This is a genomic window from Turicimonas sp. TL08 (assembly GCF_054660695.1).
Map to the genome: position 1 here is coordinate 1 of NZ_BAAGDP010000020.1, position 51,000 is coordinate 51,000.

Genomic DNA, 51,000 nt, shown 5'->3' on the forward strand with positions numbered 1-51,000 from the left:
ACACATATCAGCAAAATCAATGAGATAGAGTTTTCACGTAATTCCAGACCGTTAAAGATTCATTCCGTTTTGTTGGCAGAAGAAAATCCGCTGACAAAACTCACATAGCTAACACTTTTTTTGGCCAGCAGCTCTCTTCTCTCCATGACAAAAATTACCTCAAAATCACCACGTTTTACGAGGGCACTTTTTTGTGGACAGTTTCCTTCGGTTTTTCAAAGCAGCTTTTTTGCAAGATCATGGCGCTTTTTAAATGCGTTAACCGCTTTCCGCTTTTTTAAAATCACGGCGTAAGCCTTCTCTCCCAAAGAATTTCGCCGTCCTCATAGCACTTAAAAACAGCTTAATCTCTCAATCAAGTACGTTAAAGTTTTGGTCATCTATTGCGGCGCAAGCCGTAGGGGTCCCCACAAGGGATGTACAAACGACAAAGGCCCGTAATCCAGTACGAGCCCTAGTCGCATTTATATGAGGTGATTAAATGCCACAATCATTTATTTCCTCGTGGGAGATTATGCCACAACACTTGTGGTAGTTTGGAACGGCGATTTAAAGATTGACTATGTTTTGACTATCGTAGTCTTGTTGTGCTTAATCCGCACGAAGTAGTTTTAAGAGCCAGTTTCCGCGAGGGGCTGGCTTTGTGCGTTTTATTTCCGAATATCAGAAACCAAATCGCTCTCTAAGCGGACTTTATCAACTCTATAGAGCTTCCGTGCCTAGCGGAGCTAGGGCTTTAAGTTCCTCGAGCCTACAAATGAACACGCTCGTTTTAGAAAGCCATACCTCATATCATAAAGGCCCCGTAAGCGTGCAACTGAGTATAAATTTAAGAAAAAGACGGTTACAACCATCTTTTTATTAGATCTTGGAAGTACGTCCTTAAACTTTTCCAAAATAAGTTTTAGAAAAGTTTGATATGGGCCTACACACACATCAGCAAAATCAATAAGGTTGCTTTCTCACGTGAATCCAGACCGTCAAAGGTTCATTCCGTTTTGATGGCAGAAGAAAATCAGCTGACGAAAATCACATCGCTAACACTTTTTCTGGCCAGCAACTCTTTTTCGCCATGACAAAAATTACCTCAAAATCACCACCCTTTACGATGGCATTTTTTTTTGGACAGTTTTCTTCTGCTCTTCAGATCATCATTTTTGCAAGAGCCGAGCACTTTTTAAATAAGCTAATCACGTGCTGTAGTTTTTCTTTAATCACGACAAACACCTTCTCTCCCAATGCATATATCTTTTGGAATAGTTCTTGAAAAAACTTAATCTCTCAAGCAAGTAAGTTAAATTTTTGTCATGGAAGGCTGTCCCGATAAAAAATTTTGCCGCCTAAACATACCCCCGACTGTCCCTAAAAATAATTTTCACCGTGTCCCAAAAAATAATTAATCACCACCATAATCACCACCTCCGGGACTCTTCAATCCCGGAGGCAAAAACAAATCATTTGAGGAATCAGGCTACATACAAACTTCCGCCTCTCCTGATGCTTTCTTTTTGTTGCGCCTTTGACTCCATTGAGCCTTTTCTTCCGCCATTCTGACCACCTTCGGCTCAAACTTTGCCAGAACATCTACCAAATCAGTCTGACCTGCTATCACTTTATTAATGTCCTTGTACACCTCAGGAGACTCGTCCAAAGTACCGCCAATCAGCGTTACCTCTCTTGCACGAAGAAAATTCTTCATATCCTCTCTTTTGAGATTTCTATATGCCGCGGCACGGCTCATAACTCGGCCTGCGCCATGCGAACAGGAATTAAAAGATTCCGGATTGCCTTTGCCTCTGACGATGAATCCCGGCGTTCCCATCGAACCTGGAACCACTCCCAGTTTTCCTTCTCCTGCCGGGGTAGCTCCTTTCCTGTGAACAATCACCTCTTCTCCGTTGAACTCCTCCTTCCAGGCAAAGTTGTGATGGTTTTCAACGTATCCGAGAACGCCGCATCCAAGGGCGGCAATAACATGCTTGTGAATCAATTCGTGATTAGCGGCTGCGTATCTCCCGCAAAGCTCCATTGCCTCCCAGTAGTCTTTTCCTTCCTGTGAATCCAACTCCAACCAAGAGAGTCGTTTCAAGTTTTCCGGCAATTCCGGATGCAAAAATGCTGCAAGTTCGGAATAAAAATTAGCGACATGCTGACCAAGTCCTCGGCTGCCCGAATGAGAAAGTAACGCAGTATAGATTCCGGCTTTTATCTTAAGAGTTGGTTCGTCAATATCGGCTTCAACCGTAAGTTTGCCGAATTCAACAAAGTGGTTTCCGTGACCGCTGGTGCCTAGTTGAGATCTGGCTTTCTGAAAATTCTCCTTCAAAACACCTGGTTTCTTCCACAGCGGATCTTCCATAACCTCATGGACTCTCATTCCTGGATCAAAGGCGATTCCGACTCCAAAACGAGTCTCACGCAAAAGGACCTCGCCGAATCTTCTTCTATCTCGTTCGAACTCTTCATAAGGAACATCCAAAATCGATATTCTCATGCGGCACGCAATATCTACGCCTACTGCATAAGGAATGACAGCGCCTTTTGTTGCCAGTACTCCCCCGATCGGCAATCCATAACCTTGATGAGCATCGGGCATCAAGGCCCCTCCCACAGAAATCGGCAAACTAACGGCGTCATCCATTTGTTCCAAAGCCTTTGCTTCCACTTTTTCCGAGCCCCAAAGTTTCCAAGGAGCCTTCTCTTTTCTCTCGCAAAAGTTAATTCTGTTGGCTCTGGATTGTTCTAGTTTCTCAGCAGCAACTGCGAAAACCTCCTTGAGATCGCCGCTAAGAACCTTTGTCGGCTTTAACGCTGAGGCTAATTGCTTTAACGCCTTTTTGAGTTCAACGTCAGACTTACCGACGCGATAAGCCTCATGGAGCGCCTCATAAAATGCATTTCTCAAGTCTTCTGTTTTAAAAATGGGCGTCTCATCCAAATCTTTTCTTTTAAGCATTTTTTATCCTTGTACTTTTGGCACTTCGACAAGTAATTCTTTGCGGTCCTTTTCCAAACCAACTTTCTTCCCGGTAAACAATTCCAACGTCTGACAGCAGCTTTCCAAGTGTTCCGTAAGATGCGACGATAAAAACTTTCCGCCTGCGGCAAAACCTAGGGGAAGAATCAGTTGATCGGCTAAATGTGCTTCTACCGGTACTTCCGCGGCAAAAAATTTCCGCAACTGCTTTCCGAGGTTGTTAGCTAAAGCCTCCGAGCTGTATCCGTAGGCTGCAATATCACTGAATATGAAAGGATATTCGGCAGATCCAGTTCTCACGATAACGGCTGCACCAGGTTCTTCTATTGTTGACTGCTCAATAATCTCCATTTCGTACGGAACCGCACATTTCATCTTCTCGAATTCTTTGGTTATCAGCTTGCGGATCTTGAGGGTTGTTTTTTCCGGGAAATGACTCGTGATCAGCTGGACGGTGCATTTTCGCTGTTTTTCTCTTCTCACCCAATCAACCGGTCTAAACTGTTTCGGAGAATTGCATGCCACACTGATTTGTCCTCCGCCTGCTTTATAAAAACCAAACTTCTCGATATTCGCCTCGATTGAATATCCCATCCGGTTCATTCGTGTGACTAAACTTTCAGCAAAGAACTCCCCTGTAGGTGCTTGCGGACAATAAGTTCCGCCATCGACGATCACTTGAGAAGGCAGTTTCTGGACGGCTAATGGTAAAAGGACGCTTTGTAGAACCAATGTTGTGCTGCCGCCGCTTCCAACCGCAAAATGATAAGAACCGCTTTTGATCTTTTTAGGAGTGAAGCTCAAGGCATCCGATCCCAATTCAGCTCCTTCAACCTTGGCGCCGCAAATTTCTGCACAAGCCTTTACGCCGCATAAGTGCTGCTTTCTAAGTCCCGGCTGCGGCCGTCCTTTGCGAATGTCTGTCATTTCAAAAGGAATGCCCAAGATACAGGAAAGAGCTAGAGAAGAGCGCAAAATTTGTCCTCCTCCGTGTCCCATGCTTCCGTCTATTTTTAGCGTTTTCATTTTCCCCTCTTAAGTGTCTCATCCTTTCTTATAGCAAAAGTCATGCCAACTTTTCATTCTTATTTAAATTCATGTAGTTATAAAATTATGACTTATCTTTTCGTTGAACTTGAAGATAAAAATTTATACTTTAAAATATTTTTCTATAAATTTTTATAGCGATAAAAATGAAAAAAACGGTTGTTTTCGGTTTTCTCGGGACAAATCTTGATCAGCCCGGAAGAGCAAAATGGTCGAAATGGCGTCCGACAGTATCTTTAGGCCAGCAAGAAGACCTTATGGTGGCCAGGTACGAGCTTTTTTATGACGTTCCTTACCAAAAACTCGCCTCTTCAGTTCGTGAAGACTTTCTTCAAGTTTCTCCGGAAACAGAATTCAATACTCATCAAATCAGGCTCCGAGATCCTTGGGATTTCCAAACCGTTTATAGTGGTATCTTCGACTTTCTGAAGACTTACAAATTCGATACCGATAATGAAGAATACTTAGTCCACATTACTACCGGTACTCATGTCATCCAAATCTGCCTCTTTCTTCTAACCGAATCACGTCACATTCCGGGGAAAATTTTGCAAACCCAAATGCAAAAGTACGGAGATCCAACCGGTACTTACACAATCATTGATTTGGACCTCTCCAAATACGACATGATTGCAGAGCGTTTCCATCAAGAACAGAAAGAAGGAGTGCACTTTTTAAAGTCCGGTATTGAAACAAAGAATCCTGTCTTCAACACGATGATCAGAGAGCTGGCCACCGTTAGCGTCAAATCCAAGTCGCCGATTCTTTTGACCGGCGATACCGGTGTCGGAAAGACCAAGATGGCTCGCCTCATATACGACTGGAAAAAACAGCAAAGAATGGTCAGCGGTAGCTTCGTCGAACTTAACTGCGCTACTTTGAGAGGAGACGCTTGTATGTCGGCTCTCTTCGGCCACGTTAAAGGTGCTTTTACCGGTGCAGTCAACCACCGAGAAGGTCTTCTCAAAGCAGCTGACGGCGGACTTTTGTTCTTGGATGAGATTGGCGAACTCGGCCTTGATGAACAGGCCATGCTGCTGCGTGCTCTTGAAGAAAAACGCTTTTATCCTCTCGGTTCTGATATCGAAAGCCAAAGCGACTTCCAGTTAATCTGCGGTACGAATAAAAATCTCTCGGCAATGGTGAAAGAAGGAAAGTTCAGAGAAGATCTTCTCGCCAGAATCCAATTGTGGTCTTTCAAAATACCTTCTCTCAAAGAGCGGCCGGAAGATATTGAACCGAACCTTGATTACGAACTTCAGCAAGTTTCTATCAATACCGGCACGCAATTCAGTTTCAACAAAGAAGCCAGAGAGAAGTTTCTACAGTTATCTATGTCTGATCAAGCTTTATGGAAATCCAACTTTCGAGATTTATCCGGAGCCGTAATAAGAATGGCAACACTCTCAGATGGCGGAAGAATCACGGAAGAAACTGTCGACTCGGAATGGAAAAGGCTTGTCCATCGGTGGCATCCTGACGAGAAAGTTCAGTCTCTTGCCAAATCTTCCTCTGAAATCATTGGCGAGACATGGGACAAATTAGATCTTTTCGATCGCTTCCAATTAGAGAAAGTTATTGAAATCTGCAAAACATCTAAAAGTCTTGCTGATGCCAGCAGGAAACTCTTTTCAAACTCCATCCTCGAAAAGAAGTCCAGCAATGATTCAGATCGTCTGCGCAAATATCTCGCCAAGTTTGGTCTCTGCTGGAAAGACTTCCATTCGTAATCGTCTTCCGGAAGAACAATAACTTCTTCCTTTGCTGACCGCAAACCTTTGCTGATCTCTTGGCACAAAGGTTGTTGCATACCGAACAAAATAGAAAGCATACGAACAAGCTCTTTTAAACACTGAATTACCGGAATGGCTATATTTCGACTCATACAAGAAAATAAGAAAAGGTTCCTCGATCTTCTTCTCCTTGCGGACGAACAAGAGGATATGATTGACCGTTATTTGGAAAGCGGTGAACTGTGGACTCTGGATGACAATGGTGTAAAGGCTGTCTGCGTCGTTGCCGACGTTGGAGACGGCACCTTGGAAATTAAAAACCTTGCCGTAGCACCGAATTTTCAACGCAAAGGATATGGCAAAGCCATGATCGAATTCATTGCCGAAAGATATAAGAATTTCTCACGTCTGCGAGTAGGAACCGGAAACAGTCCTTTGACTCTTCCCTTCTATCATTCCTGCGGATTCCAAGAAACCGGCGTAATTCCGAATTTCTTCACCGACAACTATGACCATCCTATCGTAGAAGGAGACATTGTGTTGAAGGACATGATTCTCTTGGAGCGATCTTTGCTTAATCACTAGCGTACTGGGCGGACAGAGAACTGCAAAGGATTCTAAAGACCTACTCGGGATCCCGCACAACATGGTCTCTCCAGGAAAAGATTAAGGCCTCGGACAACACCTGTCCGAATCGCTTTTTTCTAATTTGAAGGACTCCAAAGTATCGTCGGTTTTGATAACCTGACTTGTCTCAATTTAAAAGGAGAAGAAATGTCTGTAACCAGAAGAAAGGCCTTAACAGTGCTTGGCGCAAGTGCTGCCTCTTTGTTGACTTCTAATGTTTTTGCGGCTGTTACTCTTCCGCAAGCGCCTGCTGTTCAGCCTCTTCAAGTGGTTCCTTGCCAATATCCGGTCATCGAACTTTCCGGTACACCTTTCGAACGAGGAAAAGCGTACGGAATGGCTGTCAAAGAAGCTGTCCGAAGAAATATCGTTTTCTACAAAATGATTTTCAAAACTTTCTCCAATATTTCATGGGAGAAAGCAATGGCAACGTCTAAGAAATTCCTTCCGTATATCGAAAAATTCTGCCCAGGTGCTATTGAAGAAATGAAAGGCGTCGCAAGCGGTGCAGATTTACCGTTTGAAGAAATCCTTACTCTTAACTGCCGCAGTGAAATCATGTTTGCCGCTTCAGACGGCTGTACGGCGGTGGCCTTTCTGAAAGAACAAACCACCGGCGGAAGCGTCTTGCTCGGCCAAACTTGGGACTGGTTCATGCCAGCGCGAGAAAATACTTGCATCCTTAAAATTCGTCAGGAGAAAGCTCCCGATATTCTGATGGTGGCAGAAGCTGGGTTGATTGGCGGCAAAGGTCTTAACTCCTGCGGCATCGGATTGTGCCTTAATGCCGTGAGCATCGGCAGCGGAAAAGAAGGTGTACCTCTTCACCTAATCATGCGCAACATTCTCAACGCTACTTTGCCGACGGAAGCATTAGATTGCATTGCACACGTTCCGAGAGCCGGTTCTGCGACTTTAACGATTGGTTCGGCTGAGGACTTAGTCATGGCTGTAGAGTACTCTCCGAATGAGTTTGACGTTCTCATGGCAGAAGAGGAACCATTGGCTCACACAAATCACTTCCTCTCGCCTTTGATTGCTCCTCATGACAAAGGCAAAGCCGGACCGCTTTCAACCTACACTCGCCTGAATACTGTTCGCCGGAAAATCAAAAAACTTGGCAAAGCCGATGGTCTTAATGCGGTATACAGTCTATTGACTTCACATGAATTCTTCCCGGAATCACTCTGTTATCACGAAGACGTCAGAGATTCCGGCCTTCGTGCATGTACGATTTATTCTATGGTCATGGATTTGAATTCAAAAACTTTGCTGATCTCCAACGGACATCCGTGCGAAGGAAAAGTGTCCGAGTTTTCTATCTGATATTTGATCTTTTTGAAGACCTCCTTTAGAAGTCAGGCATACCAACTTAACTTCAAAGGAGGTTTATGGTGTCACACCATATTTTTCAAAAATCGGCCCCCACCGCTTTGGATAAGCCTTCTTTTGAGTGTTGGCAAACCAGGAGGCAAATTCGTATAAAGGCTTATTCTCAGCGTCCTCTTTTCTAATGGCAATTGTCATATCCCATCGTGGCCGATGCCATCCCGGAAGCAAAGGAATGAGCCTGCCGTCCTTAATATCGTCGCTGCAATAGGCGACCGATAAGTCCACCGCAATTCCATGTCCCAGAAGCGCAGCACTTCTGCAGGAAAAAGCGTCTCCAAGATACACAAGCTTAAAATCAGAAGTTAATGAAACGCACTTACCTGCATGTTCTAAAGTTCTGGTCGTTGGATATATTCGACTGTCGCGCAAAATCAAGACGTGATTCTTTAAGTCCTCTACGCAGGAAGGACTTCCGTTCCGCTCAACATACTCCGGGCTCGCCAACAGCATGTTGAAACTAAAACCGGCATCAAACAGCACGAGATTTCCGTCGGCGTTTTCAGGTCTGTATGGGAGCATAACAATATCTGTTTCTCCATCCAGCAAATGTTGATGATCGCAATCATTGAGAAAACGAACATTGAATTTGGGATGAAGCTCCCGATACTTCGCCATGACAGGAAAAAGATCTTCTCGAGTCATGTTTACCGGTAAAGACAAACGGACATCTATAGGTTTCGAAGCTACCTCTTGGAGCTTTAATGACAGTTTGTCCTCACTTTTCAGAAGCTGATGAACACAAGGAAGAATTTGCTCAGCTTCTTGCGTCATTCGGAATGGCCGCGAGGAACGATCAAACAAAGAAAAGCCTAAATTTTTTTCGAGTTCTTTAAGGATCCGTGAAGCAGTTTTCAAATCAAGATCAAGTTCTATAGCCGTTCGCGAAATATTCAGAGTTTGCGACGTCTTTTGAAATACTTTCCATGCTAAAAGGCTCTCTTTTGGGATCATCTGCTATTTCTTAATTTTTGAGAACTACTTCAGAAATTCTAACTAGTTCTTATCAGGATTTTCACTTATCGTGATTATGTGAAAATCATTCCAAGGAGAACAGAGTTATGAAATTCAAATTTTCAGTCCTTGCTGCCTTAGTAGCGGCCGCATTCTGCGCTCAAGAAGCTTCAATGGCAAAAGACGGTACATACACTGCAACTACCTTAGGCCGCAATGGTGATGTGACGGTCCAAGTCAAAATAGCTAACAATAAGATTGAGGACGTAAAGGTTCTCAGTTGGAGTGAAACTCATCCTGTTGCAGACCTCCCCAAAGCAAAAGTTCCTGCCGACATCGTTAAAAATCAATCTACCAACGTAAATAATGTTTCTGGGGCCACCTTAACGACCTTCGCAATCAAGGCCGCAGTCCAAGACTGTTTGAAGCAGGCTGGGCTTAATCCAAAAGATTTCTCCAAGATGGTGCCACAGCCACAAAAAGTAACAGGTAATATTGAAGAGAAAACTGATGTGATTGTAGTTGGGGCTGGCGGAGCAGGATTATCAGCCGCTGTCGCAGCTGCACAAAGAGGATTAAACGTTATTGTTCTAGAGAAAGCTCACTTTGCGGGCGGCAACACCTCCGTGTCTGGCGGCTGTTTTAACGCAGCAGATCCAGAAGGTCAAAAAGATATCAAGATGACTGACGGTCAAAGAGAGTCGATTGAAAAACTTCTTGCTGAAAAACCGCAAAACAAGCTCCAGGAAGATCTCATTGCACAAGTCAAACAACAGTGGGCCGATTATAAGAAGTCAGGTTCCGAAAGCCTTTTTGATACTCCGGAACTTCATGCTCTTCAAAGCTGGAAAGCTGGCGATTACAAAGCAAACCTAGAACTTGTTTATCGTTTAACTAAAGAAGCTCCGGAAATCCAAGGAACCCTTGCAAAAATGGGAATCATTTGGCAGAAGAAACCAACACAATTCGTTGGGGCTCTCTGGCCGAGATCTCACCGAGCAAGCAATTACAAATCTGGCGTGGGCTATATCGACACATACTTGGACCTCATCAAAGCCGAAAAATTACCTGTTGCCTTTATGATGAGCACCCCAGCGGAAAGTCTTATTACCAAGGACGGCAAAGTAATCGGTGTGAAAGCCAAAGGTCCAGATGGTAAGACTTACACGATTCTTGCATCCAAAGGAGTCATCTTAGCCTCCGGCGGTTTTGGTGCCAACGTGAAGATGCGTAACGAATATGATGAGCTCTGGGATAAAAAGCTGGACGAAAAAGTTAAAACCACAAATATGCCGGCTATCACCGGTGACGGCATCAATATGGCCTTGAAAGTAGGAGCTGGCGTAAAAGACATGGGTTATATCCAGCTTCTCCCGACAACTGATCCCGCAACTGGTTCGACCAATCACAAGATCGTTGAATCAACCAATATTTACGTCAACAAACTTGGCAATCGTTTCGTGAACGAACAAGGAAGACGCGATGTTCTGGCAAAGGCTGCTCTTGCCCAACCGGATCATATCTTCTACATCATCGGCACTGAACAGACATTGCTAAAAGATAAAGAAGGCAGAGGCCCCTATGGAATCCTAATTTCTGATCTTTTAAAACAAAAGAAAGCATTTAAAGCCGATACCTTAGAAGAGCTTGCTAAGAAAGTCGGAATGGATCCGGCAAATCTCAAGCGCACTGTTGAAAAATGGAATGAGTTCTGTAAGACACAGAAAGGAGATGAGTTCGGCCGCATGAGCTGCGAAGATGGAAATAAACTTCCGGGCGGTCCCTACTATGCCTCTCTCATGACGCCTTCGGTTCATCATACGATGGGTGGTTTGACAATCGATAAGGACACTCGAGTCTTGAATAAGGCCGGGAAACCAATTCCTGGTTTGTTTGCTGCAGGTGAAATCACAGGCGGCATTCATGGTACTAATAGAGTTGGATGCAATGCCGTTCCTGATGCACTCATTTACGGAACCATTGCCGGCAGAGAAGTAGGCAAGTAATCCTTGTAACAGACTGCGCTTCCTTGGCGCAGTCTGTTTGTTTGTAGAGGCCGCAGTGGCTGGAGATATTGCACCTCTTAAAAATTTTCAAGAATTCTTTGCTCCAAAAACTCTTTTGTGCTCAAGTCTCAGAGTACGTGGGAGCTTCTTTCTGACCTTCCTAGCCCATTAATTTGGAGTAGGTATCCACTGCTCCAAAATCTCCCAAAATCAGCTTCGATAGATCGGCGTATCAAAAAATTCCCGCATCCGGGCTTCTGCAGATTGATCCTGTTCATCCTCATGCGCATTGTCTTTCGTTAAAACAATCCTTACGGAATCGGAAAGGATTTCTTCGGAACCGGGAATTAACCGCATGACCATTGCCTTTGAAGGACAAACTTCAACACATCTTCCGCAATCAACACAGCGAAGGGGATCAGCGAGCAGTTTGAATCTCTGGTCTTCGGTTTTACTAGTTAAACAGCCAGATGAGCATAAGAGAACGCACAAATTGCAGCCGTTGCATTTCTCTTTAAATACGCCGGGCAAAGGAAAAAATTTCGCCTGAATTTCGAACTTAGGATCTTTGATTTTGAGTATTTCGATAACAGCTAAGAGAAGTTCTCGTTCAAGCATCGGAAAAACTTTATCAGTTTTAGGCGCACCTCCTGAAAGAGAGGCCACGTCGCAAATTCCTTGAAGCCGTTCAGAGACCCGGCTAAAAAACCTTCTGCGCCCTAGATCTACATTGTTCTCCGGCTGCGCCTCGAAAAGCGTCGGTCGGAAATCAACGCCCAAATCTGATGAAAGCTTTTCGCAAGCGTTGATAAGATTTTGAGCGGCGTTGTTTAGTGAGGCTGCACAACACTTTTTGCAATCCGAACAATGAAGCTTAATTTCAGCATTAAAAATTAAATGGGCCAAAAGCAGTAGCGCCGGACTTACGCCGCCAAAGCAACCTGTCGGAAACGCATGGCTTTCCTGAGCCACCTTAGGACAAACAAAAACTAAGGGTCGAGAGCGTGAAGGTCTTTCGTGAAGATTGCAGAAATGCGTTTTCAATGCGCTGAGCAAGTTATAGAGCGGGAACCGGCCAAAAGAGAAAGCTTCGGTCGGACACTCTCTAATGCACTTACCGCACCCGGTACATGAAGAGCTTTCCTCGATGGAAACGGACTGATTCTTAAGACTAAGTACCTTTGGCTGGCAGACATCAATGCACTTTTCGCAAGAAGATTTTGGGAAAAGCGTTCTGACACAGCGATTCCTTTCGAAAGTTATCTGCGCAGAATTTGCACTAGCTCCTCCTGACCGGGCTCTGCGCTCAATCTCAGTGCTGCACTTAACTAATAGCCGGTTGAGCAGGTTCTCGATTACTAATTTGTCCGTCATCTTTATTTTTCCTGTTTTGCCTCGAACGCTTCTTTTCTGGACAGCCGTCGCTCAAAAATTGGCTAATAGCCTTTGCGGCACCGTGCCCGCTTTCTATAGCTGTCGTCACAAAGCTTGGTCCGCTCACCGCATCTCCGGCAGCAAACACCTTGGGAAGATTGGTATGTAAAGACCCTTTGGAAATAACAATCCCGGCTTCTTTCAAAACTTCTTCTCTCGGACCGCTGAAACCATAAGCACAAATCACCAGATCGGCTTTTAACACTTCGCAGATCCCCTCCCGATTTATGACTTTAACTGTTTTATCCGGTTGAACCGATTGAATTTCCGTTTCCTCTAAAAATTTAGCTCCCTCCCGAAGGGCACCCTCGTAGTCCTCCCTTGGCGGATTGGCTTTCAACAAAGATTTGCGGAACACGCAGGTGACCGTTCGAGCGCCTTGACGCAATGCGGTCCGAGCACAATCTAAGGCGGTTCCTCCAACTCCTAAAACGACTACGTTCTTGTCTTGAGTCAGCGATGTCAGGTTTGACTCTCCATGAAGATATTCAAGAGCTTGGAAAACAAAATCTAAATTTGCTCCCTGTACGTTTAGATGAATTGGATTTTCCGCACCAATTGCAAGGAGAACTGCATCGTGCGTATCAACGATAGCCAGGAGCTCTTGTGCCGACTTGATTTCATATCCGAGCTGAAAATCGATGCCGGATTTCTCATAGAGCTTTCTGCGGGTAAGGATTCTTTCTTTGGAGAGTTTGAAAGCCGGAATTCCGAACATCGTCAGACCGCCGATCTCTTTTTCCCGTTCATAAACAGTAACTTTGTACCCCTGAGCACGAAGAACATCAGCTGCAGCAAGACCAGCGGGTCCGGCTCCGATTACTGCGACGGAAGGACTTTTCTTCATCGTCCGAGCTCTTGCGATCTTGTATCCTCGATCAAGCGACCGCGAAGAGGCAAAGTACATCAATGCGTGAATATTGATTGGATCAGAGAAATCACCCAAGGGACATGCCGCCATACAAAATTTATCTTTGGGACAGAGCTGAGAACAAAGTTCAGGCATTTTCCCTGACTGCATCAAAATTTTCCCGGCCGCTTTTGTATCGCCTGCGGCAATGGATCGGAGCACCTCGGGAATAGGATTGTGCTGCGGACAAGCTTTCACGCACGCTCCGCATTGAATGCATCGGCTGCTTTCAAGAATGGCGTTTTTCAAAGAGAAGGTCTCTTGAGGAGCATCAAAAGAGTCCTTGGAAACGACAGATTGTTCCGTTGCAGCTCCTCTTGGGAACGTCTCTTTTAGATAGACAACATTAGCAGTCTTTCCCTCCGAACATTTCAACTTCTTTAAGAGTGGAAAAGAAATCGCAGAAACAGGGCACCGCTGTGCACAAGCTCCGCATTTCAGACATCTGGAACTTTCCGCACTCGGAACCGTCTTCTTCAGATCAATTCCCTCCGGACAAGCATTCCTGCAGACCTGGCAGTTTAGGCCGAAAGCTCGGAGACACTTCTGACCATCAACCTTCGGAACGAATGTCTTATTTAATCGGCTCACTAAAGAAATAAAGGCGCCGATTGGACAAATAAATTGACACCATCTTCTCAAAAAGAAGATTTCCAGAAAAAGCACTCCGAGAATCACAAGCGGAGTAATTGTCGGGTCATTGAACTTCAGCATATGAACAATGCCGATAATGAATGCGAAGGTTAGCCCGACCGGACAAATTAAACAGAAAACAGGGAAAGAAAAAATTGCAGAAGAAACTAGCGCGGCCGCCAGCACAAAAAACGGTCCTTTCTTCTCAAGTGCAGCTGAATTAATGAAAGTAGCTTTGGAAGACAACGTCGTTTGAGCCGAAGCACTCGATTTTTTGGGTTCCGAAGAAGTCTCTTCTCGAGAAGGACTTGCGCCTTCATCTTCGAAATCATTCACACAAGACGTCTCTTGCTTTGGTTCTGCTCCGAAGATTTTTCTTAAAGGCGGAACGGGACAAAGCCAGCCGCAGAAAAATCGCCCGAACACTACCACAAGCGCTACGAATACACCAAGACAAATTAGAACGGATAAAGCCGGAGAACCGGACGCAAAAATAGTTTCTAATGCGCCAACCGGACAAATCTGAGCGATAGAACCAATGCCAAAGGAAGAAAGTGTCCCCCACCCAGTCTGCCAAATCACACCGCACACAACGGCTAAAAGGAAAAGGCCAAGAGACAATGCGCGAAGAATAGAAAATTTTTTCATGATTGCTCCTGTGCTTTCAGAGCTTCTAAAGACAGAATTTCGATGCCGCGTTGATTGCGTCCTGTATAAGCCTGGAGCACATTGGCCGGGCAAATATTTTCACACACGCCGCAGCCGTTGCACTTGTCATTGTCAATGACCGGAACCTTGCCTTCGGCTAAAGAAATAGCATCATAAGGACAGGCTTCTTTACATTTTGTACAAGCCCGGGTTCGGAGTGCAATACAGATGTCGGTTAAACGAGCCTTTCCGACCGGTGTAGTCTCTCCCGAATACGCCGTAAGAGCTCCGGTTGGGCAGACCTCAATGCATTTGTCGCAGAAGTCGCAGGAACCGTATCGGTAATTCATGACCGGAGTACGCAGGTTCAGGACGCCGTCCGCGAGTCCTCCAATCGAAATAACATTAGTGGGACAAATACTTCGGCAACGATCACAGCGGATGCACTTAGACAAAAAGTTTTTATCCTGTCCTCCGGGCGGTCGAATTACGGGTGCTGATTCGACTTTGGAAGCGCCCCAGCCGAGCGCAAAAAGAGCACCCGAAACTCCCACAGACAACAAAAGGCCCCTTCGGCCGATGGAAGAAGATTGAGAACTCATAGCAGCAGCCTCCTTGCCGATTAATCCAACAGATTGCCTATGCCTTACTTTTGAGATTCAGAACAAAAGTCCAAGCGGGCATAAGTCGAGGTCATCATTATTTTTTGAGGAAAGAGCAATAGTTTTATTGTTTCAGTTACCAGCTGACTATCTGCCTATAGCTTCGTAACGAAATTCTTGGTATCGGGGAAATTTAAATTTTCAATTGGAGGCCTCGTCAAACTGCACCCCGCTAAGCATCCTTTGATGGCCTTGACAGGTTCCTTCAAGCATCATCGCCGCTCCGCGGTAGAAGCAAGAGTCAACATTCTCGTAGATTTTGTTGAGAAATTTAGGCAGCCAATTAAAAATGTGCGTCTCAAGAAATGTCGCTTGATCCCGCAGAAAATTCATATATTCCGGTGATGCAGGCTTCTCATTTTTTGCTCTCCGGCAAAGATAAGCCAAGTAATCCAGCTCTAGCGCTATATGATCGTCATACAGGTCGCTCTGATTTTCAAGACCGTGGTCTCGATAGATTCTGCGGACTTGTTCATACGCTTCCTGCATGACGAGCCCCTGAGCACTGGTGTAGACCGACTCATAAGGATAAGCAGCTTTCGAGCCTGCAGTTCCGATAAAGGCTGCCGCGTACTCGGCCGCCAAAAGATCAAGTTGATTATGAGGCCCCTCTTGACGGATCGCTTCATCGATCCATCTCGCCCCTTTGCTGATAAGAGGATGGTCACAATAGTCAGATAGCTTAAGACCGAGAAGCGCCTCCTTTGCGTCTTGCGTGATTTCGGATTTGAATAAACGAGAAAGCAAGGTGTAGTTAATTTCGAAATCGAACAACTCCTCGTAGCTCGGGTACATAGGTAGTACTATCTTAGAATCATTTAGCTGCATGTCTGGTTCCCAAGAACAGGTCGGGGCCGAAGCTCCGACCCTATGAATTAAGGTTTGAAGAAATGCCACGCGGCCTGGCCGATGTCCAATAGCAAATTCTGCCATACAAATACGGCGATAAAAATCCCTGCCAACCCGACAGCTGCCAAGAGCATCTTTGCTTTTCTAGTAAAGGCGCCCGCCAGCGGAAGTACAACGCCGCAGAGGCCGCATCCGATCCAAAAATTCAGACTCAGACTGCCGGAAAGAATTTCGCGAGCCCCTTCCGACGTTTCCGGGTCCGAAAGAAGATATCCCGTATATGCCGCATAGCCAAGACCGGTCACACAAGCTGCAGCCGCAGAAGATATTTTTGCTTTAGCGATCTCAGCATCTTCAAATTCGCTTTCCACAAGAAAGCAAAGTGAAGCGGCGCTCCAGTACAAACTGATGAAAGGAAGCATCAGCATGTAAGAGTTGAGCACGGGACGCCAGCTCATCACCATATTCGCTCCAAGCGCGAAAACCGCAATGAGAGAAAAAAGCGCTGAAATCAAGCTGAAGGCCCGAGTCTTTGTCTGATCCGCTTCTCGATAAAGGCAGATAAGATAAATCAAGCCTGCGGCCAGAGCGCCCGTGACGCCAATCATCTCCCAGAATAGCCATGACTTTGGATTTCCGAAGACACCCAAAATCATACTTGGCCTTCCAAGATTCGAGATCGCCGCAAAACCGCCCAGACTTAAGCACACAAACCCGAGTGCTGCGCAGATCTTCAGAGTCCTCTCAGTAAAGTCGGAGAACTCTGAAGCGGCCAGGGCAGCGAAAAGACCGGCACCTACACAAAGTAAGGCTGCAAAGATTGATAAAGTCCAGTCGCCGACCATTTCTTCTCCTTATAGCATCTTCGGAGGTTTGTTCATCCATTCACCGGTCTTCTTATGAAGAATATAACGGACGGAAGGATGGTTTCCGGAGTCCGGCATGCTGTGGACGTTCTCTTCGCCGGCAGCGGCAAGTACCTTGGAAACTTCGCTCTCCGGATCGTCTATATCGCCGAAGAAACGAGCGCTTGCACAGCAGGCTTTAACACAGGCTGGCTGCTCGCCAACTTCCTGCAAATGACGGCAGAGAGTACATTTTTCCACAACCTTATTTTCCGGATTAAAGGAACGGGCACCGTAGGGGCAAGCGGCGATGCACATCTTGCAGCCGATGCATTTTTCCTTATCCACGAGTACTTGGCCGTCTTCGGTTTTGAAGGAAGCTCCGGTAGGACAGACTTTCACGCAAGGTGCGTCGCGGCAATTCTGACAAACGGTTGGCAGGAAGTACTGCTTGAGTTCGGGAAATTTTCCGACGGGTCCGATGGAAAGTACTTTGTTGTAGTACACACCGAGAGGAACATTGTTTTCATTCTTACATGCGACTTCACATGCAAAGCAGCCGATGCAGCGGTCGAGGTCAATTACGAGAGTTTTTTGTGCCATTTTTTATCCTTCGATCTTTGGGGTGTTCTCTGATGGAGCGGGCATCCAGACTTTGAACTGCTCCGGTTTCGTCCATACGCCTTCCGGTCCTTTATCTGCTTTAGAGATTCGAACTTGGTAGCCGCGAAGTGTGTACGTACCTACCATGTCGTTAAACGGAGCCGTGTTCTTAGAGAGAACGTTCACATTGGCTTCTTTCCAGCCGTGAGTGTCAGAGGCAAGTTTTTCCGGGAACCAGAAGCGTTCCATGTAAAGAACACCCGGATTGATGCCCTCGGTTAATCTTGCTTTACCCTGTGTCTTACCGCGCTTAGATTCAATCCATGTCCAATCGCCTTGCTTAATGCCGTACTTGGCGGCCGTCTCCGGATTAATCCAAACTTCGGGAACAGGATAGATTTCACGCAGATAAGGAATATTCCTGAGAGTGCTGTGGTGGAACATAGGCAGACGTCCATTGGTCATCACAAGCGGATACTCTTTGGCAATTTCTCTGTTCGGACTTTCGTAAGGTTCCATGTAGTAAGGCAGCGGATCGTAGTCTTTTTCTACCGGATCAAGTTTTTGCAGAGCGTACGGAGCACCGGTGCGCCCCATCGTGATGAAACGGTCGGTATACAGTTCCAATTTCTTTGAAGCTGTACCGAAGCCTACCGGAAGACCTGTCTTCGGATTGATCTTCTTGTAGACATAGTAGCTGTTCCATTTGTCATACGGCATTGCTTCGATAAAGCCTTTTTTCTTTAACTCAGCAAACGTAATATTGAGCGGTTTGAGTTTCAGATCCAAAATTTCATCCATTGAATCCCACTGTGGAAGATCTGCACCCATAAATTCCGGGTCAAAGGACTTACGGCATACTTCGTGACCTAATTCACCGCAGCGCTTGAGAATTTTTGACCAAATAACTGTTTCGTGGCGTGTTTCCCAAGTATGCACGACAGCTTGGCGAGCCCAAACCGTATTGAGAGACTCAGCAAGGAAATCGGTTTCTAACCATTCTGTTGTAGGCAAAAGCATATCCGCGTACATAGAGAAGGATGTCGGATAGTTAAACATATGGACGATGAAATCCACGTGTTTAGTGGCTTCAGCCCAAGAACCTGCATCGCCGACGACTCCGAGCTTATTGCCGGAGCGCTCGAGCCAGACTTTGATCGGGTATGGCTTACCGGTCATAATCGCTTCCTGGATTCGGCTTGGCTGAGCTGCGTCCCAAGACAGAAGTCCTTTGAACTCTACGCCGCCGAGGCGTTTAGCAAGCTGACCCGGAGGCAGCAGGCGTTCACAGCGGGATACCAGGCTGTTCTTAGGCGGCACAGCCAATGGATTTCTGTTCATCAGCGTTCCGGGTTTTTCCACATATCCCATTAAGGCGTTAAGGATGACGGCACCCATAGCCGCCTGAACGGAGTTCGGGTTCTGGTCGGTTGCTACACCCAAGGAGATTCCTCCCGGGCCCTCAGCGTAGATCTTGATCGCTTCTTCAATCTTTTCAGGTTTCAGCCAGCAGGTTTCTCCGGCTTTTTCAAGTGTCCATGGTTCTGCTCTTTCCTTGAGCAGGCGGAAACCGGTCTTGTAAGTTTTCCCGTTGTAAGTGAATTCGCCGTCTAGAACCGGATCAAGATTGTCGTTCCATGGATAGGGAAGCGGCTGAGGCTGGTTGGTTTTTGCATCCCAAACCACAAAATCTTCTTTTTTACCGTCTTTGAAAAGCTCATTGGCCTTGACTGTCATCTTAGTCTTTGTGTCGACCAGATAAGGCAAGTTTGTCCATTTAAGCACAAAATCTTTGTCGAAAAGATTGTGAGCAATGATGTAGCGTATCCAAGCAAGCTGAAGAGCCACGTCGGTACCGGGACGTACAGGAAGCCAAACATCGGCTTTGGCTGCGCTCGGCGCAAATCTCGGGTCGACAGAAACAGTTTTAACCCCTTTTGCCCGAAGGTTAGCAAGGGCATGACCGCCGCCTGCCGGACAGCTGTAGGAGACGTCAGTTCCCCACAGGACGATGTTTTTCATCGGAGTGTTTTTGTTGTAGATTTCCAGAGCGCATTCGTCAGCGATGGATGTAGAAGGTCCGCCGTACATCATGCCGAAGGCCAATGTTCTGGGAAGGAAGCACTGTGCGCATCCCGGTTCATACCAGTTAGGCGTACCGAAAATGTTGCAGAATCTGGCAATCATTCTAAAGTGCGGGTTTCCGCCGCCTCCGGTGGAGGCCATTACCGATTCAGCACCGTACTTTTCTCTGGCTTCCATCATTTTGTGAGCAATGATATCAATTGCCTCATCCCAGCTGATGCGTTTCCATTTATTCTCTCCGCGCTCTCCGACTCGAATCATCGGATACTTGTTGCGGTCCGGATGATAAAGAGCATTGATGCCGGAGAGACCTTTGGCGCAGAGTGTTCCGTCTGTCATCGGATAGTTCGGATCTCCCTCAATTTTAATGACACGGCCGTTGCGGACATGAGCACGGACACCGCAATTATGAATGCAGGCACGGCAGGTAGTAGTAATAATCTGAGTGTCGTCTTTTTGAGAGTCCGTTGGTTTTTGCGCAGTTGAAGTTCCGGCAGAAAAAGCCGGAGAAAACGGCGAAGCTGCTGTTGCGCCGGCAACGGCGGCTGCCTTGACGAAACTTCTGCGGCTAATTTGGGATAGTTTCATAAAGTTACTCCAAGGATTAAGAGTTTGGGGGATAGAAAAATTGGTACAAATTCCTCCCCTTCGGATGCTCTTCAGGCATCCGATGAGAACGAGATAAATAAAACTGTGGGCCCGGGATTGGCCTTTAAACTGCAGCCCTAATCTTTAGGACTAAGTGGTATTTGAGTGACGTTTTTCATGATGGGGAGCTATTAGTTATTGGGGATGACTCCATTCTATTTTTCTTCTTCAGTTGTTAATAGAGCATTTTTGTCTGTCACTCTTCAAAAATAACAATGTCCCAATAATTCAATAAGTTATAGATAAATTTTAGGAACACCACGCAACGAATGTATTGATCAGAACGATTTTTGCCTATAGGATCACCTCTAAACCTACCCCCTCAAAATGCAGTATGAAGCAAAAAGATAACTTGCTTGCCTGGCGTGCGCTCACAGTCACTGTAGAGACAGGCAACATTACTCAGACGGCGCTGCTTCTTGATCTAGACAGCGCAAAGGTTTCCAGGCTTATTGCCGGATTAGAAAAAGACGTTGGTTTTGAGCTTCTGGTTAAAAACAAACGGCCGTTCATTCCCACGGATAGATGTCGACAGATTCTTCCGATGGTCATACCTTTGTTAGACGGATTCAGCAAACTTGATGAGTTTTGCGAAGGTACTTCTTATAAGATTTTGATTCGGTTTTCTGCTCCGGTCGAGATGACTCAGCAGTTCTATTCGCAGGAATTGATGCAGTATTCTCGGCTCAATCCTCGCGTTCAGTTTTCCATGCTTCCGGAAATGACAGTTCGGGATCTGTTAAATGGAGATACCGATATTGCTGTCGTAAACCACTCACCGGCAGATCAATCGGAAATCGTTGCACGTCACGTGGTTTCAAACTCGACGCCCATATTTGCCTCCCCGCAATACTTGGAAGCTCATGGAGTTCCTCGAACACCCGAAGATTTGTCCCAGCATGTCGGCCTATTACAGGTTATGCCCAATAATGCGCCGACTATGCTTCTGTATCGTGACGGTGTCCCAAGCAACATTATTCATTGGCGTGAAATTTATCTAAGTCACGATCAATTACTTATTAGGAACATGGTGTTGAACCACCAGGGCATTACGCCGGATTTATATCTGGGCCACGTCGTTCAAGAGCTCAAGGAAGGAAAAATAGTTCCTATTCTTCCCGGCTGGGAGCGCCAGGACTGGAATATGCACATACTTGCGCGGCGTGATCGATATTTGTCGGATCCCGCGATAAGAGACTTTGTAAACTGGTTTTCTCAGGTAGAAAACAGAGGATGCATCGAGCGAATTATGGCAGCTAGAAGTGCAATCGAGGAGGCACGAGCAAAAGGTCTCGTTCCAAATTTCGAATAAAGCCGATTAGCTCTCGCTGCCGTCTGCGAGAGCTTTCAATTTATTATCTCGTCTTACTGGGCGTTTTCTGTGGCGATACCGCCGAATTCAATGCCTACCACATAGGCAACGGCAAAATTATCCAGCGGCATGTCAGGAACAACAAAGCGGAATTGGTTCTTGCTTCCGGCTTGAATAACTTTGGTTTCTCGCGTCAGCAAATAAGCGTTCTTGTAGGCGTCAGGATTGCCTTCGGCATCTTTGCCGAATACGTGAATCGTAAAGTGAGCATTCGTATAGGTAATGCTCTGTGGATTGACAACCGTCAGAACAAATTCCGAACCGTTTCCGTTCTTCACGGGCTGATCAATGCCTAGAAGAAAGACTGCGCCGGAAGTAGATACCGGAGAAAGCTTAGGATCAGCCGGCATCAAAGGAATGGAGGATGTGGGAACGATACTTTCAAGATAGTTCACTCGTTTTTGGAGCATCAGCACCGCATCCTTCAGATCTTCAACCTGCTGCTTCAGCGTTGGTACTTGACTTTTGGCTGTTTGGGCCAAGACCCCCGTGGAACAAAACAAAATGGCAGAGGCTGCGGCAGCTGCGATTAATAGTTTTTTCATGCTTAAATCTCCAAAATGATGGTAATTAAGCTTATCAACTCGGCCGGCAGCCTCCATGAGTTCATCCTTATTTGAGCAGTAAGCGTGTAAAACTTTTTGACCGGTGAACTAAGAAAACCGGTGCTTCTTTTCGTTACTTCACGAAAAAACCCACCGGTTCGTTGCAAAACTACTTGATTACTTCAAGTATTCAGCAAAGTCTTTATCAAGCTTGGCTAAAGCATCGTTAATTTTTTGCTTCTGCTCTTGAGTCCATTTCTCTTGGTTCTTAATGGAAGCTTCCATAATATCGAGCTGCTTTCTCATCTCGGCCGGCTGCGGACCTCCGGCGGTCTTCCGGTTCTTAATAATTTCAATTGGATTCAGAGTAGCCTTAAACTGCTCTTCAGACATCGGCAGATTAGGATTGCCGGTTGGATATTCGGACTTAATCACTTCGCTGTAGATTCTCTTTGCTTCTGCATATGGAAAATCTAACGGCTTGATGTCATGAGCTCGTGCATATCCGACCACCTGGCTTGCAAAATGGTGCCCCACGCGGAACGGCAGCTTGTACTCTCTCATCAGAACGTCAGCAACTTCCTGAGAAGCAGTCCAGTCAAGATTGAGCTCCTCCAAGGCACGCTTTGGATTGATTCTTAACGCCGTTAAGCACTTGTCAAAACTTTTCAGCATAGCCAGCGTTTGTTCCATCGTCGGCCAGTAAGAAGCTCCTTTTGGATCACTAAATCCTGGAGTGATATTGTGTGCACGAATCAACATTGTCTGAGCATCGCCAAATACTGTGCTTGCAGCTTTCCTAGTATTGATCAACAGTCCCGGATTACGTTTCTGCGGCATAGCGGAAGAAACGTAAGTATTGTCGCCGCCTTCTTGGAGAATAATCCATGGACGCGGTTGAGCGTATTGCGTCATTACGTCTTGGATGAAGGTTCCGACATGCAAAGCAATTCCTGTAACTACGTTGGAGATTTCGATCAATTCATCAATTGGTTTTGTCTGAGCAGCATCATATGCATTCAACACCGGTGCCTTAAAACCAAGATAATCCGACATACGCTGACGATTCAGCGGCCAGCTGGTTCCATTAAGAACTGTCGTTCCCATCGGAGAATAGTTAATCCGCTCATAGCATTCTTTCAGCTTCTGCTGATCACGTTCAAAGGAAGCAAGGTAACCGAAAAGATAGTGCGCATAACTATTGGGCTGAGCTGCAACACCGTTGGTGTAATTCGGAACGACGGTATCGATATTTTTCTCTGCGATGTTCTGCAGGAGCTGCATTGTCTTAGCCAGAGCCTCGGAAATGGAGAGAATGTAGTCTCTGAGAATCATTGTGTTATATGAGGCATGCATATCCTGGCTGGAGCGGCCGATGTGGAGCATCGTGGCATCCATTCCGACTTTCTTAATCAACTCCGGTTCATAAGCGATCACTTTGTTCGGACGTTTGGCGCCAGGTTTTGAAGCATCAGCAGCAACTTCTGAAATTCCTTTTGCTATCCTTTTTGCCAAATCCTTATCTAACAAATTCTCATCAGCGTTGATGACTACGGAAGCCTTATTCATCTCCGTTAGCCAATAAAATTGGTCACGCTGCGGAGCAGCTTCGGACACTGAGACCAGTGACAGTGCAGCGGCCAAAGCGGTTGCTGAGAAAGTCTTTAATTTGTTCATAGTTCCTCCTTGGTGATGTCTAATTTAAAGTCAATCAGGCCTTCTTTTGTCCTTATTCTGCCTGGCAATAAACCGAGACCTGAACTTTCTATTCTGAGTGTATCTCAGAACTCTCTTGCCTTAGAAAAAAAATTATTAGCCCACAGATTCTGCAAGGACAGAGAATTTCAAGAAAAATAGACCCCTAACACGATCAAAAAAAGGACGGCGTTCCGCAACTACCGTCCTTTTTCAAAACTACAAAAAGCTCTCAGCCTATTCCTTCAGACTCTGCTCCAGCAAGGCTCTTTCCGTCATCAAAAACACAGTCATCGTAGAAGCGATGTTTTGCAGATCTTCGTTTTCTGTTGATTCCCGAATCTGTTTTGCAACAGCTTTACCAACCGGAAGAAGATGGCCCTCAACCAGTTCTAAAAGATCTTTTCCGTCTTTGCCCTGCATGACTAAAACAGTGGCAAAGGCCATTTCCATCGAAAGCGAATCAGCTTCCATTTCTTTTTCAGGCCTAGGCTGGAAATTATGCTTTCCGTAAAGCTCTTTAATATCTCTCCAAGCACCTTGGCAAAGAATTCCTTCTTCGCTTCTGTAAACGGATTCAGACAAAGGAATGGTTCTGGAGCCGACGCCGTAAAACAGCTTTGCATACTCGGCTTCCAGTTTATTTCCTTCCTGAGGAGGCTCTGCAAGCGTGTCTGCCGTCACATTAGACCCGCTTAAAAAAGCATTTTCTCCGCGGACAAAAGCTTCTACCATCGGAAAAACATCCAGCAACGGCTGAACTCTTTTATCTCCGAAAAAGTGACTGAAGAATTCGTAACAACCTAACCGGCTGCCTTTGTATTCCTCCAGAAATTCTTTTGCACTCTGCGTCATACACTTCCTTTCGTTAAAAATCCCCGCCTAATTGCTCAAGCGGGGACAAAAATGTTTATGTAATTTTTGAACAACTTATCGGCTATCTAACTTTATCAGCTAGACCGGCAATGTCGCAATGGCTGGCAATATAACGAACCTTCGGTTGTGTACCGGCTTTTTCGTTCATTGCCACAGACTTGGCCACGAGGGCCTTCTGATCATCAGTTAAGTTGTCATAGTCGACAAACATCAATGCATTTACTGCACAGGCTTCCACGCATTTCGGAGGTAAGCCTTTAGAAGTCCTCTGCGGGCAGAGTGTGCATCTTTCTGCTTTGCCCGGAGTCCTCTTTTGGTGCTCCAGCAACGGAACAATGACCAACTCATCCTTGTCGTAATAAGAAGTCTTTCCGCTGGTATTAAACTGCGGAGCGCCATATGGGCAAGCAGCCAAGCAGGCCTTGCATCCGACGCATTTGTTCTGATCGACAAGAACCTCACCGTTTGGTCCTTTATAGATAGCCTTGACCGGGCAAACGGGCAAGCAAGCTGGATTGTCGCAGTGCTGGCAGCTTACACGGTAATAGTTAATGATGTTTTCTTTGACGTTTTCGTTGCGGTGAATTTGATTCCATTGAATGTTCGGCGCAACTTTATTTTCCTGTTTGCAGGCAATAAAGCAAGCCTGACATCCAATGCAGTTGTCAACATTGACGAGTATTCCGTATCTGCTCATGATCAGGCCTCCTTAGTGATTTCAACACAGGTTTCAAAGTACGGGGCGTAGCCCGACAGCTTGTCGAATGTACGAGGAATAAGGACTTGAGAGTTCTGGTTTCCTCTCCATCCGTACTGCATGCCTACCAATCCCGGAGGAACGATGATGGAGACTCTGGCTTTGCCGTGGCATTCGCCGTTCTGATTCTTAAGAACAATCTTGTCTCCTTCCTTGATACCTCTGGCTGCCGCGTCTTTCGGATTGATATCGATGGTAGACATCGGTTCAATTTCCAAAGAGTAAGGAGAATCCGAGCGTACTTTGGAGTGTGTGATGTAGGGAGCACGTGTACCGTTGATTAACTTCAGAGGATACTGAGCAGTCGGCTGCATCGGCTGTTGATATTCCGGATAAGTTCCTAAGTTGAACTTCTTGGTGATTTCAGAAACCAACTCAATCTTGCCGGACGGTGTTTCAAAGCCTGGCTGACCGTCATGTCTCAAGAGACCTTTTTCGTACTTCAACGGTTCTTGTTTCTGTGCTTTGACAACGGTCATGTTAGGCAGATTCTTCTGAGCTTCTGCATACGTTGTTCCCCACTTCTGAAGAATGGAGTCGCAGGCTTTAACGGGATCGCCGTCAAAGAAGTCTTTCGGATCGGCAACAAGCGCACCGATCTGGAATGCAATCCACCAGTCTTCTTTAGCTTCGCCCAATGGTTTGACCGGTTTTCTGACTGCTACTTTATTTCCGAACGTTGCAAACGGAGCGTAACGTTCATAGTTCATCGCTGCCGGAAGAATCAAATCAAGATTCTTATGAGAAATATCACGATAGAAGTAGTCGGTTGCAAATGCAAAATCCATATTCTTGATAGCTTCGGCATACACATCCGGCTGCGGCCAAATCATGACGTTGAAACCGAATCCGCAGAAAGCCTTAAGCTTGCCTTCTTTAACCCATTCAGGAAGCTTATTCGGATTAAATTGGACTTGTGTGTAGTTCCAAACCGGCACAAAGTCCTTATCTAAACGATCCTTCTTATGGGATTGGAACCACTTGTAGTCCACAAACTCTTTGGTAAGACCATTGTCATGGCAGATATAGCCTTCCGGACCAACTCCGAATAATGCACCGCCGGGAATATCTACGTAGCCGAGAATAACGGGAACGCACAACCAAGCACGAGAATTATTTACACCGTTTGTAGAGTGAGACAATGACTGAGAAGTCAAAGTAAAGCTGCCTGGACCTTGAGCGTAAGCATGAGCAGCTTCTACAACAAGATTTGCCGGTACACCGGTCAACTCTTCAGTTTTTTCCGGAGTAAATTGTTTGCAGTAGTTGCGGTACTCTTCTACTCCATGAACCCACTTGTCGCAGAATTCTTTGTTGTATAAACCTTCCTCAAACAGCACACGGCAAACACCGGCTGCTAAGGCAGCGTCCGTTCCCTGACGAGGCTGCAGATGAACATCGGCAAGTTCAGCTGTCTTTGTACGGCGGACATCGACAACGACTATCTTTACACCGCGTTTTTTAGCAGCTCTTACGCCATTTAACCAACCATGCGGTTTTGACCATGCGCCGTTTGTAGCGATTACCAAATAGCTCTTAGTTTTCGGGCCGCAGCCGCCGCCGGAATATTCCACACCGAAGGTTAATTCTTCAGCAAGCATGGAACCTTTACGGCAAGCAACGGAGGATTCAGTAGCATAGTGCCAAGAACCGAAATGACGAGCCAAGCGCATAACAGCGGGACGAGGTTCCTTAGGGTCACCGCAGAAGAAAAGAACGGATTCCGGACCATATTTTTCACGGACTGTCTTCAAGTTGGCGGCAATCATAGCCAAAGCCTCTTCCCATGAGCATCTGACAAACCCAGGATCGTCACTGCCTTTCGGGTTTGTTCTCTTCATTGGATAAAGAAGGCGATTCGGGTTATAGAGTCTCTGCAGAGTTGCCAGAGCCTTGTTGCAGAGAAGTTTCTGCTGATGTTCTTTCCAATTACCGACAGACACAATGGTGTTGCCTTGTTTTTGGAATTTAATACCGCACATCGGCATTTGGTTGCAGTTATCGCAGATAGTAAAGCCGGTTTCTTCAGCTTCCTGTGCCTTAGCGGCTCCTGTGATAAACATCGAGGCTGCGCTCGGTACTGCTGCAGCAATTGGGATAGTTTTGAATAAGCCGCGACGGCTCAAAGTTACATTGAGGTTTGTCATTAATTATCTCCTCCGAGAGAAGGAAGTTATAGTGGGGTGCTATCACTCTAATATTTTCCCAAAGCCTCAATTAGACTAGTGTACTTTCCTTGGTTATCCCTAGATTTCTCATCCCAATTACCTAGGAAATTATCCTTAGGGTTATCTCTTGGTTCAAAAATATCCTATTGATTTATATGCCAATAATTTGGTTGGAAACTCTGGAATCTTTATTATTTCCTTTATCGCTGCTCTTAACGAGTTCCAAATGCGGGCTCTTAAGCTGAATGCGCCTTATCGACCTATCTATCCGGAACTTTTAAGGCGAGTCTCCTAAAAGGCCTAATTGGACCGACTGCGCTTTCCCAACTATCACTAACAAGTTATCAGCGCTCAATGTGCATTAGTTCTGCTCATCTTCAAACAGAATTTGTTCGGCTAATGTCCGAGGATAGTTGTAGGAATCAGCTTCGTCCATACAGCCTCTAATCCACAGATAAAACGGCTCCAGCAACTCAGGATTCACCAAAACAAATTCTCCGTCACGCTTCCAGTTCTTCTCACGAATCCATTTATGAAGGACTTTGTCCAGCCATACGGAAGAACAATTTGTCACTAGAACCTGATACTTCCTAGTCAACGGCACCGGCATACGAATCATTTTTCTGCCTTCATTGTCATAGACCATAGTTCCGTAATTCAAGGCCCATGTCGAAGTCAATGCTTTGAGCTTGTCTTCGGTACTCAATAGAGACAAACAGCAAAAACCGACACGATCAGAGAGGCTTGCAAGTTCAAACTGGACTTGGAGCAGCTCGTTAATGATTCGATCCTGTTTGGCGACTCCTGTCAAAATACTTTGCGGAACACAGACAACCTCTGCCTTTGTCACTGCAAAGTAATGTCCGGCAGCAGGACGGCCGGAAAAGAAATTTAGGTTGCCGGCAGCAATATGTCCGGGAGTTGATAAAGCAATGGCCTGAGTCTCGCCGCTAGTGGAACCAATTGCCCGACCGGTCACACCTTTTGTCACTAAAACTACGTGGTCTACCTTCTCTTTTGAGGAAAAAATTTTCTCGCCTTCTCTCAATGTTCTGGCGATTCCCAACTTCATAAAGAGCTTTTCGAGAAGGGGATGCAAACGATGATGAATCCATGGCATAACCGGCACTTTGGAGTAAATCGCATCCGCAGAATTTGTGTTGTTCTTCCCTTGAACGATTGATGCATACCAGCTTTGACTAAACTTTGCCATGAGACCTTAGGTAGTTATTGTTTTAGAAATTTTGTTATAACTTTGGATAATACGCAATACAAGATTATTCCAAAACAAAAGAGGCTTGACAAAACAATCAAACCTCTCAGCTTTTACAACGTCTTATTAGAGGTTGCTTCCGGGTGCGGTCGTCTCAACACCACCTTCTTTTGGTGCTCCTAACTTCGCTTTAAAAAACTCTACTACGGCATTAATGATATTTGGTTGATACCAGCTGATATCACCGTGCTTAGCATTCTTCATCAAAATGTATTGAGCATCAACGTTCTTTTGCTTCAAAGCTTCATACATCTGTTTGCTCTGTATGGGGCTAACCAAAGGATCCTCTGCGCCATGCATCAGAAGAAATGGAGGTTCGGTTCCGTCAACATGGCCGATAGGACTCGCGTCCAAGGCTTTCTCTGGAGTTTCCAAAACAGATGCTCCGGCAAAATCTCTGAATGCCGGGCCATTAACTAAAAGAGCTTCCGTGACTGCAGCGGAGTCGTGTACTTTGCGAATGTTTTCCGGATGTCCTTCACCGATATTTCTTAGGTCAGAAATGCCGTAAATGGACACAACCGCTTGAACATCTGAATTTTGATTCAAATAGTCACCTGCATCCCACTTCTTTTCGCCATTGGTAGCACCTACCATCTGAGAGACATAACCGCCGGCCGAATCTCCGAGAACACCGATTCTTTCGGGATCAATGCCGAATTCTTTAGCATGTTCTCTTAAAAATCTAACGGCTGCTTTACCGTCTTGCAGGAGTGCCGGGAATTTATTCGGAACGGTACGATATTCACAAGCAGCTACGACAAATCCAGCCTTTGCCAAAGCCATCCGCATTTCTGTGTACTTTTCATAATCGGCGGAAGTAAAGCCGCCACCGGGAAAATAAATGATCGCAGGTTTGAGCTTGTTGTCACGAGGAATCAGCACTGTCATACGCAGTGCACGATTATGTCTTAATCCTTTAATCTGAGAGTAAATAATTCCGCCGATAGTATCTATCTGACCGTTTTCTATTATAGGGGAGATGACAGTAGCACCTTTTGAATATCCTAGTAATTGGCTGTCATCCGCCATGGCACCGGAAGAAGATACTGCAGAAAGAGAAAGAAGAGCCGCTGCCATGGAAATCTTAAAAATAGTTTTCATATTGCCTCCCAAAGTGATTAAGAAATTATCATCGATATCCGTAGAGGCAACAACCAAACCATTTAGGTAGTTGAGATAGAGATTTCTCTATCAAAAATCATGGGTAGGATTGAAATTATGCTGAAACTCACGAAGTTTTCGCCCTTCACGTTTAGTTGGGCGCCCTTTGTGATCAGCTCCGGGAACCGGTATTAAAGCCGCGGCTTCTTTAATCTGTTCTCGTTTAAATTTACTTTCTTCCGTCTCCTCGTAAAGAGTCGCAGCAACAGGAGCCGGGCCTCTTTTTCCGGAAAGAGCTTTAACAATCACTATAAAGCGCTCAGAGCCTCGAAATATTTCCAGCTCATCTCCTACTCTGACCTCTTTACTCGCCTTAGCACGAGCCTTATTGACCTTTACACGGCCCAATTCAATATTGTCTTGAGAAAGAGTTCTGGTTTTGAAAAATCGTGCAGCCCAAAGCCATTTATCTAAACGGATGGAATCGAGTTCTGTTTCAGCCTTGTTTCCCATTAGTACCTCCCAAAACAAAAGTCCGCGATTTGCGGACCTTTGAAAATATCATCGAAACTAAAAATTATTCAGCTTTAGCTTCTTCTTTTGCTTCAGCAGCTGGCTTGTTATCCGTAGTCTTCTGAACCAATTCTACATAAGCCATCGGAGCATTGTCGCCTACACGGTAACCCATCTTAAGGATACGAGTGTAACCGCCGTTTCTTTCTTTGAACATCGGTCCGATTTCGTTGAAGAGTTTGACAACCATTTCGCGATCACGGAGTCTGTTGAAAGCCAAACGTCTGTTGGCAACTGTCGGTTCCTTAGCAAGAGTGATCATCGGTTCTACAACGCGACGAAGTTCTTTTGCTTTCGGCAATGTTGTCTTGATAGCTTCATGACGAAGAAGGGAGTTCATCATGTTGCGGAGCATTGCCAAACGGTGTGCAGATGTACGGTTTAATTTACGGAGACCAAGTTTATGACGCATTTTATAAATTCCTTAAAAAGTCTTTGTTAGGGTGCCTTTTAGGCATCTCCCGTCTCTTCTATCCCTACCGGGCGGGCGGGTTTGAAAGCCGTGATTGTACACAGCTTTCTGATTTAAAACAATAAATACGACAAGTACTACAAAAAATTAGTAATCAAGTCCTACTGGTGGCCAGTTGTCTAACTTCATACCTAAAGTCAAACCGTGAGTTCCGAGAACTTCCTTGATCTCGTTAAGAGATTTTCTGCCTAAGTTAGGTGTCTTAAGAAGTTCATTTTCGGTTCTCTGAATAAGGTCGCCGATGTAGTAAATATTTTCAGCCTTCAAGCAGTTGGCAGAACGAACTGTCAATTCAAGATCATCAACCGGACGGCGGAGGATCGGATCAACTGGAGGCTGTGGTTTAACAACCGGAATTTCCTGCTGCTGCGGAATTACAGGCTGAGCCTGAACCGGAACAACTGGTTCAATGCCGATAGTGGCAATGCCGCCGAAGACGGAAAGCTGATCCTGAAGAATATGGGCAGCCTGACGGACTGCTTCTTCCGGAAGGATGGCGCCGTTTGTATCAACGGAAAGAACAAGTTTGTCCAAGTCTGTACGTTGTTCAACACGAGCGTTTTCAACTTTGTAAGCAACACGAAGAACAGGAGAGAAAGAAGCGTCCATGATGATCTTGCCGATAGTGGCTTTGCTGTAATCATCCTTGAGAGCTCTCATATCGCCTGGCTGGTAGCCTCTGCCCTTTTCTACCTTGATCTGCATGTCAAGCTTGCCGCCGGAAAGGTTGGCAATTACATGGTCAGGATTCAAAATCTGGCAGTCGTGCGGTAAATCGAAGTCAGCTGCTGTGACAGGGCCTGTGCCTTCTTTACGCAATGTAACGGTAACTTCATCTCTGTTTTCGAGTTTGAAGATAACGCCCTTAACGTTAAGAAGAATGTCCACAACGTCTTCCTTAACACCGTCGATCTGGCTGTATTCGTGTACAACACCGGCGATCTGTGCTTCAGTTGGAGCATAACCAATCATGGAGCTCAAAAGAACTCTGCGGAGAGCATTTCCAAGAGTGTGAGCGTAACCGGTTTCAAACGGTTCCATGGTTACTGTTGCGGAATATGGATTGCCTTCAGCTGTTTCAACTTCAATGCTGCGTGGCTTTAAAAGATTGTTAACCGACATTGAATATCCTTTTTACAATACCCTCGGCTCGTTACACCGATAAGGCTGCTAGGAAAAACGGGGCTTTAAAAACGAGTTTACGATCCGAGCCCCAAAGACCGGATCGTAGACATTGTATCAAGCGGCGCACTACACCGCTGTGACATAAATTAGCGAGAGTAAAACTCAACAATCAGAGATTCGTTGACGTCGTGAGCGATTTCGTCACGAGCTGGTACGTTCTTGAATGTACCTTCCAATTTCTTGGAATCAACTGCAACCCAATCAGGGAAACCGTTAGATTCAGCCATCTTAACGCTTTCGTTGATACGGGTTTGGTTTTTGGCTTTTTCGCGAATAGCGATAACATCGCCGGCACGAACTTGGTAGGAAGGAATGTTTACTTTCTTACCGTTGACTGTAACAGCGCAGTGGCTAACCAACTGGCGAGCTTCTGCACGTGTGCAGCCGAAGCCCATTCTGTAGACGACGTTGTCTAAACGGCACTCTAACAAACCGAGTAACTGTTCGCCAACGTTGCCGCGCATAGAATTGGCTTTTTCAAAATAAAGTCTGAACTGACGTTCGAGAACGCCGTACATACGTTTAACTTTTTGCTTTTCACGAAGCTGCTGACCATAGTCAGACAATCTGGCACCGGAAGTGCGGCCATGCTGACCAGGAGCTTCTTCGGATTTGCATTTTGAACTGAAAGAACGTCTTGCGCTCTTCAAGTTCAAGTCGCAGCCTTCACGGCGTGCGAGCTTTTCTTTAGGTCCGGTATAACGAGCCATTTGTTTCTCTTATCCTGTGTGTTCCACATTCAGTCCATCAGATTAGAACTGATAAACGCGGGAATTTGTTTAATTAAACACGACGACGCTTAGATGGGCGAACACCGTTGTGAGGAACTGGTGTAACGTCCTGAATCGAAGTGACGCGAATGCCGAGTGCATTCAATGCACGGACGCTGGATTCACGGCCAGGTCCCGGTCCGGTAATACGGACTTCAACATTCTTTAAACCGTATTCAAGAGCATGACGTCCGGCTTGTTCTGCAGCAACCTGTGCAGCGAACGGAGTGGACTTTCTAGAACCCTTGAAACCCTGAGCGCCGGAGCTGGATGCAGCAATTGCATTACCCTGACGGTCAGTAATTGTGATGATAGTGTTGTTAAAGGAAGCGTGAACGTGAGCAATACCCTCGTTAACAACTTTCTTAACTTTTCTACGTGCGCGCTGAGCAGCGATCTGCTGAGCGTTTGGAATCTTACCTGCCATAGTCGTCTATACCTTACTTTTTGAGCGCTACACCAGCTTTCTTCGGACCTTTACGGGTACGAGCATTGGTGCGTGTTCTCTGTCCGCGAACAGGTAAACCACGACGATGACGCATTCCTCTGTAAGTTCCTAAGTCGATAAGGCGCTTAATTGATAACTGAACTTCACGACGAAGGTCACCTTCAACTGTGAACTGGCCGATTGCATCACGAATCTTTTCCAGTTCAGCGTCTGTAAGGTCTTTTACCTTCTTAGATGTTTCTACACCAACCGATTCCAAAATTTGGCGTGCACGTGGACGACCGATACCGTAGATAGCGGTCAAACCGATTTCAGCATGCTGATTCGGTGGAATGTTAATACCGGCGATACGAGCCATTTATTTAACCTCTTTAGCCTTGGCGCTGTTTATGACGTGGATCGGAGCAAATTACGCGAACCACACCTTTGCGCTTAATAATCTTGCACTTACGGCACATTTTTTTGACCGAAGCGTTTACTTTCATATTAATCTCCAAATGTGTGTTGACTTCTCGCAAAATCAACAAGTTAAAACTTGTCTAAATGTAGTGCATAAAGACAAGTTAAGCGTAAGGTGCGTGATTTTATCAAAAATCACGCACTCTTGCGCAAATTTATGGTTACTTTCCTTTAACGGGGAAGGGAACCTGGACCGAAACCCTTGAAGTTTGTCTTCTTGAGTAACGATTCATATTGATGGCTCATGAGATAAGCCTGAACCTGACTCATAAAGTCCATGGTTACTACCACGACGATCAATAAGGATGTACCGCCGAAGTAGAAAGGAACGTTAAAGCGTAAGTTCAAGAACTCAGGAACCAAGCATACAAACACCAGATAGAACGCGCCTGCTAATGTCAAGCGAAGGAGAACTTTATCAATGTAGCGTGATGTCTGTTCACCCGGGCGGATACCTGGAACGAATGCGCCGCTCTTCTTAAGATTCTCTGCAGTTTCTTTCGGATTGAAAACCAATGCCGTATAGAAGTAAGCAAAGAAAATAATCAAAGCTGCGTAAAGCAATGTATATAACGGTTGGCCGGGAGATAAAGAAGCAGCCAAGTCGCGAATCCAACGTGTGGAATCTCCGCTTGTAAACCATCCGGCTAATGTAGCTGGGAAGAGAATCAAGGAAGATGCGAAGATAGGAGGAATTACGTTAGCCATATTTATCTTCAAAGGAAGATAAGAACTCTGACCGCCGTAAACCTTGTTGCCAATCTGACGCTTAGCGTAATTGACTGTGATTCTGCGTTGTCCTCTCTCAACAAACACAACGAAAGCGGTAACCAAAATCACAATGGCGATAATGAAGATCATGGACAGCGGGCTGATTGCTCCTGTGGAAACCAACTGGAACAAGCTGCTGACGGCTGCCGGAAGACCTGCAACGATACCGGCAAAGATAATGATGGAAATACCGTTTCCAATACCTCTCTCTGTAATTTGTTCGCCAAGCCACATTAAGAACATGGTGCCAGTAACGAGAGAAATTACACAGACGCAGCGGAAGAACATACCCGGGTCGATAACCAATCCGGGCTGTGTTTCCAATGCGACTGCGATACCTAATGCCTGGAATGCACCAAGCAATAAAGTACCGTATCGAGTGTATTGAGTGATTTTCCTGCGTCCGGATTCACCTTCTTTTCTTAAGGCTTCAAGGGAAGGAAGCACATAAGAGAGCATTTGCATAATGATGGATGCCGAGATGTACGGCATGATACCAAGTGCAAAAATGGAGAACCTGGACAAGGCGCCACCGGAGAACATGTTGAACAGTCCTAAGATGCCGCCTTGCTGCTGATTAAACAGCTCGCGCAGAGTAACTGGATCGATTCCCGGAACCGGAATATGCGTGCCGATACGAAATACGACGAGAGCAAGAAGAAGGAATATCAATCGACGATATAAATCGCCGTACTTGCTGCTGGCTTTCGCCGGAGTATTTTTGGCCACGTTGACGGTTCCTTATGAATTGATTACTTGCTCTTTTCTTCTACAACGACGCTGCCGCCTGCTGCTTCAATAGCAGCTTTAGCACCTTTGGTGACAGACATTCCGCGAACAACTACCTTGCGGGTAATTTCGCCGGAAAGAATGACACGTGCGTCCTTGGAGTCAGCTTTGATAACATTGGCGTTGATGAGATCGCCAAGATTGACTTCATCAAGACCAAGTTTTTCTAAGTCAGACAAACGAACTTCTGCAACATTAGCGTGTGTCCAAGATGTGAAACCACGCTTTGGAAGACGACGATGCAATGGCATCTGACCGCCTTCGAAACCAACTTTATGGAATCCACCGGCTCTGGATTTTTGACCTTTGTGGCCGCGTCCTGCTGTTTTGCCCCAGCCGCTGCCTACACCGCGGCCAACGCGGTGAGCTGCGCTCTTGGAACCTTCAGCTGGCTGAATTGTATTAAGTCTCATTGTTATTTCCTCAATTATTCAGCACGTACTAAGTAAGATACGGTGTTGATCATGCCGCGAACTGCTGGTGTATCTTCGAGTTCACGGGTTTGACGAATTTTTCTCAATCCAAGACCGAGAACAGTAGCACGATGGGCTTTTTTGCAGCCGATCGGGCTCTTGACCAATGTAACTTTGACAGTCTTCTTGTCCATTTTGTTCTCCAATCTCTTAACCTAACAACTCTTCAACGGTCTTGCCGCGCTTAGCAGCAATTTCGCTTGGTGTGCGAAGATGGCTGAGAGCATCTAAAGTTGCACGAACCATGTTGTATGGGTTGGATGAGCCATGAGACTTAGCAACGATGTTGCGGATACCCATTGCATCGAATACAGCACGCATCGGGCCGCCGGCGATGATACCGGTACCTTCAGGAGCCGGAAGAAGCATAACGCGGGAAGCGCCATGGTGGCCGACTACTGAGTGATGAATTGTGCCGTTCTTCAATGGAATTCTTTCCATGGAATGACGGGCTTGATCCATAGCCTTCTGAACGGATACAGGAACTTCACGAGATTTTCCTTTACCCATACCGATGCCGCCGTCTCCGTCGCCAACAACTGTTAAAGCAGCAAAGCCGAGAATACGACCGCCTTTAACAACTTTGGTGACGCGGTTTACAGCAATCATTTTTTCGCGAATGCCGTCGTCCTGTTCCTCGGCTGCAGCGCCTTTAGCTGGTACTTTTGCCATTTTTTTTCCTTAGAACTTGAGACCGGCTTCGCGAGCAGCTTCTGCTAACGCAGCAACACGGCCATGATAACTATAACCAGCACGGTCGAATGCGCAGCTTTCGATACCGGCTTTCTTTGCCTTTTCAGCAATGCGTGTACCGATGAGCTTAGCAGCATTGACATTGCCGCCCTTTCCGCTTACACCTGCCAATTCAGCTCTTACTTCAGGTTCGAGAGTAGAGGCAGCGCACAGAACGTTCTTACCGTCGGCAGAAATAATCTGTGCGTAAATATGTAAATTTGTACGATGAACGGTTAAACGATTAACGTTCATGTGTCTGATACGTGCACGTGTTGCACGTGCACGGCGCAGACGATTTGCTTTCTTGTCGATCACTTTAAGACTCCGTACGATTATTTCTTCTTAGTTTCTTTAATGATCACGTGTTCATCAGCGTAGCGAACGCCCTTGCCCTTATAAGGTTCAGGTGAACGGAATGCGCGGATTTCAGCAGCAACTTGACCGACTTGTTGCTTGTCTGCACCGTGGATCACAATTTCAGTCTGGGTCGGAGTTTCTACCTTTGTACCGGCAGGCATTTGATAGACAACCGGATGAGAGAAACCGAGTGACAGGTTGAGCTTATCGCCCTGAGCCTGTGCACGATAACCCACACCAACAAGAAGGAGTTTCTTGGACCAGCCAACGGAAACACCCTTGTTCATGGAGTTGACCAAAGCGCGGAGTGTGCCGCTCATTGCGTTAGCTTCTTTGCTCTGATCTAATGCTTTAAAGTGGACATGACCGTCTTCAACCTTGACTTCAACGCGTGGGTCAAGCTTCTGGGTCAATGTACCTTTTGGGCCTTTGATGGTGATAACACCATTTTCAATTTTGGCTTCAACGCCTTTGGCGATTGTTACCGGAATTTTAGCTACACGAGACATTATTCCTCCTCACGATTAAGCGACGTAGCAAAGAACTTCGCCGCCAATACCGGCTTCACGTGCCTTGCGATCTGTCATAACTCCCTTTGGAGTGGAGACGATAGCAACGCCTAAACCGTTCATGACTTGTGGAATAGTCAAGTGGTTCTTGTAAACGCGGAGTCCAGGACGAGAAACGCGTTCGATGCGTTCAATAACCGGACGGCCGGCGTAATACTTCAAACCGATGTGAAGAACTGGTTTGCCTTCGTTGGCATCAACTGTGTAACCAGAGATATAACCTTCGTCTTCTAAAACTTTAGCAATTGCAACCTTCAACTTGGAAGATGGCATTGTTACTTCCGCCTTGTCCACTGTCTGACCATTGCGAATGCGGGTCAGCATGTCGGCGATCGGATCACTCATACTCATTTTGTAATCTCCTCGCTTACCAGCTGGCCTTAGTCAGGCCGGGAATGTCACCATGCATAGCTGCATCGCGAATCTTGCTTCTAGCCAAACCGAATTTACGGAATGTGCCACGTGGACGGCCTGTTAAACCGCAGCGGTTGCGCTGACGGCATGGGCTGGCATTACGTGGTAATGCTTGAAGAGCGGTGCGAGCTTCCATGCGCTCTTCCATCGAGCGGGTAGCATCGTTAATAATATCTTTAAGTTCTTTACGTTTTGCGGCGAACTTCTGTGCGCAAGCTTGGCGCTTGAGTTCACGGTTAATTAAAGCAAGCTTTGCCAATTAAATCACCTCGCTTAGTTGCGGAATGGAAACTTAAAGGCGCCTAAAAGTGCTTTGGCTTCCTTGTCAGTTTTGGCTGTTGTTGTAATGCTGATATTTAAACCACGGAGTTTGTCGATCTTGTCGTATTCAATTTCCGGGAAAATAATCTGTTCCTTCAAACCTACGTTGTAGTTGCCGCGGCCGTCGAAGGCACGTGGGCTAACACCACGGAAGTCACGAACACGCGGGAAAGCGATTGTGACTAAGCGGTCAAGGAATTCATACATACGTTCGCCGCGCAATGTAACCATGCAGCCGATCGGCATATTTTCACGAATCTTGAAGTTCGCAATAGCCTTTCTTGTTTTGGTGACAACTGGTTTTTGACCGGAGATCTTGGTCAAATCTTCAACAGCGTGATCTACAAGCTTCTTGTCAGTAACTGCATCACCGACACCCATGTTAAGAGTGATCTTAGTGATACGTGGAACTTCCATAGTGGTCTTGTAACCGAATTCTTTTGTCAAAGCCGGAACGACTTCTTCAAGGTATTTCTTCTGAAAACGAGACATTTGTTAAGACCTCTTATGCTGTTGCGCCAACTGTGGAGCCGTCACTCTTGAAGACGCGGACTTTCTTGCCGTCAACTACGTTGAAACCAACTCTGTCGCCCTTGCCAGTCTTAGGATTGACAAGCATGACGTTGGAAGCGTCGATTGGGAGTGTCTTGTCCATAATACCGCCAGCCTGACCAAGCATAGGATTCGGCTTAACGTGCTTTTTAACAATGTTGATGCCTTCTACGGTAACTTTACCGTCGTGATGCACCTGAGTCACTGTACCTTTTTTACCTTTATCGCGGCCGGTGATAACGATAACTTCATCACCTTTACGAATACGTTGCATTCTGTTCTCCTTAAAGAACTTCAGGAGCCAATGAAACGATCTTCATGAAGCGCTCAGTACGCAATTCGCGTGTAACTGGCCCGAAGATACGAGTTCCGATCGGTTCGAGTTTGTTGTTAAGCAGGACAGCTGCGTTACCGTCGAAAGAAATGGAAGAACCATCTTGGCGGCGTACGCCTTTGGCAGTTCTAACCACGACAGCACTGTAGACTTCGCCCTTCTTTACACGCCCACGGGGAGCGGCTTCTTTGACGGTCACTTTGATAATGTCGCCAATGTTTGCATAACGGCGCTTAGAGCCGCCCAACACTTTAATACACTGTACTGAACGTGCGCCGGTGTTGTCGGCTACGCTCAAATTAGATTGCATCTGAATCATGTTTTAATATTCCCAACTTATTCCAAGTTTGACAAAATGTCCTCGGATAGTATTGGTCCCGTCCGGGAGAAGAGTCCTCATCACAATTTCGCGAAGCCTTCAAAAAGGGTTGAAGGAGCTCCATTGATCTGATTCCCCAGTAAAGACCTATAGGTTTGCCTATAAATCAAAAGAGCCGCAATTATATCTAATCAAAGATATAGTTGCAAGCTCTTCTGATTTTTTGTTACAACTTAGATGATTACAGCTCTTTCGATAATCTTAGAAACTTTCCAGGATTTCGTACGAGAAATCGGGGTTGTTTCTGCGATTTCAACGATATCGCCTTCTCTCACATCGTTGTTTTCATCATGAACATGATACTTCTTGCTCTTGATGACAATTTTTCCGATCGGATGCTTGACTTTGCGTTCTACCAATACAGTGACGGTTTTATCCATCTTTGTGCTGGTAGCTTTACCGATCAATGTGCGTTGAAGTTTTGTTTCGCTCATTTGGAAGCTGCCTTTTGAGTCATGATGGTGCGGACACGAGCAATTTCACGACGAGTCTTTCTAATAAGACTTGTATTCTGAAGCTGCTGGTGGGACTTTTGGATGCGAAGATTGAACTGAGCTTTCAAAAGCTCTTGAAGTTCTTTCTTGAGACCGTCCATGTCCATAGCACGTAAGTCTTTATCTTTAGCCTTCATTTACTATCTCCTTACTGGCCGATTTGGCGTGTAACGAAAATAGACTTCAAAGGCAACTTAGCAGCTGCTAAGCGGAAAGCTTCTCTAGCCAACTCTTCATCAACACCGTCTAATTCATAAATAACACGGCCCGGTTGTACCAAGGCTACCCAGTATTCCGGATTACCTTTACCGTTACCCATACGGACTTCAGCAGGTTTGCTGGAGATTGGTTTGTCCGGGAACACGCGGATCCAAACGCGACCGCCACGTTTAATGTGACGAGTAATAGCACGACGTGCTGCTTCAATCTGACGGGCTGTCAGACGACCGCGTTCTGTAACTTTCAAACCGAAAGAACCGAAGGAGACTTTTGCGCCTCTCTGAGCCAAACCGTAGTTACGGCCCTTCTGGTCTTTACGGTACTTTGTTCTATTTGGTTGAAGCATCGTTATTCACCTTCTTTAGCTGGAGCTTCGGCTGCAGCAGGTTTCTGCTGACGCTGTCTGCCTTCGCTCTTTGCGCCTTCGGCGTTTTTACGGGAACGACGGCCAGCTGGTTTGGCTGGACGGCGGTTGCGACGGTCTTCACGTTCCGGAGCCGGTGCTTCTTGAACTGCATCACGGCCAAGGTTATCGCCTTTGTAGACCCAAACCTTAACGCCGATAATACCGTAAGTAGTATTGGCTTCGGAGAAACCGTAGTCAATGTCAGCCTTCAAAGTATGAAGAGGAACACGACCTTCGCGGTACCATTCTGTACGGGCGATTTCAGCACCGTTCAAACGGCCGGAGGACATGATCTTGATACCTTGTGCGCCGAGACGCATTGCATTCTGCATTGCGCGCTTCATTGCACGGCGGAACATGACACGCTTTTCTAACTGCTGAGTAATACCGTCAGCAATCAACTGTGCATCCAAATCCGGGCGGCGGATTTCTTCGATGTTGATATGGACTGGAACGCCCATAATCTTCTGGATGGCAGACTTCAAAACTTCGATTTCTTCACCCTTCTTGCCGATTACCATACCTGGACGAGCAGAGTAAATAGTAATCTTGGCATTCTTAGCCGGACGTTCGATAAGAATGCGGCCGACAAAGGCGTTTTTGAGCTTTTCACCCAAGTACTCACGAACCTTCAAGTCTTCTGCTAAAGTGCGGGAAAAATCGCGGCCAGTAGCATACCAACGAGAGGTCCAGTCGTGTGTTACAGGAAGGCGGAAGCCTGTTGGATTAATTTTCTGTCCCATACGTCACCTGTTATTTCTTGACCGGAGTATCGCCAACTGTCACATAGATGTGGCAAGTCTGCTTACCGATACGTGCACCGCGGCCTTTAGCTCTAGCAGAGAAACGACGCAGAGTAGCGGCCTTTTCAACATAGATAGAAGTAACACGGAGCTCATCGATGTCAGCACCGAAGTTGTGTTCTGCGTTAGCAATAGCAGATTCCAATGCTTTACCGACGATTCCGGCAGCCTTCTTCTGTGTGAAAGAAAGAATATTTAAAGCCTTGTCAACGGGTTTGCCGCGGACAAGATCAGCAACCAAACGGCCCTTTTGTGCCGAGAGGCGAACTCCACGTACAATTGCTGTGGTTTCCATTTACATTACCTCTTAGCTGCAACAGCCTTCTTATCGGCTGCGTGGCCCTTGAAAGTACGGGTAAGAGCAAACTCACCCAACTTATGGCCAACCATATTTTCATTAATAAATACCGGCACGTGCTGACGACCATTGTGGACAGCAATTGTTAAGCCGATGAATTCTGGGAGAATTGTCGAACGACGTGACCATGTCTTGATTGGACGTTTGTCACGGCTAGCTTGAGCAGCTTCGACCTTTCTCAGTAAGGACCCGTCAACGAACGGTCCCTTCTTAAGTGAACGAGACATTCAGGCCCCCTTACTTACGATAACGACGGGACACAATCATGTTGTCCGTACGTTTGTTATTACGAGTACGATAACCCTTGGTGAGCTGGCCCCAAGGAGTTACAGGTGCGCGACCTGTACCTGTACGGCCTTCACCACCACCATGCGGGTGATCAACCGGGTTCATTACAACACCGCGGACTGTCGGACGAACACCGCGCCAACGCTTAGCACCGGCTTTACCGAGCTCACGGAGGCTGTTTTCTTCGTTGCCAACTGTACCGACTGTTGCACGGCATTCAATCAAAATGCGGCGAACTTCACCGGAACGAAGACGAATCTGAGCGTATGCACCTTCGCGAGCCAATAACTGAGCGAATGCACCGGCGCTTCTAACCATCTGAGCACCTTTGCCCGGCTTCATTTCGATGTTGTGGATTGTTGTACCAACCGGAATGTTACGTAAAGGAAGTGCGTTACCTGCTTTGATAGGAGCTTCCTGTCCGCTCATGATTTCATCGCCTGCTTTCAAGCCTTTAGGAGCGATGATGTATCTTCTTTCGCCGTCTTTGTAGAGGACGAGAGCGATATTTGCAGAGCGGTTTGGATCGTATTCAATGCGTTCAACGATAGCTGGAATACCATCTTTATCACGCTTGAAGTCGATAATTCTATAGGCCTTCTTATGACCGCCGCCTTGGTGACGGACAGTGATACGGCCGAAATTGTTTCTACCGGATCCACGGTTTTTCTTTTCAACCAATGGAGCGTACGGTTTGCCTTTATGCAAGTCAGGGTTCACGACCTTAACTGCGTGACGACGACCTGCGGATGTTGGTTTGAGTTTGACCAGAGCCATTACTTCACCTCTTGTGCGAAGTTAATTTCCTGACCTTCGGCCAAGCAAACATAGGCTTTGCGAACATCGTTGCGCTTGCCTTCGAAACGTCCGAAGCGTTTCTGCTTACCTTTTTCGTTCAGGATGTTAACACTCTTGACATTTACTTTGAAAAGTAATTCAACAGCTGCTTTGACATCTTCCTTTGTTGCTTCGGGAACAACCTGGAAGGCATATTGATTATTCTTTTCGCCAATCATCGTGCTCTTTTCAGAGACGATGGAGCCGAGGATAACCTTGTAAAGAAAATCTTTGCTCATCCCCACATCTCCTCAAGAGTTGCAACAGCATCCTTAGTAACGATAACCTTCTTAAAGAAGATCAGTGACAGCGGGTCGGCATAGCGCGGTTCGACAACCCAAATGTTCTTAAGGTTGCGGCTGGCTAAATCTAAGTTAGAGCTGATTTCCTTAGTGATGATCAATGCGTTATCAACACCCATAGCTTTTAACTTGTTAGCGAAGTTCTTAGTCTTTGGTGTATCTACATCCATGCTGTCTACAACAACCAAACGGCCTTCTTCAGCAAGTCTGGAGAAAATGCAGGCCATAGCGCCGCGAACCATTTTCTTGTTGATCTTCTGAGAGAAGTTTTCGTCAGGTGTATTCGGGAAAGCTCTGCCGCCTCCACGCCAAACCGGAGAAGAAGACATACCAGCACGGGCACGGCCTGTACCTTTCTGGCGCCATGGTTTGCGTGTAGAGTGGTGTACTGCTTCACGATTCAATTGAGCACGTGTGCCAAGACGAGCATTTGCCTGATAGGCAACTACAACTTGGTGTACGAGTGCTTCGTTATATAAACGGGCAAACAAGGCATCGCTAGCCGCAAAGGTTGCGGTCTGCTGGCCCTGATCGTTCAATACTGTCAGTTCCATTAATCGCTCCTTTAAGCTTTAGCCTTGATGGCTGGACGAATAATGATTTCGCCGTTAGAAGCGCCCGGAACGGCGCCGCGAACCAAGATCAACTGACGTTCAGGATCTACGCGGGCGATAATCAAATTCTGAGTTGTGCGTTGGACATCACCTAAGTGACCTGCCATACGCTTACCTGGGAAAACGCGGCCCGGATCTTGGCGGTTACCAATAGAACCAGGAGCATTTGTAGACACGGAGTTACCGTGGCTGGCACGGTTTGAAGAGAAATGATGACGTTTGATAGCGCCAGCAAAACCCTTACCGATTGTTGTACCAGTTACGTCAACTTTCTGACCAACTGTGAACATATCGATAGGAAGAGTTTGGCCAACTTTCATTTCGCCAATCTTGTCATCTTCAACATGGAATTCTTTGAGCATGGAACCTGCTTCAACGCCAGCTTTTGCAAACTGACCCTTGAGAGGTTTGCTCACGCGTGATGGTTTCTTAGAACCAAAAGCGACTTGAACAGCGTTATAGCCATCAGTCTCAACCGTCTTAATCTGGGTAATACGGTTGTTAGACACGTCGAGCACTGTTACTGGGACGGAAACACCTTCCTCAGTAAAGATGCGCGTCATGCCAATCTTACGACCGACTAAGCCGAGCTTCTCACTCATTGTTATCTCCACCCTGGTTACGATTGACCAGGACATTCATTGAAAAAATAATCGCCAAAAGGTTGAGGCGATCACGAAAGTGGCGATCATATTCTTTTTTTTCTTTATTTGCAAATAGCTACGTTGATTTATTAATAATTTGTCACAACCGTTTAAAATTTTCTATTGCAAAAACCAAGAAAATAGGCTAGCTGTCGAACTTTGCGAAGATATCCTTTCGAAACATTTTGAATTTTGGCATTCTTCTTCAGAACCTTCGAGTTTTTATAATCCTCAAAATATTCGGCAAAAAATTCCCCTTCACGATGAAAAAACTTATTTTTCTATCTTTACTTCTCATTGCAAGCAGCCCTTTTGCTGCCTCTTCCGAACCGGAACAAAAGGTTTATCCCAATACGACTTGGGCAATTGGAACCATCGTCACTTCTCAGGTCAAAGCAGCCTCTGAAGAGAAAGCTAACTTTTGCCATAAACTAGTTAATGATGAAACCAGAAGACTGGAATATCTATTATCAGCTTACGATCCGGACAGTGATATTTCTAAATTAGGAAAACACGCAGGATCCTGGGTAGAAGTTTCTAAAGAGACAGCAGAAGTCCTGAAACTATCCAATAAGATTTCTTCTGAAACTCATGGAACCTATGATCCAACTGTCGGGGCATTAGTGAAATTGTGGAGCGTAGATCAGGACACGCATAGGATCCCGAGTAAAGAAGAAATCAAAAAAGCTTTAAAAAATGTCGGTTATTCTTCCATAGAGGTAAAAACAGAAGACGGCAAAAATTACGCCAAAATTGGCCCTAACCAAGAGATAACGCTCGGAGCAATTGGAAAAGGTTATATCGCCGATAAAGTTATGGAAGTTCTTTTAAAGAACGGCTGCTCAGATTCTTTGCTTAGTTTTGGAGGAAACATTATTGGCAGCGGAACTAACGGGGAAAATCAACCCTGGAGAGTCGGTCTCCAGACCCCAGCTAAAGATCGAGGCTATTATTTTGCTGTTCTTCCGGTAGACAACGCCTCCATAGTGACCTCGGGTGACTACGAAAAATTCTTTGTTCAAGACGGCGTCAAATACCACCATCTTTTAAATCCTTTAACTGGCAAGCCTGTTCGCGCAACTCTCTCTTCGGTCACTATTTACCACAAGAACTCTGGCACTGCAGATGCGTTATGCACAGCCCTTTTTGTTATGGGTTGGGATGAAGCTATCAACTATTTAAAAAAGCACCCTGATTTGATGGCAGTTTTAATGGATGAAGACCATCGTAAAGTTGCATATACTAAAAATTTAGAGGGTAAGCTCCGAATAGTTGACGACTATCTCAAAGCCAGCATAATTCAATAGCTTTTTCAAATAGTCTTATCTCAAATTTCACACCAATTCAATCGGTCTGTCTGTCGTTACACAGGCCGATTTTTTCTGGCTAATCCTGGCCGTTCGGTAATACTTAGTCTAGACGATTCTCTCACCTCTCATTCTCGTGAATCTCTCTCGGAAATTCGGATATCAGCCGGACCAAAAGTCTTCCAATAATGTTTATTTCAAGACTTCCTAATACTTCCTTTGTCCGTTTAGAGATATCGGTTGTCCGATTGTCCAATTGTTTCAGTTTCCAGGCATTTCTAGAATTTTATTGTGTTCGTTAAATCCCCTGGAGAATACAATGAAAAGAAGAAGTTTATTTAAAGCGGCTCCTATTCTTATGGCTGCCGGTGGCCTTCCGACCTTGGCCCGTGCACAAGTCACATCCTCTCAGAACGAATGGGACGTTGTAGTAGTTGGCGCAGGTTTTGCCGGACTTTGTGCATCCTTGGAGGCTGCAGAAAAAGGCGCAAAAGTTGTCCTTATCGAAAAAATGAACCGGCCTGACGGCACTACCATCTACTCCTCCGGATGGATTGCTTGTGTTGGCAGCAAATTCCAAAAGGATCATCCAGATTCAAAAGAAGCCTTTTTCAATGACATGATGAAGCTATCGGGATATCGCAGTGATCCTGAATGCATCAAAGTTTACGCAGAAGAGGCAGGAGACGGTGTTGATTGGCTAGCCAGTCACGGTACTCCTTTCTATCTATGGGAGAACCTTCCGGCTCCTGAACTTTCACGCTGCCTTATCTCACCGGGAGATGGAATCACCGGCGGCTCACAATTAGTTCGCTGTGTCTTAAAAGCATTAGAAAAGAAAGGTGTGCCAATTCACTACAACACCAAAGCTATCGAATTAATTACCGACGATTTATTAAATGTGAAAGGCGTAGTGTGCCTGACAAAAGACAAAAGAGTTGAGTATTTGGCTAAAGGTGGAGTTATTCTCACCACGGGAGGCTACGCTGCAAATCAAGCAATGGTCACTCAGTTCATTGGTCCGTGGGCATCTAGATTAGTTTTGCGCGGTTCGCCGTGGATTACAGGAGAGAACATCACAATGACTCAAAAAGTCATGGCCAAACTAGTTAATCTGGATCAATTCTATGCTGGTCCTATGACACCGACCGGAAAAGCGAATCCCTCTCCATTAATGCATGCTGGCTACGGTATCCAAGTTAACAATCAAGGCAAACGATTTGTGGAAGAAACATGGTTGCAGGTGCCAAAAGCCAAAGCAATTGCTGAAAGAACGCCTGACAATATCTCTTATATGTTGATCGGCCAAGACGCCGATAAGAATTCAAATATTCTTACGAACACTCTGACTCGTTTCCGTCGCCTCGGTTACGAAGTTCCATCAGGAAACACCATTGAAGAAGTGGCGAAAAAGGCCGGCGTTCCGGTTAACAATCTTTTAGCGACCGTAAAAGAATTTAATACCGCTGTCAAAAAAGGTAAGTGCAAGGATCTGGTCCCGCCTTATTCCTATGACGAACCGCACGCATTGGAAACTGGGCCTTATTACATGATTCCGGCTGCCGGCGGCATTGCCAGCACTTTTGGTGGTCCAAAGATTAACGGAAAAGCTGAAGTGGTAAACACAGAAAACCGTACTATTCCCGGACTCTACGCAGCAGGTGCTGCCGCAGGCGGAGTGTGGTATCAGGATGACATTGGCGGGAACCAATTAGGCGGCTGCATGGTTTTCGGACGCGTAGCAGGAAGAAACGCCGCTCTCAGAGCCAAAGAACAAAACTAAGGAGTAAAAAATGCGAAAAAATTTAGTTCTTCTCTTAGGTTCTCTTTTGATCGCTTTGCCGGCTATGGCTCAAGATTCTTTCCTTGCCGATAGGCACGTGACGAAGAGCGTGAATTGTACTGCGTGTCATGAAACGCAAGCTCCCAAACAAGGTGCCGAAGTCTCTTCCGGAAAGTGCGTCCAATGCCATGGAACTTTAGAAAATATAGCGGCAAAAACAAAAGACAAAAAACTTGATCCTGATCCTCATTACAATCATTTAGTTAACACTGATTGCCAAGAATGCCACAGAGGGCACGGACAAAGTACAAACGTTTGTGCCAATTGCCATAACTTAAAGTACAAGGTTCCTTAAACTATGACAAAGCCTTTTCCTGCAAAATGGCCAAAAGAGTTTGATCCAGATTCTTCCTCCATCTCTGCCGAATCTTTCTTAATTGAGCAGATGACGGAGGAAGCTTCACCTCCGAAGCTGCATCGGCACACCACCGGACAGCTCAGTATAACTTTAAATGGTCACGCAGGAATTGTGCTTCAAGAAGGATACTGGGGAGTGCCGGTTGCTTGCGCTGCATGGTGTCCAGCTGGCACTTATCATTGCGGAGTTCTCAGCTCAAATGCGCAAGTCCTTTTTGCACACTTTGATCCTCAATTTTCTTCATTACTACCAAATGTACCTCAGAGACTTGTGCTGAACTCCATGACTTTGGAAATGCTTAAGCACGTATCTCAGAAAAAAATAAAGTACGGTGACTCTAACCATTCAAGCAAGCTCTGGGAAGTTATAGTCCAGGAACTCTCTTTATCTACTGTACTGCCAAAAATCTTTGCGCCTCTTCCTCTAAATCCTGAACTTCGTCGATTAACCGAACAATTTATCTCGGATGCCGGCTGTCGGAACAAAACGGCCACCGATGTCGCAAAAGCCTTGAATGTCTCCGAAAGAACGTTGAGGAGGAGACTTCTTGAAAATACTGGATTAACTTTCGCAGAGTGGATCGGCCAAATCAAATTATGGGTTGGGATAAGCGAATTAAGAAAAGGAAAAACTGTTGAAGAAGCAGCCTACGAAGCAGGTTTTCTGAATCCTTCTTCATTCATTGTTGCTTTCAAGAAAGTTTTTGGAACCACGCCCAGTTATTTCAAACGGAACGTATGAAACTAAATTTTATGCGTAGTCTCAGGGACCGGCTTCGTTTTTAGTCTTTGCTAGACTACAAGCTAAAAATTTTCAAATCCTTCTGAGCTCCTGCGAGGCAGTGCTTTCCGTTGGATCTGGAGCAAATTTTCTTCCAAACATCTTGATGTAAACGTCATCTTCGATCCAGATCGTTTTACTGACCTACAAAAGAATAATTCCTCAATCCTTTCAAAGGCACGCCAGCTGGCGCCTCAAACAACATCAAGAGGACTTTTTCTTCCAAACATTAAGACCTGCAGCATCGTTTCAACTCTCAAGGTTTTCTTCCTCAATACGATGAGCAATAGCGGATAAGGAATCACAAATAGTTCGGCATGGTAGTGTGCCCGTAATACTTACCTTTCAATGAGTTGTCTTTTCACTCCTCCTAAAATCGGAAAGGATTGAAATGTGTAGACGGTATGAATATCAGAACTATAGGCTTAGTCCTCGGTGTAGCCTCCGGCATCTTGTGGGGCTTAATGGATATTGCCTCCCAATTTCTTCTTCACAACTGTCAAATGGAGCCGCCAGCATTCATTTCTTTAACAATGGTTATTACCTCAGCGGTACTAATTTTTTATTGTCTTGCCACTAGACCCCAGAAGTTTTTTGTTCCGCTCCGCTCAATACACAGTTCTTTTTCCCTGATAGTATTCGGTTGCCTTATTCTTGGTACAGAAGTTGCTTTTTTCTCCTGTGTAAAGGGGACCAACGCTGCGACAGCAGCAGTTCTTGCCTCAAATCGTCCATTCTTTATCATGCTGCTTCTTTGTTTTCTTGGCTCTATGCCAACAATCAAACAATTCTTATGCAGCGTAATGGCGGTCACCGGAATAGCTTTACTAGTCACTAAAGGAAATTTTTCCAGCCTGTCGTTTAATGCAGTCGATACTCTTGTCGGATTGGGTGCCCCGTTTTTTAGCGCTTGCTATACCTTGCAGTCCCGAAATCTTATAGAGCGTTTTGACCCGGTTGTTGTTATGGCGTGGGCAATGACGATGGCCACTATCTTAGCTAACTGCTATGTGCCTTTTTGGAGCGTCCGGCTGGAATGGACGACTTTATTTATATTAGCGATTTTGTGCGTCAGTGTCGTAGGCCACATCTTGGCCTATCTATGTTATCTGCTGAGCGCAAGCAAAATTAATCCTACTGTAACCGGTGTTCTTGAAACAGTTGAACCTTTAACGACTGTAGTCCTCTCTTACCTTCTCTTTAAGATTGCTTTGGATAGAGCGATGGTAGGAGGAGCCATTTTAATCTTGCTTGCAGTAAGTATTCTTGGTCTAACACGTCACAGAAAATCTGCTATTGATGCCTCAGCAATGAATTCCAAGCATTAGATGCTGCTCACTTTTAGTGTGAGAGTTTAAAAATTCATCGAGATCGAGTAGAGGGTTGGGTTGCCCCGTCCCCCTCTCACAGCACCCACCGTACGGTTCCGTAGTGGGCGCTTCATTAACAAATCGCCATAAAGCGGAGAGAATACAACCCTAATCTGGCGAAACGGCGGTTCTTGATGGCCAGGTTCATATGAGCTTGGCCCGAGCTCCACCATGCACCTCTGCCATTTACCGAACTTCTCCAGGCTGTTTCAGGATCCAAACCTAGTTTGATCAGGTTCCGTTCCCTCGTTTTCGGTCTCTTCCATGCAATCCAGATAAGTTTACGGAGATGGTGGCGAATTCTTTCGTCCATTTCACTCCAGTACTTCTTTCTGGTATCGAGGCGATAGTAGTTCCTCCAACCCCTGAGGACGGGAGTTATTCTTTCTATCGTTGTCTTTAAGGAAGTTCCCCGTGCTGAGTTAAACATCTTGTGGAGTTTCGTCCATAATCTCTTCACCGACTTTTCCGCCACGACAATACGTTTATTGTCTGCTTTGGAGAACGTGTAGCCGAGAAATGTTGAGTCCTTAGGACGAAAGGTTCCGCTCTTGTCACGATTGACTCGTAACTTGAGCTCTCCTTCCACGTATTGTGTGATGCTGTTTAATACTCGTTGAGCTGCTTTCTCAGATTTAACGTATATGTTGCAGTCATCGGCATATCTGACGTGGCTCAGTCCTCTGGATTCGATTTCCCAATCGAGTTCCGTGAGCATAACATTTGAAAGCAATGGACTGAGGGGTGAACCTTGCGGTACCCCTTGGATCCGAGGGCTTACAAGCCCGTCTTCCATAATACCTGCGTTAAGGTATCTTCTTATTAGCTTCAGGAGTGGCTTATCTGTTATCACTCGGCTGACTCTATCCATCAGAATGTCGTGGTTGACTCTGTCAAAGAATTTGGACAGATCCATTTCTACAACCCAACATTTGC

Annotated in this window: 56 protein-coding genes; 10 read left to right on the forward strand and 46 right to left on the reverse strand. The window is 45.9% G+C overall.

Annotation, left to right across the window (positions count from 1 at the left end; all coding sequences use genetic code 11):
• Nucleotides 1–1,471: 1,471 nt before the first annotated feature.
• Nucleotides 1,472–2,956 (reverse strand): RtcB family protein, encoded by a 1,485-nt coding sequence (locus tag ACYQ4O_RS09900; protein WP_460175495.1) that lies wholly within the window; start codon nucleotides 2,954–2,956, stop codon nucleotides 1,472–1,474.
• Nucleotides 2,957–2,959: 3 nt separating this feature from the next.
• Entirely contained in the window at nucleotides 2,960–4,003 is a 1,044-nt protein-coding gene (gene rtcA / locus ACYQ4O_RS09905; protein WP_460175496.1) for an RNA 3'-terminal phosphate cyclase, read from the reverse strand.
• Between the two features lie 167 nt (nucleotides 4,004–4,170).
• On the opposite strand from rtcA, the gene rtcR reads away from it, so the two are divergent.
• The 3 genes from rtcR (at nucleotide 4,171) to ACYQ4O_RS09920 (ending at nucleotide 7,710) form a co-directional block, all read left to right on the forward strand.
• On the forward strand, nucleotides 4,171–5,754 hold the full coding sequence (rtcR, locus tag ACYQ4O_RS09910; RefSeq protein WP_460175497.1) for an RNA repair transcriptional activator RtcR: 1,584 nt from the start codon (nucleotides 4,171–4,173) through the stop codon (nucleotides 5,752–5,754).
• 135 nt (nucleotides 5,755–5,889) lie between these two features.
• Nucleotides 5,890–6,342: a GNAT family N-acetyltransferase gene (locus ACYQ4O_RS09915; RefSeq protein WP_460175498.1), complete on the forward strand. Its 453-nt coding sequence runs from the start codon at nucleotides 5,890–5,892 to the stop codon at nucleotides 6,340–6,342.
• Nucleotides 6,343–6,531: 189 nt separating this feature from the next.
• Nucleotides 6,532–7,710 (forward strand): C45 family autoproteolytic acyltransferase/hydolase, encoded by a 1,179-nt coding sequence (locus ACYQ4O_RS09920; RefSeq protein ID WP_460175499.1) that lies wholly within the window; start codon nucleotides 6,532–6,534, stop codon nucleotides 7,708–7,710.
• A 63-nt stretch (nucleotides 7,711–7,773) separates the two neighbouring features.
• Here ACYQ4O_RS09920 and ACYQ4O_RS09925 read toward each other — a convergent pair whose 3' ends face one another.
• Nucleotides 7,774–8,727 carry a LysR family transcriptional regulator gene (locus tag ACYQ4O_RS09925; RefSeq protein WP_460175500.1) on the reverse strand — a complete coding sequence of 318 codons (954 nt, stop codon included), beginning with the start codon at nucleotides 8,725–8,727 and terminating at the stop codon, nucleotides 7,774–7,776.
• 107 nt (nucleotides 8,728–8,834) lie between these two features.
• Here ACYQ4O_RS09925 and ACYQ4O_RS09930 point away from each other — a divergent pair, with 107 nt between their 5' ends.
• On the forward strand, nucleotides 8,835–10,733 hold the full coding sequence (locus ACYQ4O_RS09930; RefSeq protein WP_460175501.1) for a flavocytochrome c: 1,899 nt from the start codon (nucleotides 8,835–8,837) through the stop codon (nucleotides 10,731–10,733).
• A gap of 210 nt (nucleotides 10,734–10,943) precedes the next feature.
• Here ACYQ4O_RS09930 and ACYQ4O_RS09935 read toward each other — a convergent pair whose 3' ends face one another.
• The 7 genes from ACYQ4O_RS09935 to ACYQ4O_RS09965 form a co-directional block, all read right to left on the reverse strand.
• Nucleotides 10,944–12,107: a 4Fe-4S dicluster domain-containing protein gene (locus ACYQ4O_RS09935; protein WP_460175502.1), complete on the reverse strand. Its 1,164-nt coding sequence runs from the start codon at nucleotides 12,105–12,107 to the stop codon at nucleotides 10,944–10,946.
• Nucleotides 12,058–14,358 (reverse strand): FAD-dependent oxidoreductase, encoded by a 2,301-nt coding sequence (locus ACYQ4O_RS09940; protein ID WP_460175503.1) that lies wholly within the window; start codon nucleotides 14,356–14,358, stop codon nucleotides 12,058–12,060. Before ACYQ4O_RS09940 ends, ACYQ4O_RS09935 begins: the two co-directional genes overlap by 50 nt.
• On the reverse strand, nucleotides 14,355–14,960 hold the full coding sequence (locus ACYQ4O_RS09945; RefSeq protein WP_460175504.1) for a 4Fe-4S dicluster domain-containing protein: 606 nt from the start codon (nucleotides 14,958–14,960) through the stop codon (nucleotides 14,355–14,357). Before ACYQ4O_RS09945 ends, ACYQ4O_RS09940 begins: the two co-directional genes overlap by 4 nt.
• A gap of 201 nt (nucleotides 14,961–15,161) precedes the next feature.
• Entirely contained in the window at nucleotides 15,162–15,953 is a 792-nt protein-coding gene (locus tag ACYQ4O_RS09950) for a TorD/DmsD family molecular chaperone (protein ID WP_460175505.1), read from the reverse strand.
• On the reverse strand, nucleotides 15,896–16,714 hold the full coding sequence (locus tag ACYQ4O_RS09955) for a hypothetical protein (RefSeq protein ID WP_460175506.1): 819 nt from the start codon (nucleotides 16,712–16,714) through the stop codon (nucleotides 15,896–15,898). The genes ACYQ4O_RS09950 and ACYQ4O_RS09955 overlap by 58 nt, the downstream gene beginning before the upstream one ends.
• Nucleotides 16,715–16,723: 9 nt before the next feature.
• Entirely contained in the window at nucleotides 16,724–17,317 is a 594-nt protein-coding gene (locus tag ACYQ4O_RS09960; RefSeq protein ID WP_460175507.1) for a 4Fe-4S dicluster domain-containing protein, read from the reverse strand.
• Nucleotides 17,318–17,320: 3 nt separating this feature from the next.
• A complete protein-coding gene (locus ACYQ4O_RS09965) occupies nucleotides 17,321–19,990 on the reverse strand; it encodes a molybdopterin-containing oxidoreductase family protein (protein ID WP_460175508.1) in 2,670 nt (889 codons plus the stop codon).
• Nucleotides 19,991–20,384: 394 nt separating this feature from the next.
• On the opposite strand from ACYQ4O_RS09965, the gene ACYQ4O_RS09970 reads away from it, so the two are divergent.
• Nucleotides 20,385–21,362, forward strand: a complete 978-nt coding sequence (locus ACYQ4O_RS09970; protein WP_460175509.1) for a LysR family transcriptional regulator — start codon at nucleotides 20,385–20,387, stop codon at nucleotides 21,360–21,362.
• Nucleotides 21,363–21,415: 53 nt separating this feature from the next.
• Here ACYQ4O_RS09970 and ACYQ4O_RS09975 read toward each other — a convergent pair whose 3' ends face one another.
• The 35 genes from ACYQ4O_RS09975 to rplC all read right to left on the reverse strand — a co-directional run bounded on the left by ACYQ4O_RS09975 (nucleotide 21,416) and on the right by rplC (nucleotide 44,364).
• Complete coding sequence (locus ACYQ4O_RS09975) at nucleotides 21,416–21,967, reverse strand: hypothetical protein (RefSeq protein WP_460175510.1); 552 nt, start codon at nucleotides 21,965–21,967, stop codon at nucleotides 21,416–21,418.
• A gap of 177 nt (nucleotides 21,968–22,144) precedes the next feature.
• A complete protein-coding gene (locus ACYQ4O_RS09980) occupies nucleotides 22,145–23,644 on the reverse strand; it encodes an argininosuccinate lyase (RefSeq protein ID WP_460175511.1) in 1,500 nt (499 codons plus the stop codon).
• 255 nt (nucleotides 23,645–23,899) lie between these two features.
• On the reverse strand, nucleotides 23,900–24,517 hold the full coding sequence (locus tag ACYQ4O_RS09985) for a TorD/DmsD family molecular chaperone (RefSeq protein ID WP_460175512.1): 618 nt from the start codon (nucleotides 24,515–24,517) through the stop codon (nucleotides 23,900–23,902).
• 82 nt (nucleotides 24,518–24,599) lie between these two features.
• Nucleotides 24,600–25,235: a 4Fe-4S dicluster domain-containing protein gene (locus tag ACYQ4O_RS09990; protein WP_460175513.1), complete on the reverse strand. Its 636-nt coding sequence runs from the start codon at nucleotides 25,233–25,235 to the stop codon at nucleotides 24,600–24,602.
• Between the two features lie 2 nt (nucleotides 25,236–25,237).
• Nucleotides 25,238–27,442: a molybdopterin-containing oxidoreductase family protein gene (locus tag ACYQ4O_RS09995; protein WP_308514100.1), complete on the reverse strand. Its 2,205-nt coding sequence runs from the start codon at nucleotides 27,440–27,442 to the stop codon at nucleotides 25,238–25,240.
• A gap of 382 nt (nucleotides 27,443–27,824) precedes the next feature.
• A complete protein-coding gene (locus tag ACYQ4O_RS10000) occupies nucleotides 27,825–28,676 on the reverse strand; it encodes a Crp/Fnr family transcriptional regulator (RefSeq protein WP_460175514.1) in 852 nt (283 codons plus the stop codon).
• Nucleotides 28,677–28,802: 126 nt separating this feature from the next.
• Nucleotides 28,803–29,840: an alpha/beta hydrolase fold domain-containing protein gene (locus ACYQ4O_RS10005; protein WP_460175515.1), complete on the reverse strand. Its 1,038-nt coding sequence runs from the start codon at nucleotides 29,838–29,840 to the stop codon at nucleotides 28,803–28,805.
• Between the two features lie 90 nt (nucleotides 29,841–29,930).
• Nucleotides 29,931–30,353, reverse strand: coding sequence for an RNA-binding S4 domain-containing protein (locus ACYQ4O_RS10010; protein WP_066594932.1), 423 nt, complete (start codon nucleotides 30,351–30,353; stop codon nucleotides 29,931–29,933).
• Nucleotides 30,354–30,417: 64 nt separating this feature from the next.
• A complete protein-coding gene (gene rplQ, locus ACYQ4O_RS10015) occupies nucleotides 30,418–30,825 on the reverse strand; it encodes a 50S ribosomal protein L17 (protein ID WP_066594930.1) in 408 nt (135 codons plus the stop codon).
• Nucleotides 30,826–30,972: 147 nt separating this feature from the next.
• Nucleotides 30,973–32,007 (reverse strand): DNA-directed RNA polymerase subunit alpha, encoded by a 1,035-nt coding sequence (locus tag ACYQ4O_RS10020; protein ID WP_277030098.1) that lies wholly within the window; start codon nucleotides 32,005–32,007, stop codon nucleotides 30,973–30,975.
• A 149-nt stretch (nucleotides 32,008–32,156) separates the two neighbouring features.
• Nucleotides 32,157–32,780, reverse strand: coding sequence for a 30S ribosomal protein S4 (rpsD, locus tag ACYQ4O_RS10025; protein WP_066594926.1), 624 nt, complete (start codon nucleotides 32,778–32,780; stop codon nucleotides 32,157–32,159).
• A gap of 73 nt (nucleotides 32,781–32,853) precedes the next feature.
• A complete protein-coding gene (gene rpsK / locus ACYQ4O_RS10030; RefSeq protein ID WP_066594924.1) occupies nucleotides 32,854–33,267 on the reverse strand; it encodes a 30S ribosomal protein S11 in 414 nt (137 codons plus the stop codon).
• 13 nt (nucleotides 33,268–33,280) lie between these two features.
• Complete coding sequence (rpsM, locus tag ACYQ4O_RS10035; protein WP_217983951.1) at nucleotides 33,281–33,646, reverse strand: 30S ribosomal protein S13; 366 nt, start codon at nucleotides 33,644–33,646, stop codon at nucleotides 33,281–33,283.
• 13 nt (nucleotides 33,647–33,659) lie between these two features.
• A complete protein-coding gene (gene rpmJ / locus ACYQ4O_RS10040) occupies nucleotides 33,660–33,773 on the reverse strand; it encodes a 50S ribosomal protein L36 (protein WP_008810441.1) in 114 nt (37 codons plus the stop codon).
• A gap of 145 nt (nucleotides 33,774–33,918) precedes the next feature.
• Nucleotides 33,919–35,247: a preprotein translocase subunit SecY gene (gene secY, locus ACYQ4O_RS10045; protein WP_281523875.1), complete on the reverse strand. Its 1,329-nt coding sequence runs from the start codon at nucleotides 35,245–35,247 to the stop codon at nucleotides 33,919–33,921.
• Nucleotides 35,248–35,270: 23 nt separating this feature from the next.
• Nucleotides 35,271–35,720, reverse strand: coding sequence for a 50S ribosomal protein L15 (gene rplO, locus ACYQ4O_RS10050; RefSeq protein WP_277036406.1), 450 nt, complete (start codon nucleotides 35,718–35,720; stop codon nucleotides 35,271–35,273).
• Nucleotides 35,721–35,734: 14 nt separating this feature from the next.
• A complete protein-coding gene (rpmD, locus tag ACYQ4O_RS10055; RefSeq protein WP_066594917.1) occupies nucleotides 35,735–35,914 on the reverse strand; it encodes a 50S ribosomal protein L30 in 180 nt (59 codons plus the stop codon).
• Between the two features lie 16 nt (nucleotides 35,915–35,930).
• Complete coding sequence (gene rpsE / locus ACYQ4O_RS10060) at nucleotides 35,931–36,452, reverse strand: 30S ribosomal protein S5 (RefSeq protein WP_066594916.1); 522 nt, start codon at nucleotides 36,450–36,452, stop codon at nucleotides 35,931–35,933.
• 9 nt (nucleotides 36,453–36,461) lie between these two features.
• Complete coding sequence (gene rplR / locus ACYQ4O_RS10065; RefSeq protein WP_066595996.1) at nucleotides 36,462–36,827, reverse strand: 50S ribosomal protein L18; 366 nt, start codon at nucleotides 36,825–36,827, stop codon at nucleotides 36,462–36,464.
• Between the two features lie 20 nt (nucleotides 36,828–36,847).
• Entirely contained in the window at nucleotides 36,848–37,381 is a 534-nt protein-coding gene (rplF, locus tag ACYQ4O_RS10070; RefSeq protein ID WP_308514937.1) for a 50S ribosomal protein L6, read from the reverse strand.
• A 15-nt stretch (nucleotides 37,382–37,396) separates the two neighbouring features.
• Complete coding sequence (gene rpsH, locus ACYQ4O_RS10075; RefSeq protein ID WP_066594914.1) at nucleotides 37,397–37,792, reverse strand: 30S ribosomal protein S8; 396 nt, start codon at nucleotides 37,790–37,792, stop codon at nucleotides 37,397–37,399.
• A gap of 16 nt (nucleotides 37,793–37,808) precedes the next feature.
• Nucleotides 37,809–38,114 carry a 30S ribosomal protein S14 gene (rpsN, locus tag ACYQ4O_RS10080; protein WP_066594912.1) on the reverse strand — a complete coding sequence of 102 codons (306 nt, stop codon included), beginning with the start codon at nucleotides 38,112–38,114 and terminating at the stop codon, nucleotides 37,809–37,811.
• A 14-nt stretch (nucleotides 38,115–38,128) separates the two neighbouring features.
• Entirely contained in the window at nucleotides 38,129–38,668 is a 540-nt protein-coding gene (gene rplE, locus ACYQ4O_RS10085; RefSeq protein WP_066594911.1) for a 50S ribosomal protein L5, read from the reverse strand.
• Between the two features lie 13 nt (nucleotides 38,669–38,681).
• Complete coding sequence (gene rplX / locus ACYQ4O_RS10090) at nucleotides 38,682–39,002, reverse strand: 50S ribosomal protein L24 (RefSeq protein ID WP_066594910.1); 321 nt, start codon at nucleotides 39,000–39,002, stop codon at nucleotides 38,682–38,684.
• A 10-nt stretch (nucleotides 39,003–39,012) separates the two neighbouring features.
• Complete coding sequence (gene rplN / locus ACYQ4O_RS10095) at nucleotides 39,013–39,381, reverse strand: 50S ribosomal protein L14 (protein WP_066594909.1); 369 nt, start codon at nucleotides 39,379–39,381, stop codon at nucleotides 39,013–39,015.
• Nucleotides 39,382–39,614: 233 nt separating this feature from the next.
• Nucleotides 39,615–39,875, reverse strand: a complete 261-nt coding sequence (gene rpsQ / locus ACYQ4O_RS10100; protein WP_066594908.1) for a 30S ribosomal protein S17 — start codon at nucleotides 39,873–39,875, stop codon at nucleotides 39,615–39,617.
• On the reverse strand, nucleotides 39,872–40,072 hold the full coding sequence (gene rpmC / locus ACYQ4O_RS10105; protein ID WP_066594906.1) for a 50S ribosomal protein L29: 201 nt from the start codon (nucleotides 40,070–40,072) through the stop codon (nucleotides 39,872–39,874). Before rpmC ends, rpsQ begins: the two co-directional genes overlap by 4 nt.
• A gap of 11 nt (nucleotides 40,073–40,083) precedes the next feature.
• Nucleotides 40,084–40,500 (reverse strand): 50S ribosomal protein L16, encoded by a 417-nt coding sequence (gene rplP / locus ACYQ4O_RS10110; RefSeq protein ID WP_066594902.1) that lies wholly within the window; start codon nucleotides 40,498–40,500, stop codon nucleotides 40,084–40,086.
• 2 nt (nucleotides 40,501–40,502) lie between these two features.
• On the reverse strand, nucleotides 40,503–41,303 hold the full coding sequence (rpsC, locus tag ACYQ4O_RS10115) for a 30S ribosomal protein S3 (RefSeq protein WP_308514942.1): 801 nt from the start codon (nucleotides 41,301–41,303) through the stop codon (nucleotides 40,503–40,505).
• 10 nt (nucleotides 41,304–41,313) lie between these two features.
• Nucleotides 41,314–41,658: a 50S ribosomal protein L22 gene (gene rplV, locus ACYQ4O_RS10120; protein ID WP_066594896.1), complete on the reverse strand. Its 345-nt coding sequence runs from the start codon at nucleotides 41,656–41,658 to the stop codon at nucleotides 41,314–41,316.
• Nucleotides 41,659–41,663: 5 nt separating this feature from the next.
• Nucleotides 41,664–41,948 carry a 30S ribosomal protein S19 gene (rpsS, locus tag ACYQ4O_RS10125; RefSeq protein WP_066594895.1) on the reverse strand — a complete coding sequence of 95 codons (285 nt, stop codon included), beginning with the start codon at nucleotides 41,946–41,948 and terminating at the stop codon, nucleotides 41,664–41,666.
• 10 nt (nucleotides 41,949–41,958) lie between these two features.
• Nucleotides 41,959–42,786 carry a 50S ribosomal protein L2 gene (gene rplB, locus ACYQ4O_RS10130; RefSeq protein WP_066594893.1) on the reverse strand — a complete coding sequence of 276 codons (828 nt, stop codon included), beginning with the start codon at nucleotides 42,784–42,786 and terminating at the stop codon, nucleotides 41,959–41,961.
• Nucleotides 42,786–43,085, reverse strand: coding sequence for a 50S ribosomal protein L23 (rplW, locus tag ACYQ4O_RS10135; protein WP_066594891.1), 300 nt, complete (start codon nucleotides 43,083–43,085; stop codon nucleotides 42,786–42,788). Before rplW ends, rplB begins: the two co-directional genes overlap by 1 nt.
• The gene (rplD, locus tag ACYQ4O_RS10140; RefSeq protein ID WP_066594889.1) at nucleotides 43,082–43,702 is read right to left on the reverse strand and encodes a 50S ribosomal protein L4; all 621 of its coding nucleotides are present in this window, start codon (nucleotides 43,700–43,702) and stop codon (nucleotides 43,082–43,084) included. The genes rplW and rplD overlap by 4 nt, the downstream gene beginning before the upstream one ends.
• Nucleotides 43,703–43,713: 11 nt before the next feature.
• Nucleotides 43,714–44,364: a 50S ribosomal protein L3 gene (gene rplC, locus ACYQ4O_RS10145; protein ID WP_066594887.1), complete on the reverse strand. Its 651-nt coding sequence runs from the start codon at nucleotides 44,362–44,364 to the stop codon at nucleotides 43,714–43,716.
• 305 nt (nucleotides 44,365–44,669) lie between these two features.
• Between rplC and ACYQ4O_RS10150 the strand changes: the two genes are divergently transcribed.
• From ACYQ4O_RS10150 to ACYQ4O_RS10170, 5 genes are all read left to right on the forward strand, one after another.
• Entirely contained in the window at nucleotides 44,670–45,713 is a 1,044-nt protein-coding gene (locus ACYQ4O_RS10150; protein ID WP_460175516.1) for an FAD:protein FMN transferase, read from the forward strand.
• A gap of 319 nt (nucleotides 45,714–46,032) precedes the next feature.
• On the forward strand, nucleotides 46,033–47,496 hold the full coding sequence (locus ACYQ4O_RS10155) for an FAD-dependent oxidoreductase (protein WP_460175517.1): 1,464 nt from the start codon (nucleotides 46,033–46,035) through the stop codon (nucleotides 47,494–47,496).
• A gap of 10 nt (nucleotides 47,497–47,506) precedes the next feature.
• Complete coding sequence (locus tag ACYQ4O_RS10160; RefSeq protein ID WP_460175518.1) at nucleotides 47,507–47,851, forward strand: cytochrome c3 family protein; 345 nt, start codon at nucleotides 47,507–47,509, stop codon at nucleotides 47,849–47,851.
• Between the two features lie 3 nt (nucleotides 47,852–47,854).
• Nucleotides 47,855–48,655, forward strand: coding sequence for an AraC family transcriptional regulator (locus tag ACYQ4O_RS10165; protein WP_460175519.1), 801 nt, complete (start codon nucleotides 47,855–47,857; stop codon nucleotides 48,653–48,655).
• A 443-nt stretch (nucleotides 48,656–49,098) separates the two neighbouring features.
• The gene (locus ACYQ4O_RS10170; protein WP_460175520.1) at nucleotides 49,099–50,022 is read left to right on the forward strand and encodes a DMT family transporter; all 924 of its coding nucleotides are present in this window, start codon (nucleotides 49,099–49,101) and stop codon (nucleotides 50,020–50,022) included.
• Between the two features lie 115 nt (nucleotides 50,023–50,137).
• Here ACYQ4O_RS10170 and ACYQ4O_RS10175 read toward each other — a convergent pair.
• Nucleotides 50,138–51,000: reverse transcriptase domain-containing protein (locus ACYQ4O_RS10175; RefSeq protein ID WP_460175521.1), on the reverse strand; the 863-nt coding region annotated here is incomplete at its 5' end.

Coding starts and splice junctions, on each gene's coding strand:
- ACYQ4O_RS09900 (WP_460175495.1), bottom strand. CDS start 2,956: ATGCTTAAAAGAAAAGATTTGGATGAGACGCCCATTTTTAAAACAGAA.
- rtcA (WP_460175496.1), bottom strand. CDS start 4,003: ATGAAAACGCTAAAAATAGACGGAAGCATGGGACACGGAGGAGGACAA.
- rtcR (WP_460175497.1), top strand. CDS start 4,171: ATGAAAAAAACGGTTGTTTTCGGTTTTCTCGGGACAAATCTTGATCAG.
- ACYQ4O_RS09915 (WP_460175498.1), top strand. CDS start 5,890: ATGGCTATATTTCGACTCATACAAGAAAATAAGAAAAGGTTCCTCGAT.
- ACYQ4O_RS09920 (WP_460175499.1), top strand. CDS start 6,532: ATGTCTGTAACCAGAAGAAAGGCCTTAACAGTGCTTGGCGCAAGTGCT.
- ACYQ4O_RS09925 (WP_460175500.1), bottom strand. CDS start 8,727: ATGATCCCAAAAGAGAGCCTTTTAGCATGGAAAGTATTTCAAAAGACG.
- ACYQ4O_RS09930 (WP_460175501.1), top strand. CDS start 8,835: ATGAAATTCAAATTTTCAGTCCTTGCTGCCTTAGTAGCGGCCGCATTC.
- ACYQ4O_RS09935 (WP_460175502.1), bottom strand. CDS start 12,107: ATGACGGACAAATTAGTAATCGAGAACCTGCTCAACCGGCTATTAGTT.
- ACYQ4O_RS09940 (WP_460175503.1), bottom strand. CDS start 14,358: ATGAAAAAATTTTCTATTCTTCGCGCATTGTCTCTTGGCCTTTTCCTT.
- ACYQ4O_RS09945 (WP_460175504.1), bottom strand. CDS start 14,960: ATGAGTTCTCAATCTTCTTCCATCGGCCGAAGGGGCCTTTTGTTGTCT.
- ACYQ4O_RS09950 (WP_460175505.1), bottom strand. CDS start 15,953: ATGGCAGAATTTGCTATTGGACATCGGCCAGGCCGCGTGGCATTTCTT.
- ACYQ4O_RS09955 (WP_460175506.1), bottom strand. CDS start 16,714: ATGGTCGGCGACTGGACTTTATCAATCTTTGCAGCCTTACTTTGTGTA.
- ACYQ4O_RS09960 (WP_460175507.1), bottom strand. CDS start 17,317: ATGGCACAAAAAACTCTCGTAATTGACCTCGACCGCTGCATCGGCTGC.
- ACYQ4O_RS09965 (WP_460175508.1), bottom strand. CDS start 19,990: ATGAAACTATCCCAAATTAGCCGCAGAAGTTTCGTCAAGGCAGCCGCC.
- ACYQ4O_RS09970 (WP_460175509.1), top strand. CDS start 20,385: ATGAAGCAAAAAGATAACTTGCTTGCCTGGCGTGCGCTCACAGTCACT.
- ACYQ4O_RS09975 (WP_460175510.1), bottom strand. CDS start 21,967: ATGAAAAAACTATTAATCGCAGCTGCCGCAGCCTCTGCCATTTTGTTT.
- ACYQ4O_RS09980 (WP_460175511.1), bottom strand. CDS start 23,644: ATGAACAAATTAAAGACTTTCTCAGCAACCGCTTTGGCCGCTGCACTG.
- ACYQ4O_RS09985 (WP_460175512.1), bottom strand. CDS start 24,517: ATGACGCAGAGTGCAAAAGAATTTCTGGAGGAATACAAAGGCAGCCGG.
- ACYQ4O_RS09990 (WP_460175513.1), bottom strand. CDS start 25,235: ATGAGCAGATACGGAATACTCGTCAATGTTGACAACTGCATTGGATGT.
- ACYQ4O_RS09995 (WP_308514100.1), bottom strand. CDS start 27,442: ATGACAAACCTCAATGTAACTTTGAGCCGTCGCGGCTTATTCAAAACT.
- ACYQ4O_RS10000 (WP_460175514.1), bottom strand. CDS start 28,676: ATGGCAAAGTTTAGTCAAAGCTGGTATGCATCAATCGTTCAAGGGAAG.
- ACYQ4O_RS10005 (WP_460175515.1), bottom strand. CDS start 29,840: ATGAAAACTATTTTTAAGATTTCCATGGCAGCGGCTCTTCTTTCTCTT.
- ACYQ4O_RS10010 (WP_066594932.1), bottom strand. CDS start 30,353: ATGGGAAACAAGGCTGAAACAGAACTCGATTCCATCCGTTTAGATAAA.
- rplQ (WP_066594930.1), bottom strand. CDS start 30,825: ATGCGTCATAAACTTGGTCTCCGTAAATTAAACCGTACATCTGCACAC.
- ACYQ4O_RS10020 (WP_277030098.1), bottom strand. CDS start 32,007: ATGTCGGTTAACAATCTTTTAAAGCCACGCAGCATTGAAGTTGAAACA.
- rpsD (WP_066594926.1), bottom strand. CDS start 32,780: ATGGCTCGTTATACCGGACCTAAAGAAAAGCTCGCACGCCGTGAAGGC.
- rpsK (WP_066594924.1), bottom strand. CDS start 33,267: ATGGCAGGTAAGATTCCAAACGCTCAGCAGATCGCTGCTCAGCGCGCA.
- rpsM (WP_217983951.1), bottom strand. CDS start 33,646: ATGGCTCGTATCGCCGGTATTAACATTCCACCGAATCAGCATGCTGAA.
- rpmJ (WP_008810441.1), bottom strand. CDS start 33,773: ATGAAAGTAAACGCTTCGGTCAAAAAAATGTGCCGTAAGTGCAAGATT.
- rplO (WP_277036406.1), bottom strand. CDS start 35,720: ATGAGACTTAATACAATTCAGCCAGCTGAAGGTTCCAAGAGCGCAGCT.
- rpmD (WP_066594917.1), bottom strand. CDS start 35,914: ATGGACAAGAAGACTGTCAAAGTTACATTGGTCAAGAGCCCGATCGGC.
- rpsE (WP_066594916.1), bottom strand. CDS start 36,452: ATGGCAAAAGTACCAGCTAAAGGCGCTGCAGCCGAGGAACAGGACGAC.
- rplF (WP_308514937.1), bottom strand. CDS start 37,381: ATGTCTCGTGTAGCTAAAATTCCGGTAACAATCGCCAAAGGCGTTGAA.
- rpsH (WP_066594914.1), bottom strand. CDS start 37,792: ATGAGTATGAGTGATCCGATCGCCGACATGCTGACCCGCATTCGCAAT.
- rplE (WP_066594911.1), bottom strand. CDS start 38,668: ATGTCTCGTTTTCAGAAGAAATACCTTGAAGAAGTCGTTCCGGCTTTG.
- rplX (WP_066594910.1), bottom strand. CDS start 39,002: ATGCAACGTATTCGTAAAGGTGATGAAGTTATCGTTATCACCGGCCGC.
- rplN (WP_066594909.1), bottom strand. CDS start 39,381: ATGATTCAGATGCAATCTAATTTGAGCGTAGCCGACAACACCGGCGCA.
- rpsQ (WP_066594908.1), bottom strand. CDS start 39,875: ATGAGCGAAACAAAACTTCAACGCACATTGATCGGTAAAGCTACCAGC.
- rpmC (WP_066594906.1), bottom strand. CDS start 40,072: ATGAAGGCTAAAGATAAAGACTTACGTGCTATGGACATGGACGGTCTC.
- rplP (WP_066594902.1), bottom strand. CDS start 40,500: ATGCTTCAACCAAATAGAACAAAGTACCGTAAAGACCAGAAGGGCCGT.
- rpsC (WP_308514942.1), bottom strand. CDS start 41,303: ATGGGACAGAAAATTAATCCAACAGGCTTCCGCCTTCCTGTAACACAC.
- rplV (WP_066594896.1), bottom strand. CDS start 41,658: ATGGAAACCACAGCAATTGTACGTGGAGTTCGCCTCTCGGCACAAAAG.
- rpsS (WP_066594895.1), bottom strand. CDS start 41,948: ATGTCTCGTTCACTTAAGAAGGGACCGTTCGTTGACGGGTCCTTACTG.
- rplB (WP_066594893.1), bottom strand. CDS start 42,786: ATGGCTCTGGTCAAACTCAAACCAACATCCGCAGGTCGTCGTCACGCA.
- rplW (WP_066594891.1), bottom strand. CDS start 43,085: ATGAGCAAAGATTTTCTTTACAAGGTTATCCTCGGCTCCATCGTCTCT.
- rplD (WP_066594889.1), bottom strand. CDS start 43,702: ATGGAACTGACAGTATTGAACGATCAGGGCCAGCAGACCGCAACCTTT.
- rplC (WP_066594887.1), bottom strand. CDS start 44,364: ATGAGTGAGAAGCTCGGCTTAGTCGGTCGTAAGATTGGCATGACGCGC.
- ACYQ4O_RS10150 (WP_460175516.1), top strand. CDS start 44,670: ATGAAAAAACTTATTTTTCTATCTTTACTTCTCATTGCAAGCAGCCCT.
- ACYQ4O_RS10155 (WP_460175517.1), top strand. CDS start 46,033: ATGAAAAGAAGAAGTTTATTTAAAGCGGCTCCTATTCTTATGGCTGCC.
- ACYQ4O_RS10160 (WP_460175518.1), top strand. CDS start 47,507: ATGCGAAAAAATTTAGTTCTTCTCTTAGGTTCTCTTTTGATCGCTTTG.
- ACYQ4O_RS10165 (WP_460175519.1), top strand. CDS start 47,855: ATGACAAAGCCTTTTCCTGCAAAATGGCCAAAAGAGTTTGATCCAGAT.
- ACYQ4O_RS10170 (WP_460175520.1), top strand. CDS start 49,099: ATGAATATCAGAACTATAGGCTTAGTCCTCGGTGTAGCCTCCGGCATC.